34 protein-coding genes are annotated in these 44,690 nt (G+C 74.7%); 23 read left to right on the forward strand and 11 right to left on the reverse strand.

The window, feature by feature from the left end:
- Positions 1-682 (reverse strand): M23 family metallopeptidase (locus ACFQH9_RS19790; protein ID WP_379567647.1); only part of this gene is annotated, 682 nt, incomplete at its 3' end.
- Between the two features lie 336 nt (positions 683-1,018).
- On the reverse strand, positions 1,019-1,972 hold the full coding sequence (locus tag ACFQH9_RS19795; protein ID WP_379567648.1) for an esterase/lipase family protein: 954 nt from the start codon (positions 1,970-1,972) through the stop codon (positions 1,019-1,021).
- 532 nt (positions 1,973-2,504) lie between these two features.
- On the opposite strand from ACFQH9_RS19795, the gene sucC reads away from it, so the two are divergent.
- The 8 genes from sucC to ACFQH9_RS19835 all read left to right on the forward strand — a co-directional run bounded on the left by sucC (position 2,505) and on the right by ACFQH9_RS19835 (position 14,643).
- Entirely contained in the window at positions 2,505-3,692 is a 1,188-nt protein-coding gene (gene sucC / locus ACFQH9_RS19800; protein WP_379567649.1) for an ADP-forming succinate--CoA ligase subunit beta, read from the forward strand.
- A 4-nt stretch (positions 3,693-3,696) separates the two neighbouring features.
- Positions 3,697-4,584 carry a succinate--CoA ligase subunit alpha gene (gene sucD / locus ACFQH9_RS19805; RefSeq protein ID WP_379567650.1) on the forward strand — a complete coding sequence of 296 codons (888 nt, stop codon included), beginning with the start codon at positions 3,697-3,699 and terminating at the stop codon, positions 4,582-4,584.
- Between the two features lie 141 nt (positions 4,585-4,725).
- Positions 4,726-5,745 carry a DUF5336 domain-containing protein gene (locus ACFQH9_RS19810; protein WP_379567651.1) on the forward strand — a complete coding sequence of 340 codons (1,020 nt, stop codon included), beginning with the start codon at positions 4,726-4,728 and terminating at the stop codon, positions 5,743-5,745.
- Positions 5,746-5,889: 144 nt separating this feature from the next.
- The gene (locus ACFQH9_RS19815) at positions 5,890-8,133 is read left to right on the forward strand and encodes a cell division protein PerM (protein ID WP_379567652.1); all 2,244 of its coding nucleotides are present in this window, start codon (positions 5,890-5,892) and stop codon (positions 8,131-8,133) included.
- Positions 8,134-8,306: 173 nt separating this feature from the next.
- Positions 8,307-8,975, forward strand: a complete 669-nt coding sequence (gene purN / locus ACFQH9_RS19820; RefSeq protein ID WP_379567653.1) for a phosphoribosylglycinamide formyltransferase — start codon at positions 8,307-8,309, stop codon at positions 8,973-8,975.
- A complete protein-coding gene (gene purH / locus ACFQH9_RS19825) occupies positions 8,972-10,531 on the forward strand; it encodes a bifunctional phosphoribosylaminoimidazolecarboxamide formyltransferase/IMP cyclohydrolase (protein ID WP_379567654.1) in 1,560 nt (519 codons plus the stop codon). Before purN ends, purH begins: the two co-directional genes overlap by 4 nt.
- A 1,094-nt stretch (positions 10,532-11,625) precedes the next feature.
- Complete coding sequence (locus ACFQH9_RS19830; protein ID WP_379567655.1) at positions 11,626-12,570, forward strand: serine/threonine-protein kinase; 945 nt, start codon at positions 11,626-11,628, stop codon at positions 12,568-12,570.
- A 240-nt stretch (positions 12,571-12,810) separates the two neighbouring features.
- Positions 12,811-14,643 carry a DNA polymerase Y family protein gene (locus ACFQH9_RS19835; RefSeq protein ID WP_465269535.1) on the forward strand — a complete coding sequence of 611 codons (1,833 nt, stop codon included), beginning with the start codon at positions 12,811-12,813 and terminating at the stop codon, positions 14,641-14,643.
- Between the two features lie 254 nt (positions 14,644-14,897).
- Here the strand turns inward: ACFQH9_RS19835 and ACFQH9_RS19840 are convergent, their stop codons facing one another.
- Both ACFQH9_RS19840 and ACFQH9_RS19845 read right to left on the reverse strand, forming a co-directional pair.
- A complete protein-coding gene (locus ACFQH9_RS19840; RefSeq protein ID WP_379567656.1) occupies positions 14,898-16,346 on the reverse strand; it encodes a M28 family peptidase in 1,449 nt (482 codons plus the stop codon).
- 333 nt (positions 16,347-16,679) lie between these two features.
- A complete protein-coding gene (locus tag ACFQH9_RS19845; protein ID WP_379567657.1) occupies positions 16,680-17,657 on the reverse strand; it encodes a M28 family peptidase in 978 nt (325 codons plus the stop codon).
- A 119-nt stretch (positions 17,658-17,776) separates the two neighbouring features.
- On the opposite strand from ACFQH9_RS19845, the gene ACFQH9_RS19850 reads away from it, so the two are divergent.
- The 3 genes from ACFQH9_RS19850 to ACFQH9_RS19860 are packed head-to-tail and all read left to right on the forward strand — an operon-like array spanning position 17,777 to position 21,909.
- Entirely contained in the window at positions 17,777-18,172 is a 396-nt protein-coding gene (locus ACFQH9_RS19850; RefSeq protein ID WP_379567658.1) for a MerR family transcriptional regulator, read from the forward strand.
- Positions 18,169-18,516: a thioredoxin family protein gene (locus ACFQH9_RS19855; RefSeq protein ID WP_379567659.1), complete on the forward strand. Its 348-nt coding sequence runs from the start codon at positions 18,169-18,171 to the stop codon at positions 18,514-18,516. Before ACFQH9_RS19850 ends, ACFQH9_RS19855 begins: the two co-directional genes overlap by 4 nt.
- 27 nt (positions 18,517-18,543) lie before the next feature.
- Positions 18,544-21,909 (forward strand): error-prone DNA polymerase, encoded by a 3,366-nt coding sequence (locus ACFQH9_RS19860; RefSeq protein WP_379567660.1) that lies wholly within the window; start codon positions 18,544-18,546, stop codon positions 21,907-21,909.
- A gap of 36 nt (positions 21,910-21,945) precedes the next feature.
- Here the strand turns inward: ACFQH9_RS19860 and ACFQH9_RS19865 are convergent, their stop codons facing one another.
- Together ACFQH9_RS19865 and ACFQH9_RS19870 are read right to left on the reverse strand one after the other, a co-directional pair.
- Complete coding sequence (locus ACFQH9_RS19865; protein ID WP_379567661.1) at positions 21,946-22,602, reverse strand: GPR1/FUN34/YaaH family transporter; 657 nt, start codon at positions 22,600-22,602, stop codon at positions 21,946-21,948.
- Positions 22,603-22,870: 268 nt separating this feature from the next.
- Complete coding sequence (locus ACFQH9_RS19870; RefSeq protein ID WP_379567662.1) at positions 22,871-23,515, reverse strand: GPR1/FUN34/YaaH family transporter; 645 nt, start codon at positions 23,513-23,515, stop codon at positions 22,871-22,873.
- Positions 23,516-24,224: 709 nt separating this feature from the next.
- On the opposite strand from ACFQH9_RS19870, the gene ACFQH9_RS19875 reads away from it, so the two are divergent.
- Both ACFQH9_RS19875 and ACFQH9_RS19880 read left to right on the forward strand, forming a co-directional pair.
- Positions 24,225-24,467 carry a DUF3017 domain-containing protein gene (locus ACFQH9_RS19875; RefSeq protein WP_379567678.1) on the forward strand — a complete coding sequence of 81 codons (243 nt, stop codon included), beginning with the start codon at positions 24,225-24,227 and terminating at the stop codon, positions 24,465-24,467.
- 9 nt (positions 24,468-24,476) lie between these two features.
- The gene (locus ACFQH9_RS19880) at positions 24,477-25,793 is read left to right on the forward strand and encodes a DUF2252 domain-containing protein (RefSeq protein WP_379567663.1); all 1,317 of its coding nucleotides are present in this window, start codon (positions 24,477-24,479) and stop codon (positions 25,791-25,793) included.
- Between the two features lie 84 nt (positions 25,794-25,877).
- Here ACFQH9_RS19880 and ACFQH9_RS19885 read toward each other — a convergent pair whose 3' ends face one another.
- Positions 25,878-28,091, reverse strand: coding sequence for an NADP-dependent isocitrate dehydrogenase (locus ACFQH9_RS19885; protein ID WP_379567664.1), 2,214 nt, complete (start codon positions 28,089-28,091; stop codon positions 25,878-25,880).
- A gap of 204 nt (positions 28,092-28,295) precedes the next feature.
- Between ACFQH9_RS19885 and ACFQH9_RS19890 the strand changes: the two genes are divergently transcribed.
- The 3 genes from ACFQH9_RS19890 to ACFQH9_RS19900 all read left to right on the forward strand — a co-directional run bounded on the left by ACFQH9_RS19890 (position 28,296) and on the right by ACFQH9_RS19900 (position 30,266).
- Positions 28,296-28,640, forward strand: coding sequence for a hypothetical protein (locus ACFQH9_RS19890; protein WP_379567665.1), 345 nt, complete (start codon positions 28,296-28,298; stop codon positions 28,638-28,640).
- A 61-nt stretch (positions 28,641-28,701) separates the two neighbouring features.
- Positions 28,702-29,484 carry an exodeoxyribonuclease III gene (locus ACFQH9_RS19895; RefSeq protein ID WP_379567666.1) on the forward strand — a complete coding sequence of 261 codons (783 nt, stop codon included), beginning with the start codon at positions 28,702-28,704 and terminating at the stop codon, positions 29,482-29,484.
- The gene (locus ACFQH9_RS19900; RefSeq protein ID WP_379567667.1) at positions 29,481-30,266 is read left to right on the forward strand and encodes a protein kinase domain-containing protein; all 786 of its coding nucleotides are present in this window, start codon (positions 29,481-29,483) and stop codon (positions 30,264-30,266) included. Before ACFQH9_RS19895 ends, ACFQH9_RS19900 begins: the two co-directional genes overlap by 4 nt.
- Before the next feature lie 74 nt (positions 30,267-30,340).
- On the opposite strand, the gene ACFQH9_RS19905 is transcribed toward ACFQH9_RS19900, so the two are convergent.
- Positions 30,341-30,829, reverse strand: coding sequence for a YbaK/EbsC family protein (locus ACFQH9_RS19905; RefSeq protein WP_379567668.1), 489 nt, complete (start codon positions 30,827-30,829; stop codon positions 30,341-30,343).
- Between the two features lie 239 nt (positions 30,830-31,068).
- Here ACFQH9_RS19905 and ACFQH9_RS19910 point away from each other — a divergent pair, with 239 nt between their 5' ends.
- Together ACFQH9_RS19910 and ACFQH9_RS19915 are read left to right on the forward strand one after the other, a co-directional pair.
- Entirely contained in the window at positions 31,069-33,702 is a 2,634-nt protein-coding gene (locus ACFQH9_RS19910) for a bifunctional FO biosynthesis protein CofGH (protein WP_379567669.1), read from the forward strand.
- 121 nt (positions 33,703-33,823) lie between these two features.
- Positions 33,824-34,027, forward strand: coding sequence for a hypothetical protein (locus ACFQH9_RS19915; RefSeq protein WP_379567670.1), 204 nt, complete (start codon positions 33,824-33,826; stop codon positions 34,025-34,027).
- On the opposite strand, the gene ACFQH9_RS19920 is transcribed toward ACFQH9_RS19915, so the two are convergent.
- Positions 34,028-35,350 carry a GGDEF domain-containing protein gene (locus tag ACFQH9_RS19920; RefSeq protein ID WP_379567671.1) on the reverse strand — a complete coding sequence of 441 codons (1,323 nt, stop codon included), beginning with the start codon at positions 35,348-35,350 and terminating at the stop codon, positions 34,028-34,030.
- A 1,787-nt stretch (positions 35,351-37,137) separates the two neighbouring features.
- On the opposite strand from ACFQH9_RS19920, the gene ACFQH9_RS19925 reads away from it, so the two are divergent.
- The 3 genes from ACFQH9_RS19925 to yhjD all read left to right on the forward strand — a co-directional run bounded on the left by ACFQH9_RS19925 (position 37,138) and on the right by yhjD (position 40,869).
- Complete coding sequence (locus ACFQH9_RS19925; RefSeq protein WP_379567672.1) at positions 37,138-38,364, forward strand: MFS transporter; 1,227 nt, start codon at positions 37,138-37,140, stop codon at positions 38,362-38,364.
- Positions 38,365-38,751: 387 nt separating this feature from the next.
- A complete protein-coding gene (gene trpS / locus ACFQH9_RS19930; protein WP_379567673.1) occupies positions 38,752-39,780 on the forward strand; it encodes a tryptophan--tRNA ligase in 1,029 nt (342 codons plus the stop codon).
- A gap of 105 nt (positions 39,781-39,885) precedes the next feature.
- The gene (gene yhjD, locus ACFQH9_RS19935; protein ID WP_379567679.1) at positions 39,886-40,869 is read left to right on the forward strand and encodes an inner membrane protein YhjD; all 984 of its coding nucleotides are present in this window, start codon (positions 39,886-39,888) and stop codon (positions 40,867-40,869) included.
- A gap of 49 nt (positions 40,870-40,918) precedes the next feature.
- On the opposite strand, the gene ACFQH9_RS19940 is transcribed toward yhjD, so the two are convergent.
- Together ACFQH9_RS19940 and ACFQH9_RS19945 are read right to left on the reverse strand one after the other, a co-directional pair.
- A complete protein-coding gene (locus tag ACFQH9_RS19940; RefSeq protein WP_379567674.1) occupies positions 40,919-42,172 on the reverse strand; it encodes a D-alanyl-D-alanine carboxypeptidase family protein in 1,254 nt (417 codons plus the stop codon).
- A 69-nt stretch (positions 42,173-42,241) separates the two neighbouring features.
- Positions 42,242-42,691, reverse strand: a complete 450-nt coding sequence (locus tag ACFQH9_RS19945; RefSeq protein WP_379567675.1) for an SRPBCC family protein — start codon at positions 42,689-42,691, stop codon at positions 42,242-42,244.
- A 43-nt stretch (positions 42,692-42,734) separates the two neighbouring features.
- Here ACFQH9_RS19945 and ACFQH9_RS19950 point away from each other — a divergent pair, with 43 nt between their 5' ends.
- Positions 42,735-43,112 carry a cytidine deaminase gene (locus ACFQH9_RS19950; RefSeq protein WP_379567680.1) on the forward strand — a complete coding sequence of 126 codons (378 nt, stop codon included), beginning with the start codon at positions 42,735-42,737 and terminating at the stop codon, positions 43,110-43,112.
- A gap of 55 nt (positions 43,113-43,167) precedes the next feature.
- Positions 43,168-44,445: a thymidine phosphorylase gene (locus ACFQH9_RS19955; protein ID WP_379567676.1), complete on the forward strand. Its 1,278-nt coding sequence runs from the start codon at positions 43,168-43,170 to the stop codon at positions 44,443-44,445.
- Positions 44,446-44,690 lie beyond the last annotated feature (245 nt).

Here is a 44,690-nt window from a genome sequence, read left to right on the forward strand (position 1 = left end):
GGCCGGTGGACTGGCCGCGGTTGCCGACCTCGGCGATCTCCTCGCCGGCCGACACCGTCTGCCCCACGCTCACCAGCGAGCGGTTGATGTGGCCGTAGACGGTGCGGGTGCCGTCGGCGTGCCGCAGCACCACCCACATGCCGAAGCCGCTGGCCGGGCCGGACTCCTCGACGACCCCGTCCGTGAACGCGAAGATCGGCGTGCCGATCGGGGCGGCGAGGTCGATGCCGTAGTGCGTGACCCCCCAGCGGGCGCCGAACCCCGAGGTGAAACGGCCGGTGGTCGGCAGGACGTACGCCTCGCCGTGCTCCAGGACCGCCTGCGGCGCGCCGCCGGAGAGGGCGGCGTCGATCTGCCGGGCGGTCGCGGCGATCCGGTTGCCGATGTCGACGGCCTTGGTGAGGCTCGCGACGTCCAGCTCGGACTTCTCGTCGAGCACCGGCAGCGCCTGTGGTGACGACCCGGTCAGCCGGTCGGCGCCGATGGCCCGGGTGGCCGGGACGGCTCGGTCGACCGGGGCGCCGGCCGGCGCGGCGACCTCGTCCGCGACCGGCAGCATCGCGTTGGCGGCGAGCCTCTCGTAGGGGTCAGCGGCCACGGCGGGGCCGGCGAGGGCCGTGAGCATCGTCTGCCCGGCGGCGACCAGCGCACCGCCCGCACAGGCGGCGACGGTCGCGCGCACGCGCAGCGACGCGGCGGGCGGCGCCGGAAGCCGGTGTCCCGCGGGCGCCGCCGCGCGGGGGGTCGCGACGTGCTCGGGGACCGGTCGGGCGCCGCGTGGGGAGCGGTGGCGCAAGACCTGCCCTTCTCTTCGCGCCGTGCCGCCGGGGCACGTCGGCGGTGGACCGGGGAACCCGTCGGCGCCGTTCGGGGGTCGGCGCCGCGCCGTCGTGATCGCTCCGTGACACGGACGGACCGAACCTAGCGGGCCGCTCCCACCGCGTCCAACCCGACCCCGGGTGCGCACCCGAGTGCGACCGATCGAACGATCCCGGGTCGGAAGATCGGCGGAGAACGCTCACCCTGCGTCGAGGCGGACCGGTTCGTGGCGCCGCCGGTGCTGGCGGAAAGGGTGGATCGGTCGCTCTCCGCGACGGGCGAGCCCGGTGACGACGGCGTGCACGGTGCGCGGGTCGACGGGCAGGGCGAGGTGCCCGACGTCGTCGAGCTCCAGCTCCGAGACGTCGAGGTCGGGATGGCGCAGCCGCGCGTTGCGCTGCGGGACGACCATCTGGTCCATCCGGCTCCAGACCACGAGGAACCGCGTGGTGCAGTCCGGCGCCGGCGCGGCGAGCTCGGCCATGACCTCGGAGCCGGGCCGCAGCTGCCGGGCGAGCGGGGTGGGCAGGAGATGGGCGGTGTTGCTGCCGGTGTGCGGACTGCCCAGCGTGACCAGCGTGTCGACGAACTCCGAGCCGCCCAGCCGCTGCACGTAGTACCGCGCGATCACGCCGCCCAGCGAGTGCCCCACGATGTGCACCCGGTCGGCGCCGGTGGCCTCGCGGAGCCGGGCGACGTGCTCGCCCACCGCCCGTGCGGCGCTGCGCAGGTCGTCGGTGAGGATGCTGTAGTTGATCGCGTGCACCGCGCCGAAGCCACGCCGGCGCAGTGCCCGCCGGAACACGGTGAACACCGACCGGTTGTCCATGATCCCGTGGATCAGCAGGACCGGGGTGCCGGCCGCCTCGATGTCACCGCAGACGAAGCTGCGCTGGACCGGGTCGAGGTCGTCCGTGCGGTAGAGGTCGCGCGGCCGGATCGTCTCGCCCGCGAGCCCGACGGGGTAGAGCGCGACGTGCGCCGCGAGCCAGGCGCCCTCCAGCACCAGCCCCCGCAGCCCGGCCCGGGAGGTGAAGGTCCGCGCGGCGTACCCGGCGGCCTCCCCGGCGTCGACGAGCGCCCGCCCCATGACGGAGCGTGCACCGTCGGCCGTCCTGGCCAGGCGGTGGAGTCCCTGCCGGACCGTCGCCATGAACAGACGATAAGGGGGATCGGGGAGATCCGCCGGGTCACGCGACGGAAACATCCGAACGGCCGTGTGACGACCTGTCCCCCCGGCGAGGCGGCCGAACGGAGCAGTGTCCCGCGGCGACCGGTCGAAGGAGGGCGGAGGTTGCGGCCCGCACGCCGTCGCGAACGGTCGCCCGCTGGTCGCCCCGGGTGAGTCCGTGCTCGAACGCCGCGTTGTCGTGACACACCGTAACCGGTCGGCGAGCCGGGAACCACCCGCCCGCCCGCCCTCCGGCCGGGTGAGGCGCACGCCCCCACCGAGCGACTCGTTGGTCACACACGGGCGTGGGCTCCGGCCCGATCCGGCAGGCACGGCGGGTGTCCGGGAGGTTTACGAGGGCCCCGGTGAGGCAGCTCACCTGGGCGGATGTCATGAAGGGGCAGGGGCGTCGCTAGGGTCCAACGTCGGAGTAGGTCTCTACGTGCGGGCACCTCGCAGGGCGGGCACGGCATCGCCGCGCCCTGGTCCTCGCGACGCTTGCCGGCACAGCGACGTGAATCGGGAGAGCCGAGTGGACCTGTACGAGTACCAGGCGAAGGACCTCTTCGCCGCCCACGGAGTCCCGGTGCTTCCGGGCAAGACGGTGGACACGGCCGAGGCCGCCGAGGCCGCTGCCGCCGAGCTGGGCACCGCGGTCGTGGTCAAGGCCCAGGTCAAGACGGGCGGGCGCGGCAAGGCCGGCGGCGTGAAGCTCGCCGAGAGCCCGGCCGAGGCCAAGGAGAAGGCCGGCGCCATCCTCGGGATGGACATCAAGGGCCACACCGTCCACCAGGTGCTGGTCACCACCGCGTCGGACATCAGCGAGGAGTACTACTTCTCCTTCCTGCTCGACCGGTCCAACCGCACCTTCCTGGCCATGTGCTCGGCCGAGGGCGGCATGGAGATCGAGCAGCTCGCCGTCGAGCGCCCGGAGGCGCTGGCGCGCATCCCGATCGACGCGATCGCGGGCGTCGACAAGGCGAAGGCGGACGAGATCGTCGCCGCCGGCAAGATCCCGGCCGAGGTGGCCGACCAGGCGTCGGACGTCATCGTCAAGCTCTGGGAGACGTTCGTCGCCGAGGACGCGACCCTGGTCGAGGTCAACCCGCTGGTCCGCGACCCGGAGAACAAGGTCGTCGCGCTCGACGGCAAGGTGACCCTCGACGGCAACGCCGACTTCCGGCACCCGCAGCACGCGGAGCTGGTCGACGAGCGCACCGAGAACGCGCTCGAGGCGAAGGCCAAGGCCAAGAACCTGAACTACGTCAAGCTCGAGGGCGGCTCGGTCGGCATCATCGGCAACGGCGCGGGTCTCGTGATGAGCACGCTCGACGTCGTCGCCTACGCCGGCGAGAAGCACGGCGGCCAGAAGCCCGCCAACTTCCTCGACATCGGCGGTGGCGCGTCGGCGCAGGTCATGGCGAACGGCCTGGACGTCATCCTGAACGACCCTGACGTCAAGAGCGTCTTCGTCAACGTCTTCGGCGGCATCACCGCCTGCGACGCCGTCGCGAACGGCATCGTCGAGGCGCTGAAGATCCTCGGCGACGAGGCCAGCAAGCCGCTGGTCGTCCGGCTGGACGGCAACAACGTCGTCGAGGGCCGGAAGATCCTCGAGGACGCCAACCACCCCCTGGTCACGCAGGTGGCCACCATGGACGACGCGGCCGACAAGGCCGCCGAGCTGGCCGCGGGAGCCTGAGCACATGTCGATCTTCCTGAACGAGAACAGCAAGGTCATCGTCCAGGGCCTCACCGGCTCCGAGGGGACCAAGCACGCCACCAAGATGCTGGCGGCGGGCACGAACATCGTCGGCGGCGTCAACGCACGCAAGGCCGGCACGACCGTCGGCATCGGCGGCAAGGAGCTGACGGTGTTCGGCACCGTCGAGGAGGCCATCAAGGAGACCGGGGCGGACGTCTCGGTCATCTTCGTGCCGCCGAAGTTCGCCAAGGACGCCGTGATCGAGGCCATCGACGCCGCGATCCCGCTGGCCGTCGTCATCACCGAGGGCATCCCGGTGCACGACTCGGCCTACTTCTGGGCGCACGCCGTGGCCAAGGGCAACAAGACGCGGATCATCGGCCCGAACTGCCCCGGCATCATCAGCCCCGGCCAGTCCAACGCCGGCATCATCCCGGCCGACATCGCCGGCCCCGGCAAGATCGGCCTGGTGTCGAAGTCCGGCACGCTGACCTACCAGATGATGTTCGAGCTCAAGGAGTTCGGCTTCTCGACGGCGATCGGCATCGGCGGCGACCCGATCATCGGCACCACGCACATCGACGCCCTCGAGGCGTTCGAGGCCGACCCCGACACCGCCGCGATCGTGATGATCGGCGAGATCGGCGGCGACGCCGAGGAGCGGGCCGCGGCCTACATCAAGGAGAACGTGACCAAGCCGGTCGTCGGCTACGTCGCGGGCTTCACCGCCCCCGAGGGCAAGACGATGGGCCACGCGGGCGCGATCGTGTCCGGCTCCGCCGGCACCGCGGCCGCCAAGAAGGAGGCCCTCGAGGCCGCCGGCGTCAAGGTCGGCAAGACGCCGTCCGAGACCGCCGCCCTGATGAAGGAGATCATGTCGTCGCTGTGACGTCCTGACCTCGACCTCCGCCGCGCGCGGGTCCCGGGAACCTCCCCGGGGCCCGCGCGTTGTCGTGACGGGGGTCGAGGACGCTCGACGGCGGTGGGCTAGCGTCGCCGCGGTTCCACGAGAGCGGGCAAGGGAGTGGTCATGAGCCAGACCGGAGCGAGTCCGGAGCAGGCGGCCGGCGAGGGGCCGGCGCCGCTGCAGGGTCCCGCCCGCACCCTCGTCACGGCGGGGGCCGGGCTGGCGATCGTCGTCTACCTGCTCGGGTTCTTCTCGCCGCTGAGCAGCCTGCTGTACGGGCCGGCGCTGCTGCTGGCGGGCGGCCTGCTCGCCGCCGCCGCGCTGTTGCCCCGGGCGGGGAAGGTGCTCGTCCCGGGGGCGGTGCTCGCCGTCGTCGGGTTCCTGTCGCTCGTGCAGGTCGCGGTGGCGGCGTCGCAGGTCGCCGTCGGCGGTATCGAGATCGTCGCGCTCGTGGTCGCGTTCCTCGCCGCCGCGGCCCTGGTCGGGGCGGTCCTGATGGAGGCCGGGCTGCTGAGCATGCCCGCGCGCAGGGCGCAGCCGCAGCCGCAGCCGGGGTACGGCCAGCAGTACGGGCCCTACGGCCAGCAGTACGGCGGGTACCCGCCGCCCGGGCAGGGCGGGGGTTACGTCCAGCAGCCGGCGCCGGGCGGTCAGTACGGCTACGGCTGGTCGCCGCAGGGCCCGGCGCCGCAGGGGCCGTACGGCCCCCCGCAGGGCTACGAGGGCGGCCCGTGGGGCCCCGGCCCGCAGGGCCAGTCCGGTCCGCAGGTGCCGGGTCAGCAGGGTCTCGCGCCGCAGGGCCCGGCCCAGCAGGTGCCAGGTCAGCAGGGCTCCGTTCAGCAGGGTGGGGGTCATCAGGCGGCCGGCCAGCAGACTGCCGGTCAGCAGGCTGCCGGTCAGCAGGCTGCACAGCCCGGGTCGCAGGCGGGGCAGGGGCAGCCGCAGCACAGCGGGTGGGCCGGGGTGACGGAGCCGGGCGCGGCGTCGACCACACCGCCCGCCGGGCAGCCCACCGAGCTGGAGCAGACGCGCATCGAGACCCCGCGCGGGAACGACGAGCAGGGCGGCGGCCGGCACGGGCGGCAGGAGGCCGACCGCACCACCCGCATCCCGACCGAGGGCGAGCGCCGCAGCGAAGGCTGATCCGCCGCTGCCGAGGCCAACCGCTCCCGCGAGTCGGGAGTTCCGGCACCGCGAGTCGGGAGTTGTCCGTGGTGGCGTTCGCCGGAGCCGCGGGGCCCGGCGTGGCGGCCTGACTCCCGGCGCCCGCGCTGCGACGCTGGCGCGGTGACCCGTTCGCTGCGTGCCCCGGACCGTGCGGAGGAGGAGCCGGAGGTCGGGCCCGAGGCCGCGGACGCGGCCGGCCCGGATGTTCCGGAGGGGCTCGACCGGCTCCGGATCGTCCTCGCCGCGGCAATGGGAACGGTCCTGGTCAGCTACGCCATGCTCGTGCCCGCGGCACTCCTGGTGGTGCTCGCGGGCGGGGGCGCGAGCGGTTCCGTCGACGGGGCCTTCGCCGCCGCGATCCCGCTCTGGCTGGCGGCCCACCTCATCCCGCTGGCGCTCGAGGGGCAGCCGCTCAGCGTGCTGCCGCTGCTCCCGCCCCTGGCCGTGGTCGTCGTCGTCGCGTGGGGGGCGCGATGGGCCGCCCGACGACTGGGGTGCCGGATCAGGCAGGACGCCGGCGCGGTCGTCGCGGCGTCGGCCGGGGCCCACGCGGCCGTCGCGGTGCTCGGCAGCGCGCTGCTGCGCACCTCGGCGGCCGACGGCGCCGCCCCCTGGGCGGCGATGCTCGGCGCCGGGCTGATCGCCGGCCTCGGCGCCGGGATCGGCGTGCTGCGCGCCTGCGGGCTGCCCGCGGACTGGCGGGAGCGGCTGCAGGGGTGGCCCGCGGCCGGGCTGGCGGCCGCCGCCGTCGGTGGTGTCGCGCTCCTGGTCGTCGGCGCGCTCGCCGTGCTGGTGGGACTCATCGTCGGCGCGTCGCGGGTGCACGGGCTGTACGAGGTGCTGGCCCCCACCGGCGGCGCCGCACTCGGGATGACCCTGCTCGCCGTGGCCTACCTGCCCAACGCCGCGGTCGCCGGTGCGTCCTGGCTGCTCGGCCCGGGCGTCGACGTCGGCCTCGGCGCGTGGACGCCGTTCGGTGGCGCGCCCGGCGCGCTGCCCCCGTTCCCCCTGCTCGGGGCCCTGCCGACGGTGCCCGCACCGGCCTGGGCGGTGGTCGTCGTGATCGTGCCGGTGGGGATCGGGCTGATGGTGGGCGGGATCTGCCGCGCGGTCCTGGGCCCGGCGTCCACGGTGCCCGAGCGGATGCGGGCCGTCGGGGTCGCGACGGGCACGCTCGCCCTGGTGGGGGCGCTGGTCGCCGCGCTGGCGGGGGGCCGGTTGGCGGCGGGCCGGTTCGACCCGGTCGCGATGCCGCCCTGGCTCGTCCTGCTCGCCGTCGTGGTGTGGATCGGCGGGCCCGCGGCGGTCCTCGGGCTGGTGCAGCGTGGTGGCCCGGTGCCGGAGCAGGCTCGCGACGACGAGGAGCTCGGCTGGTACCGGGACGGGTACGCGGCGGACGACGAGCTCGACGTCGGGACACCGGCCGACGGGTACGCCGAGGGCGTCGAGCCGGGCGAGGATGTCGAGGACGACGCGTCCACCGGCCCGGGGGACGAGGGCCCCGCCGAGAACCGTGCGTCCGACGACGGGGAGCCGGACCGGTCGGGCGAGGACCCCGACCCGTCCGACGAGGAGTCGGCCGAGCGCAGCGGTCCGGCGGACGCTCTCGACGACGGCAAGGTCCGCCAGGCCGACGCTCCTCGCAGCGCTTCGACCGACGGCGAGGACCCGGCCGTCGCAGCCGGGACGGGTCCTGCGGACGACGTGGATCCCGCCGGGGAGGACGGAGGTCGCGGCCGGTCCTCGAGCAGCGCACGCAGCCGGGACGGCCGGGCGCGGGCGGGCCGGGGCCGGGCGGTCGAGCGGGCCCGGGCCCGTCGGCAGGAGCGCAGCAGCGGCACCCGTCGCCGTCCCGTGCGCTCCCGTCGCGGGGCCACCGAACCTCCGGCCGCGGCTGCCGAACCTCCGGCCCTACGCGCCGTCGAGGATCTCCCGGCCGACCACGACCGCGAGCCCGTCGAGCACCTGGAGGACCCCGTCGAGGACCGGGAGGGCTCGTCCCGGGACTCCTCCGGGGCGATCGAGCGCGGTGGGACCGGCAAGTCCGCCGGCCGCTCCGAGCGCGCCGGCCGCTCCGAGCGCGCCGACCGCTCCGAGTCCGCCGGCCGCTCTGAGTCCGCCGGCCGCTCCGAGCCCGCTGATTGCTCCGGGCCCTCCGACCGCCCGGAGCGATCCGACCGACCCGAGCGCCCACACCGTCGCGAGCGTGCCGAGGCCGAGTCCGCTCGCCCGGCCGACACGGGGCGACCCGACGAGGACGAGCCCCGCCCCCGCACCGTCGCCGAGCTCGTGGCCCTCCGCGCCCGTCAGGCGGAGGCGCGGGCCGCCCGCGAGACCGCGGAGCGCGACACCGACGAACCGTGATCCACTTCGGGCAGCGGGACGCTCGAATCCCGGACGATCCCCTGCCCGGATCACGGCGCCGGCACCGCGGAAGGACCGGCCCGCCCACCGGATCGGGGCAGGTCCCCGCGCTGTGACGGTCGTCGCGGCCTAGGCTGGAGGGGTCCGTCCGAGCCGCCCGCCCGAGGAGACCCGTGCCCGCCCCGACGAGCGCACAGCCCCCGTCGCGGGACGGCCTACCCGGGCGCGCCCGCCTCGTCGTGCTCGCCTCGGGCTCCGGCACGCTGCTCCAGGCGCTGCTCGACGCCACGCGCGACCCGGGCTACCCGGCGGAGGTCGTCGCCGTCGGGACGGACCGTCCCGGGGTCGAGGCGCTGGCCCGGGCCGACCGCTCGGGCACCCCGACGTTCACGGTCCGGCCCGCGGAGCACGCCGACCGGCCGGCGTGGGACCGGGCCCTGCTGGCGGCCGTCCTCGGGCACCGGCCGGACCTCGTCGTCTGCGCGGGGTTCATGCGGATCCTCGGCGCGCCCTTCCTCGACGGGGTCGGCCGCCCGATCCTGAACACCCACCCGGCGCTGCTGCCCGCCTTCCCCGGGGCGCACGCGGTCCGCGACGCCCTCGCCCACGGCGTCCGGATCACCGGGACCACGGTCCACCTGGTCGACGCCGGCGTGGACACCGGGCCGATCCTGGCCCAGGAGGCCGTCCCCGTGCTGCCCGGCGACACCGAGGCCGTGCTGCACGAACGCATCAAGATCGCGGAGCGCCGGTTGCTGGTGGACACCGTCGCGACGCTGTGTACCGGAGAGACGGCGTGCCACCAGGAGACGCTGTGCAACCGAGAGGCGAGTGTCCAGTGAGCGAACGCAGGCCGGTCAAGCGGGCCCTGATCAGCGTCTACGACAAGGCCGGGCTGCTCGACCTGGCGACCGGGCTGCACGCGGCGGGCGTGGAGATCGTCTCGACCGGGTCGACCGCCCAGCGGATCGCCGACGCCGGCGTACCCGTCACGCCCGTCGAGGAGCTGACCGAGTTCCCCGAGTGCCTCGACGGCCGCGTCAAGACCCTGCACCCGCGCGTGCACGCCGGCCTGCTGGCCGACACCCGCCGGCCTGAGCACCTCCAGCAGCTCGAGCAGCTGGGCATCGCGCCGTTCGACCTGCTCGTCTCGAACCTCTACCCGTTCACCGAGACCGTCGCCTCCGGCGCGACGCCGGCGGAGTGCGTCGAGCAGATCGACATCGGCGGGCCCGCCATGGTCCGGGCGTCGGCCAAGAACCACGACAGCCTCGCGGTGGTCACCGACCCGGCGGAGTACGACTGGGCGCTGGAGCAGATCGCGGCCGGCGGGTTCCTGCCGGAGGACCGGCGCCGGCTCGCGGCGGAGGCCTTCCGGCACACCGCGGCCTACGACGTCGCCGTCGCCTCGTGGATGGGCTCGGTGCTGGTCGGCGGCGAGTCGGCGTTCCCGGAGTGGGCGGGCGCGACCTGGACCCGCAAGGCCACCCTGCGCTACGGCGAGAACCCGCACCAGGCCGCGGCGATCTACACCTCCGAGGCCGGCGGGTCGGGTCTGGCCCGCGCCGAGCAGCTCCACGGCAAGGAGATGTCCTACAACAACTACGTCGACGCCGACGCCGCCTGGCGCGCCGCGCACGACCACGGCGACCGGCCCGCCGTCGCGGTGATCAAGCACGCCAACCCGTGCGGGATCGCGGTGGGCGCGGACGTCGCGGAGGCGCACCGCAAGGCCCACGCCACGGACCCGGTCAGCGCGTACGGCGGCGTGATCGCCACCAACCGCGAGGTCGGCGTCGAGATGGCGCAGCAGGTCAAGGACATCTTCACCGAGGTCGTGGTGGCCCCCGGGTTCACGCCGGAGGCCCTGGAGATCCTGCGGTCGAAGAAGAACATCCGGCTGCTCCGCATCGACGGCGAGGTCACCCGGCACGGCGCGGAGTTCCGGCCGATCAGCGGCGGCCTGCTGATGCAGCAGCGCGACGCCGTCGACGCCCCGGGCGACGACCCCTCCTCCTGGAAGCTGGTCGCCGGCGCGGCCGCGGACGAGCGGACCCTCGCCGACCTGTCCTTCGCCTGGCGCGCCTGCCGCGCGGTCAAGTCCAACGCGATCCTGCTGGCCAGCGACGGCGCCGCGGTCGGCGTCGGGATGGGGCAGGTCAACCGGGTCGACTCCTGCCGGCTCGCGGTCAGCCGGGCCGGGGACCGGGCGCGCGGTGCGGTCGCCGCGTCCGACGCGTTCTTCCCCTTCCCCGACGGCCTCGAGGTGCTGATCGAGGGCGGCGTCAAGGCCGTCGTCCACCCCGGCGGCTCGATCCGGGACGACCAGGTGACCGCCGCGGCCGCGGAGGCGGGCGTCACCCTCTACCTCACGGGCACCCGGCACTTCGCGCACTGATCCCTGCGGCGGGCGGCACTGCGTCGCCCGCCCTTCGCCGCGGGCGTCGTGATCGTTCCGGGTGTGCCGCTGCGGTCGTGACGACAGCGGTACGGTCGCGCTCGGAACGATCTCGGCACGCGATGGGCGCGGTGATCGTTGCGAAGGTGACGGTGCTGTGGAGACGGGAGCCGTCCGGTAGCGCTCGGAACGATCTTCCTGGCGGCGGCGGAGCGAGCGACCCCTGCCCACGATCGTTCCGAGAGGGACGGGGTTGTCGTGGCGGCAGCGATGGGGTAGCGCTCGCGACGATCTCCCTGTGGTGAACAGCGTGAATGACCGGTGCTGCGGCGCGCGCTGTGGTGCGGCGATCACGGAACGGGTATGGGCTCGTCGTCCTCCCGGGTCCACCCGATCGCGGGTTGAGGGGTTCCGACGTCTGGGCTAGAGTTCGAACAAAGGTTCGAACACCGTCTTCCCCGCGGTGTGGCCCGTCGTGCGGGGGAGGTGTGTCGTGAGCTGCCGTCAGGCTGTCCGCGCCGTCCGTGTCTCAACAAATCATGTCCCGGCGACCCACACCCCGCCGGCTCATAGCCCGGCGCGTGTCTCGGCGGGACATTTCCCGGCAGCCCGTGCACGGGCGGCTCGTGTGGCGGCGCTCCGGGCATCCGCGGCTGGTCGGGAGGTCCCGGTGTCACGGGCGGCGCCGGTGCAGGTGCGATGGCCGCGGCGATGCCGGCAGCCGATCCGGCCCGCCCGGCACGCCACACACCCGTTCGGGCCCGCCCTGCCCGGGCCACACGCCGCGCAACCTCGTCAGCCGACAAAGCCCCGGCAGGCCGCACAACCGTTCCGGGCCGCGAAGCCCCGGCAGGCCGCACTTCCCTTTCGCCTCCCCGCATCCACTCAGTCCCACCCGTACCTCCGGGGTGGCGCGGCACGAGCCCTCGACGGGATGTGCGACTGCCTCGTCGGGTGCGCGGAGCAGATCTCTGGTCGCCGACGCGCGGGCTCGGCCACGTGGCCTCCAGCGCCCCGACCCTTCGCGCGACCAGTGCGGGCGGATCCGCCTGCCGGCATCACCGCGGCCATCGCACTCGCACCCCGGACGCGCGGTGAGTGAGGCCTGGGCGCTCGATCCGGACACTTGGCCGGTCGATCGGGCGGAGCACGGGGAGGGCGAGGATCCGGAGGGCGGCGTGATCGTGGGGAGCGGCCGCCCACCCGCCGAGTCCCGCCTCGCCCGGAACCGGCGGGTCCACGGCGCGGGGCGCCCCGTCCGGCCCGGCCGTGCGCTGTCGGGCGGCGGGGAGAGCGCCGCCGATCGGCTCGCGACGGCCCGCAGCCTGCTGCGCCGGATGGAGGACCGGGCGTCGGGGGCGGCGCGGCCCGCACCGACCCCGGGCGACGACGGGCGGGTCCTCCCGGTCGCGGCCCCGCTGGCGCCGCTGCTGCCCGGGGGCGGGTTGCGGCGGGGGGCCACGGTGTCGGTCTCGACCGGCCCCGGCTCGACGTCCCTGCTGTTCGGGCTGCTCGCCGAGGCCTCGGCCGAGGGTGCGTGGGCGGGCGTGGTCGGAGCGCCCGGGCTCGGCGCGGTCGCCGCAGCGGAGGCCGGGATCCGGCTCGAGCGGCTCGCGCTCGTGCCCCGGCCCGGCGCGGACCTCGTCGCGGTCACCGCCGCCCTGCTCGACGGGCTGGACCTGGTCGTGGTCGCGGGCGCCGAGCGGGCGGGCGTGCGCGCGGCCGACCGGGAGCGGCTGGCGGCCCGGGCGCGGCAGCGCGGCGCGGTGCTGCTCGCCCTCGGTGCGTGGCCCGGCGCCGATCTCGTCCTCGGCTGCTCGCGGGTGGAGTGGCGGGGTCTTGCGCGCGGGGCGGGCCGACTGCGCTCGCGGTGCGCGAGGGTGCGGTCGACCGGCCGCGGCACCGGGGCCTCCGGGCGCGAGGCCGAGCTGCTGCTCCCTGGCCCCGGCGGTGCGATCGCGCCACGCGAGGAGATCCGGCACGCCCCGACGGCCGACGTGCCGGCGGAGCTCCCCGTGGCCCCGGCAGCGGTCTCATGAGTAACTGCGGGCGGCTTCCCGGCCGAGATCACCGTTCCGGACCGCTGGGTGCCAACCAGGGCCGCGATCTGTCCCGGACGGCGATCAGGGGTCGGCGCTGCGGCGCTCTGCAGCGGGGTTCCGGCGGTGATCACCGTCCCGGACCGTTGAAGGCTATTCATGGCCTCGGCCGGTCCCGGACGGCGATCACGCGACCCGGCTGCGGGGCCGCGCACCGGCCGGGCCGCAGGGAGGACACCCGTGGCTGAGGCGGGGGAGCGGGTGCTCGCGCTGTGGTCCCCGGACTGGCCGGTGACCGCGGCGATGCAGGCCGCACACGTCCCGGCCCACCGGTCCGCGGCGGTGTTCCTGGCCAACCGCGTGGTGGCCTGCTCGGCGGGGGCACGGGCCGCCGGCGTGCGGCGGGGGCTGCGCCGGCGGGACGCCCAGGCGCGCTGCCCCGAGCTCGCCGTCCTCGCCCCGGACCCGGACCGGGACGCGCGGCTGTTCGAGCCGGTGGTCGTCGCCGTCGAGGAGCTCGCTCCGGGGGTGGAGGTGGTCCGGCCGGGCCTGCTCGCGCTCCCGGCCAAGGGCCCGGTCGGGTTCTTCGGCGGCGAGCGCGAGGCGGCCGAGCGGCTGATCGACCAGGTCGCGGCGCGCACCGGGGTGGAGTGCCAGACCGGGTTCGCCGACGGGCTGTTCGCCGCCGTGCTCGCCGCCCGCCGCGGGGTGGGCGTCGAGCCCGGCCGCAGCGCGGAGTTCCTCGCCCCGCTCGGGGTGGAGGAGCTCGACCGCGAGCCCGACGTGGACCGCTCCGAGCTGGTGGACCTGCTGCGCCGGCTGGGCCTGCGCAGCCTGGGCGCGTTCGGGGCGCTGGCCCAGGCCGACGTGGCCTCCCGGTTCGGCGCCGACGCCGTCCTCGCCCACCGGCTCGCCCGAGGCCTGGACCCGCGCCCGCCGGTGCGCCGCCGCCCGCCCGAGGAGCTCGCCGTCGCGATCGAGCTGGACCCGCCCGTCACCCGGGTCGACGCGGCCGCGTTCGCCGCCCGCACGCTGGCCGAACGACTGCACCGCACGCTGGCCGGGCACGGCCTGTCCTGCACCCGGCTGGGGGTGTGGGCGCGTACCGAGGGCGGGGAGGAGCTGCTGCGGGTCTGGCGGTGCGCCGAGCCGCTCACCCCGTCCGGGACGGTCGACCGGGTCCGCTGGCAGCTCGACTCGTGGCTGACCCGGGGTGGCTCCGGCGCCGTCGTCGAGCTGCGGCTCACCCCGGAGGAGACGGTCACCGCGGGCGCGCTGCAGCTCGGTCTCTGGGGGGACGTCGGGGAGGCGGGCGAGCGGGCCGGGCGCGCACTGGTCCGGGTCCAGGCGCTGCTCGGCCCGGAGGCCGTGGTCACCGCGGTCCTCACCGGCGGTCGCGACCCGGACGAGCGGGTCCGGTACGTCCCCTGGGGGGACGACCGGGAGCCCGGCTCCCGCGCCGCCGGGCCCCTCCAGGGCCCGCCAGCCGCCCCGCCGGTCGAGGGGCTCGGCCCGTACCCGGACGCGCCGTCGGCCGGGCTGCGCGTGGTCGGCGAGGATCCCGTGCTCGTCCTCGACCCGCTGCCCGAGCCGGCCCCGCTCCCGCGCGAGGCGCCGCGCGGCTTCGCCCCCGACGCACCCGAGGCGGCGCTCCGGGGCACCGCCCCGACCGGCACGCAGGGCCCGGCCGCCCGCAAGCCCGGGCGGTCGCGGCCGATCCGCACCGGCAAGGCCGCGCGGGACCCGGTCCCCGCCTGGCCGGGTCGCCTCCCGGCGCCGTCGCCGGCGACCGTGCCGGAGGAACCGATCCCGGTCGAGCTGCACACCGCGGAGGGCAGGTCGGTCGGCCTGCGCGAGCCCGACCTGCTCGACGCGGACCCGCACCGGGTGCTGCTCGCCGGGCACCCGCCCCGGGAGGTCCGGGACTGGGCGGGGCCCTGGCCGGTCAGCCAGCGCTGGTGGTCGGCCGACGGCCGCACCGGCTCACGGCTGCAGGTCGAGCTGGCCGACGGGGTGGCCCTGCTCCTGCTGCACCGGGAGGAGCGGTGGTGGGTCACCGGCATCTACGACTGACGGGGTGTGCCGGGCCCGGCGCGGCCGCCCCACCTCCGCCCCGACGACCGGCGCCCCGACGACCGGCGCCCCGACGACCGGCGCCCCGAGGACCGGCGCCCCGACGACCGGCGCCCCGACGACCGGTGCTGCGACGACCGGCGCCCCGACGACCGGTGCTGCGACGACCGGCGCGGCGACCGGCGCTGCGGCGACCGGCGCGACGGCGACCGGCCCTGCGGCGACCGGACCCGCGACAACAGGTATGGCCGGCGCTACGACTGCCGCCGGGGCACCCCGTTCAGGTCCAGCGCGAACCGGCCGACCGTGCCCGCCAGCGCGTCGACGTTGCGGTCCAGGGCCGTGCGGTCGACGTTGGCGACGGTGTCGCAGGCCTGGTGGTAGCAGCCGTCGAACGGGCGGTCGGCCTGGCCGCCCCACTGCCCGGCCTGCTGCGCCGACTTCCGCTCCTCGGCCCCGGTGAACAGGCCGCCCGCCGGGATGCCGGCCGCGATGAACGGGCCGTAGTCGGAGCGGCCGTCGAAGTCCGTGCCCGACCCCTGCACGCCCACGGCCGAGAGCTGGTCGAGCAGCACCCGTTCCACGGCCGCCGAGCCCTCGGGGCCGGGGCCCGCGCCCTGCTTGTCCGAGTCGTCGCCGTCGTAGACGAGGTAGCCGGCGTTCGGCGACCCCACCATGTCCAGGTTCAGGTACAGCGCGATCCGCTGAGCGTCCGCGGGTGCGAGCCCCTCGACGTACCGGGTGGAGCCGACGAGCCCGACCTCCTCGGCGCCCCACCACGCGAACCGGACGGCGTTGGCGACCGGCGGCGTCGGGCCGAGCGCGGTGGCCAGCTCGAGCAGCGCGGCGGAGCCCGAGCCGTTGTCGTTGATCCCCGGGCCCTCCGGCACCGAGTCGAGGTGCGCCCCGGCCATCACGACGCGGTCCGGGTCGCCGGTCGTGGTCTGCGCGATCACGTTGCGGCTCACGGTGTCCTGTGTGGTGGCCAGCAGCAGCAGGGTGACCGGGGCGCCGCCCCTCGTCGCGAGGTCGGCCCCGGCGGAGGCGGTCACGCCGGTGGTCGGCACGGTGGCGGTGGAGTCGCCGAGCGTGGCGTCCAGCCGCGTGTCCTCGGTGTTCACCACGACCAGCCCCGCGGCGCCGGCCTTCTTCGCGTTCTCCGACTTGGCGCCGAAGGGACACGTACCGCGTTTGACCAGGGCGATCGCGCCCGCGGGCATGCCGGCGAAGTCCTCGACCTCGCACCCGGAGGTGGCGTCCTGGGCGACGACGTGCAGCGGCGCGGTCAGCCCGCCCGCCGGCGTGGCGGGGGAGAAGCTCATCGCGGCGGAGTCGACGGTGCGCCCTTCCACGGTCAGCCGCTGGTCCTGGACGGTGTAGGCACGGACGTCGAAGCTCGGGGTGTCCACCGCGAACCCCGCGTCCCGGAGGGTCTGGGCCACGTAGTCCACGCTGGCGTCGTAGCCGGGGGTGCCGAGGGCGCGGTTGCCGCCGTGGGCGTCGGCGATCTGCTGCAGCCGCTCGAGGCGGGCGAAGGCGCCGTCCCCGCTCACGGTCGACATCAGCCGGGCGGGCAGGCCCGGATCGGGCGCGACCTGCGTCGTGGGCTGCGGCGCGGGCGTGGTGGGGGTGGTGGTGGAACACCCCGCGAGCAGGACCGCCGCGAGCCCCGCCACCACCGCCGCCAGTCGTCGACCCCGCATGCTTCCCCCTCCGTCATGCCGCCGTCGCTCAGTGTCGGGCATCGACGGGGTGTGCGCCGACAGCCCCGATCGGGTGGGTCCGCGGGAGCGATCTCGGGTCCACGGGTCTCGCACGGGCGCTGCACAGGTGTTTCTCAGGTGGTGGGAGTGGACTGGGTACTGCGCCGCACGGAGCGGGCACGAACGTCGTCGGAGCTGGTGACGGAGCCCCGACGGCCGCCGGACGAGCGCGACCGGACGCTGGGGAGCCCCCGGTACCGCGCCGCCGGCAGCCCGGATGACGCCGGTCGGGGGCTGGGGAGCGGCCCGGCCGGCGTCATCCGGTGGAGGCGGTCAGTCCCTGGACGTGGCCAGGCTCGCGAGGGTGCCCGCGGTGGCGTCCCCGAAGCGGTCCAGCGCGACGCGGTCGACGTTGGTGAGGGTGTCGCAGGCCGCGTGGTAGCAGCGGTCGAAGACCTGACCCGCGGTCCCGCCCCACTTCGCGGCCTGGTCGGCGCTCTTGACCTGCTCGTCGCCCGCCAGCAGGCCCGCGCTCGGGATCCCGGCGGCCACGAAGGGCGCGTAGTCCGAGCCGCCGTCGAACTTCACGGTGTCCGGTGCGGCGCCGAGCGCGGTGAGCCGCGCCGCGAGGTCGCGGGTGGCGGGTTCGTCGCCCTGGACGAAGTAGCCCGCGTTCGGCGAGCCGGTCATGTCCAGGTTGAGGTAGAGCAGGATCGCCCGGCGGTCCGCCGCGGACAGGGAGTCGACGTAGCCCTGGGAACCCTCGTAGTCGCGCTCCTCGGCACCCCAGAACGCGAACCGGACGGCCCGGCCGAGGGGCGGCGAGCCGGTCATCCGCGTCGCGATCTCGAGGAGCGTGGCCACCCCGGTGCCGTTGTCGTTGATGCCGGGACCGTCGCGGACGGAGTCCAGGTGGGCGCCCGCGAGGAGGACCTGCCCGGAATCGCCGGTGCGGGTCTGCGCGATCACGTTCCGGTACGTCCTGTCCCGGAAGCTGAACTCCGGCGTGGTGACGTCGAAGCCGGCCGCGCGCAGCACCTCGGCGACGTGGTCGACGCTCGCGTCGTAGCCCGGGCGCCCGGTGGCCCGGTTCCCGCCGTGGGCGTCGGCGATCCGCTGCAGCTCGGTGAGCTGCGCGAACGTCCCGTCCCCCGTCACCTGGGCGACGAGCCGGTCGGAGAAGGGGGAGGGCACGGGCGACGGCGAGATCGGCGCAGTGCCGGAGCAGGCCACGGCGAGGCCCGCGAGCAGGGCGACGAGGCCGGTGCGCATGATCCCGGCGCGTCGCGCCCGGTGACGGTGGTCGACCATGACCCTCCGATCGGCGGTCCCTCACCCGGATCATCCGGGGCGAACGGTGATTGCGCCAGCCGATATTGGCGTTGACGTCGGGGTCAAGGTCTAGCGTCGCCGACGGGAGGGGACGGACGATGCGGATCGGCGAGCTGGCGGAGCAGGCCGGGGTGAGCCCCCGGGCGTTGCGGCACTACGAGGAGCTCGGGCTGTTGCCCGCGCGCCGCCGCGCGAACGGCTACCGCACCTACGGCGAGGAGGACCTGCGGGCGGTCGCGGAGATCCGTGCGCTGGTCGGGCTGGGTCTGTCCCTGGAGGAGACGCGGCCCTTCGTCGAGTGCCTGCGCGCGGGCCATCCGAGCGGTGCGAGCTGCGCCGACTCGATCGCGGTGTACCGGCAGAAGCTCGCCGAGGTCGACGCGTCCCTCGCCCGGCTCGGCGCCGTGCGCGCCGAGCTCGAGGCGCAGCTGCACGCCGCGCTGCGCGAGCGCGCACCGGAGCCCCGGTGCGAGATGTCGGTGGAGGAACCGTGATCGAGACCGTGTCCGACGAGACCTTCGAGGACCGGGTGCTGCGCGCGCCGGGGCCCGTGCTGGTCGACTTCACCGCCACCTGGTGCCCGCCCTGTCGGATGATCAAGCCCGTGCTGGCCGAGCTCGCGACGGAGCTGGCGGGGCGGCTGGAGGTCGTCGCACTGGACGTCGACGACTCCCCGAGGACCGCCGCGGCGGCGGGCGTGAGGGGCATGCCGACGCTGAGCCTGTACGTCGGCGGGCGGGTGGTCGCCCAGGTCGTCGGGGCCCGGCCCAAGGCTGCGGTGCGCGCCGCGGTCGAGCCGTTCCTGCCTGTGGACAGCTCTGTCGCCGCGGCCCCTTAGAACGGATGTTCGAGTACGCTCCGGGGCATGGGATGGAGCAACCCGGACGTCACCTGGCGGGAGCTGGAGGCCACGCTCTCGGGTCGGGCCGGGTCGAGCCTGCGCGGTGGCCCGGAGGCCGACGGCGGGGACTCGCCCGCCTGGTCCCGCAAGCGTGAGCCGTACGCGCCGCCCCCGCTCGAGCGCACCGAGCCGACCGTCCCGTACGCGGAGCTGCACTGCCACTCCAACTTCAGCTTCCTCGACGGGGCGAGCCACCCCGAGGAGCTGGTCGAACGGGCGCACCAGCTGGGCCTCGAGGCGATCGCCCTCACCGACCACGACGGGATGCACGGCGTGGTCCGCTTCGCGGAGGCCGCGCGCGAGCTTGGCGTGCGCACGGTCTTCGGCGCGGAGCTGAGCCTCGGGCTGCCCGCCCCGCAGAACGGGGTGCCGGACCCGGAGGGCAGTCACCTGCTGCTGCTCGCCCGCGGGCCGGAGGGCTACGGGGCGTTGTGCCGCACGATCAGCGCCGCGCAGCTGCGCGGGGCGGAGAAGGGCCGCCCGGTGTACGACCCGGTGGAGGTCGTCGAGGACACCCGCGGCCGCGTCGTCGCGCTCACCGGGTGCCGCAAGGGCACGGTGCAGCAGGCGTTGCGGGCGGGCGGGCCCGCGGCGGCCGCCGAGGCGCTGCGCGGGCTGGTCGAGCGGTTCGGCCGGGAGAACGTGGCCGTCGAGCTCACCCACCAGGCCCTGCCCACCGACACCGAGCGCAACGACGTGTTGGCCGCGCTGGCGGCCGAGGCCGGCGTGGCGACCGTGGCCACCACCGCGGCGCACTACGCCACGGCCGACCGGTTCCCGCTGGCGTCGGCGCTGGCGGCGGTGCGCGCCCGGCGCAGCCTCGACGAGGCCGATCCCTGGCTGCCCGCGGCGGGTGGGGCGTACCTGCGCGGTGGCGCGGCGATGGCGGACCGCTTCGAGGGGCGGTACCCGGGCGCGGTGGCGCGGGCGGCGGAGCTGGGCCGGGAGCTGGCCTTCGAGCTGCAGCTGGTGGCGCCGGACCTGCCGCCCTTCGACGTCCCGACGGGGGAGACGGAGGCGACCTGGCTGCGCGCGCTGACCTGGCAGGGCGTCGCGCGGCGGTACGGCAGCCACGCGGAGAACCGGTTCGCCGCGGACATGGTGGCGCACGAGCTGGCGATCATCGAGGCCAAGAACTTCCCCGGCTACTTCCTGATCGTGGCCGACATCGTGGCCTTCTGCCGGCGCGCCGGGATCCTCTGCCAGGGCCGGGGCTCGGCCGCCAACTCCGCGGTCTGCTACGCGCTGGGCATCACCAACGTGGACGCGGTGCGCCACGGCCTGCTCTTCGAGCGGTTCCTCTCCCCGGACCGGGACGGCTACCCGGACATCGACCTGGACATCGAGTCCGGCCGGCGCGAGGAGGTGATCCAGTACGTCTACCAGCGGTACGCGCGCACGCACGCCGCCCAGGTGGCCAATGTGATCACCTACCGGCCCCGCTCCGCGGTGCGGGACATGGCGAAGGCGCTGGGCTTCTCGCCCGGCCAGCAGGACGCGTGGAGCAAGCGGATCGAGCGCTGGACCGGGCTGGACACCGAGACCGTCCCGGAGGACCTGCCCGTGCCGGTGCTGGCGCTGGCCGACGAGCTGCTCGGCTTCCCGCGGCACCTCGGGATCCACTCCGGCGGCATGGTGATCTGCGACCGGCCGGTGTCCGAGGTCGTGCCGGTGGAGTGGGCGCGGATGGAGGACCGGACCGTCGTCCAGTGGGACAAGGACGACTGCGCGGCCGCCGGGCTGGTCAAGTTCGACCTGCTCGGGCTGGGGATGCTCACCGCGCTGCACCTGATGATGGACCTGGTCGAGAAGCACGAGGGCCGCACGGTCGAGCTGCACGAGCTCGGCGAGAGCGACCCGGCGGTCTACGAGATGTTGCAGCGGGCCGACTCGGTGGGCGTGTTCCAGGTCGAGTCCCGCGCGCAGATGGCCACCCTGCCCCGGCTCAAGCCGCGCGAGTTCTACGACCTGGTCGTCGAGGTCGCGCTGATCCGGCCCGGGCCGATCCAGGGCGGGTCGGTGCACCCGTACATCCGGCGGCGCAACGGGCTCGAGAAGTGGGAGTACGACCACCCGCTGCTGGCGGGCGCGCTGGAGAAGACGCTCGGGGTGCCGCTGTTCCAGGAGCAGCTCATGCAGATCGCGGTGGACGTGGCGGGCTTCTCCGCGGCCGACGCGGACGAGCTGCGCCGCGCCATGGGGTCCAAGCGCTCCACCGAGAAGATGGAACGGCTCCGGGAGCGGTTCTTCGCGGGGATGGCGGCCCGGGAGATCCCGGCGGACGTCGCGGAGACGATCTTCCAGAAGATGCTGGCCTTCTCGAACTTCGGCTTCCCGGAGAGCCACTCGATCAGCTTCGCGTCGCTGGTCTACTACAGCTCCTGGTTCAAGCTCTACCACCCGGCGGCGTTCTGCGCGGCGCTGCTCAACTCCCAGCCGATGGGCTTCTACTCCCCGCAGTCCCTGGTCGCCGACGCGCGCCGGCACGGGGTGCGGGTCCGCGGGCCGGACGTCAACCTCGGCGGCGCCGCTGCGATCCTGGAACCCGACGAGCGGAGTTCCGGAGGTCGGGCGATCCGCACCGGTTTGCGCGAGATCCGCACGGTCGGCACCGAGCTCGCCGAGGAGATCGAGGCGGAACGGGAGCGCGGCGGCCCGTACCGGGACCTCGCCGACCTGGCCCGCCGGGTGCGGCTGACCGGGCCGCAGGCGGAGGCGCTGGCCACCGCCGGAGCGTTCGGCTGCTTCGGGATCGAGCGGCGGGCCGCACTGTGGGCGGCCGGGGTGGTCGCGGCGGTGCGTCCCGAGCACCTGCCGGGCAGCGCGGTCGGGCTGGCCGCACCGGCGCTGCCGGGGATGACGGAGGTGGAGGAGACCGTCGCCGACGTCTGGGCCACCGGTGTCTCCCCGGACAGCCATCCGCTGCAGCACCTGCGGGAGGAGCTCGACGGGCTGGGTGCGGTCCGGATCGACCGGCTGGACGAGGTGGCCCGGAGGGCGGGCGCGGGGGAACGGGCGGACCTGGGTGATCCGTTCGACCCCGACGACCCGGCGCCGCGGGTGCTGGTCGGCGGCCTGGTCACGCATCGGCAGCGGCCCGCCACCGCCCGCGGGGTCACGTTCGTGAACCTGGAGGACGAGAGCGGGATGCTCAACGTGACCTGCTCGGAGGGGCTGTGGGCGCGGTACCGCACGGTCGCGCTGGGCAGTGCGGCGTTGCTGGTCCGCGGCCGGCTGGAGCGCAGTCCCGAGGGCGTGCTCAACCTGGTCGCGGACCGGTTGCAACGGCTGCCGCTCACGGTCGCGGTGAAGTCGCGGGACTTCCGGTGAGCGGGCGGCCCACCGGAAGCCCCGCGCGGGGCGCGCTCAGCGCACCAGCGGCGACCCCATCGATCGGGCCCGGCCGCCCAGCTCCTGCGTCATGCCGTCCACGAAGATGTAGACCGCGGTGAGGCAGAACAGGGCCGCGGTGATCCCCGCGATGGTGAGCAGACCGGTCGAGCCGTTCAGGGTGGCCACGAGGACCAGCGCCACGGTGATCGTGACCAGGGCGAACAGCGCGGTGAAGGCCAGCGGCAGGCGCAGCGTGGCCAGGGTGAGCACGGCGAAGACCGCGAGCCAGGCGATCAGGAAGGTCCCCTGGGCGGCGGCGGCGTTCTCCGCCGGGATCTTCAGCCAGTCGTTGACCAACGAGAGGACGAGGTAGCCGTAGCTCAGCCAGAAGGTCGCGAACACGGTGAAGATCGCCCCCACCGCCCCCTGCCCGATCCGGATGGCCCAGACACCGGCCACGAGCAGGCCGAGGCCGGAGACCAGCAGCGTCATCGGCACGAGGGTGCCCACGGCCGCCGCCGGCAGGTAGCCGAACAGGTACAGCGTCAGGCCGATCCCGCCGACGAGGAAGGCGGGCAGCCCGAGCAGCGCCGGGTTGCCGGTGGGTGCGGGCGGGGCGGCGGGCGCCGCGGGGCCGGCGGCGCCCGCCGGGTCGAGGGCGGGTTCGGACAGTCCGTGCTCAGTGGTCATGTCACGCTCCAGACTGATGGGGCATCCGGGCGCGGAGCGTCCAGCGGCGCGGGCGAGGAGTGTGCTCCGTCACATCCATTGACGTCCACATCGGTCGGTCGTGGTTTCTCAATCTGACACAACATGCCGTTGACCTGCGACGGCACGGCCGATCTCGGGACGGGGGACACGGTGTGGACACGGCCGGGACACGGTCCGGACACGGCGGGGCCCGGCCGTCTCGGACGAGACGACCGGGCCCGGCGGGTACGGCGTGCGCCCGGTTGCGCTACTTGACCAGCGGGGTGCCCATCGGCAGCGGCCGGCCGCCCAGGTCCTGGCCGAAGCCGTCGAACAGGATGTAGGCGAAGATCGCGCAGAAGACCAGCGTGGTGATCCCGGCGATCGGGAGGAGGCCGGTGTTGCCGGTGCTCACCCCGAGGAACGCCAGCACGAAGGTGATGTCCACGAACACGAATCCCGCGGTGAAGGCCAGCGGCAGGCGCAGCGTCGCCAGCGTGAGCAGGATGAACACCAGTGTGAAGGACAGCAGGTAGGTCCGCTGCACACTCGCCGCGCCGGCCGCGTCGGTCACGCCCCACCAACCGCTCGTGAGCCCGGCGAGCAGCAGCCCGAAGCTGAGCCAGAAGGCGGAGAACACGCCGAAGATCGCCGCCACTGCGTTGGCCGCCACCCGGGCCGCCCACGCGGAGGCGATCAGCAGGAAGAGCCCGGCGGAGAGCGAGACGCTCGGGATCATGCCGCCGGGGAGGGTGGCGGTGTCCAGGTACCCGAGGAACCAGAGCCCCAGGGTGACGCCGGAGGGCAGGAAGGTGATCAGGCCCAGCAGGGCCGGGTCGGGCGCCGGGGCGGCGACCGCCCGGGGCTCGGCAGCGGCATGCGCCCCCGCCTGCACGTCGCTTTCCACGCTCATGACGCTGCTCCTCCTCGAGTGGGGCCGGCTGGGGAGTCCCTGGACGCCGGCAAGGGGATTGTGCGAGGCGTCACAGCGGCAGCGGACCCTCCGAAGGGAGGGAACGCGACCTCGACCTTCGCGACGCGCCCCGGAACCACCAGGTCAGCTGACCGTCGGAACGGGCCACGAAAGGGTGGGGCGGGTTGCGCCGGGCCGGGGACACCGCGCCCCGGACCGCCTCTGCGAGGATGGCCGCGTGAGCGGCGGCGACCATCTCCGGGGCGACCTGCCGGACGTGCCGTCGCCGGACGACGAGCCGACCGCCCCGCTCCGCCGGCCCACGCCGGGCCCCCCGCCGCCCCGCTCGGCGCCCGCCCGCGTCGCCCCGCTGCCGCCACCGCACAATGCGCCACCACCCCCGCACACTGCGCCACCGTCGACGCCGCCGGCCGCACCGGCTGCGCCGCAGGCGGCGCCATCACCGGCACCGCAGGTCGCACCGCCGCCGAGCCCGCTGTCGGCACCGTCCTCTGCGCCGCAACCGGTCCCGGGCTCCGCACCGCCGGGACCGTCGTCCGCGCCGCCACCGCGCGCGCCGGCCGCCCCGACGTCCCCCACCGCGCCGGGGAGTTCCCCGGGCACCGGCCCGGTTCCGGCGGCACCGCCGGCCGCGCACGAGCGCCACGGCGTCCGCCGCTGGCTCGAGGTCCACGGCGCGTTGCTGCTGGTGCTGCTGATCGCGCTGACGGGGATGGTCCAGGCGCTCACCGAGCACTGGCGCCAGGGCTCGGCGCTGCTGGGCGGGTCCCTGCTGGTCGCGGCCGTGCTGCGCGGTGTGCTGCCGCCCGCGCGGGCCGGGCTGCTGGCGATCCGCGGCCGGGTGGTCGACGTCGTCTGCTACACGGTCTTCGGCATCGCCGTGCTCCTGCTCGCGCTCACGATCACCCGGGGATCGCTGACCGTGGGCTAGGTTCCCGCCATGTCACCTCGGGAGACGGACCGGAGCGAGCGGATCGTCGACACGCTCGTCGACGCGTTCTCCGACCTCATGGCGGCCGACCCGGCAGCCTTCCGTGCGAAGTTCCGGAAGATGGCGGCGGATCCGTACGCCTTCTACCGCGGCAGCGCCTGCCTGTTCTACGCCGACGTCGCCGAGCGCGAGGACCCCTGGGCGGACGCGCGGACCGGCCGGATCTGGATCCAGGGCGACCTGCACGCCGAGAACTTCGGCACCTACATGGACGGCGACGGCCGGTTGATCTTCGACGTCAACGACTTCGACGAGGCCTACCTCGGCCACTTCACCTGGGACGTCACCCGCTTCGCCGCCAGCCTCGCGCTGCTGTGCTGGCGCAAGGCGATCCCCGACGCCGACATCACCGCGCTGGTCGGCCACTACGCCCGGGCCTACCTCGACCAGGTCCGCGCGTTCACCGACGTCGACGACGACCGCAGCTTCTCCCTGCGGCTCGACACGTGCGACGGGCCCGTGCAGGAGGCGCTGCTGCGGGCGAAGCTCAGCACCCGCGTCGCCCTGCTCGACTCGATCACCGAGACCGAAGGCTTCGACCGGGTCCTGCGGGACGGTCCCGGGGTCCGCCGACTCGACGACGGTGAGCGCGACCGGGTGTGCGACGCCTTCGAGCGCTATCTCGACACCATCCCCGAGTCGAAGCGGAACTCCGGCGTCACCTACACGATCAAGGACGTCGCCGGGAAGTCCGGCTTCGGGATCGGCTCGGCGGGGCTGCCCGCGTACACGGTGCTGGTCGAGGGCTACAACCAGGCGTTGGACAACGACGTCGTCCTGTCGATGAAGCAGGGCAACGTGGCCGCGCCGTCGCGCGTGGTACCGGAGTCGGAGGTCGCCTCGGTCTTCCACCACCACGGGCACCGCACCGTGTTGTCGCAGCGCGCCCTGCAGGCCCACGCCGACCGGCACCTCGGCTGGACCGACCTCGACGGCGTGGGTTTCGTCGTCAGCGAGATCTCGCCGTACGAGTCCGACCTGGACTGGTCGGAGCTCACCGAGCCCGACGAGATCGGCCCGGTCGTGGAGTACCTGGGCCGGGCGACCGCCAAGGTGCACTGCGTCGCGGACTCCGACGCCGACGACTCGATCGTCGACTTCCAGACGGAGGAGGCGATCACCCACGTGGTCGGGGACCGGGAGGACGAGTTCGTCGAGTGGGTCACCGACTTCGCCCACTCCTACGCCGCCCAGGTCCGCGAGGACCACGCGCGCTTCGTCGACGCCTTCCGCGACGGGCGCATCCCCGGCGTCGCCAGCACCTGACTGCAGGAACGGCACTCTCGTGCGGACCGACCGCACGAGAGTGCCGTTCGTGCACCACCCGGGGCGAACCCGGAGCGTACGAGGTCAGAAGCTCGCGAGCGCCTCGTTCAGCGTCGACGAGGGACGCATGACCGAGTCGGTCTTCGTCCTGTCGACGTAGTAGTAGCCGCCGAGGTCGACCGGCTCGCCCTGCACGCCGTTGAGCTCACCGACGATGGTCTCCTCGGCCGCGGCCAGCTTCTCGGCGAGCGGCGCGAAGATCGCGGCGAGGTCCGCGTCCTCGGTCTGCCGCGCCAGCTCCTGCGCCCAGTAGAGCGCGATGTAGAAGTGGCTGCCGCGGTTGTCGAGCTCGCCCACCTTGCGCGAGGGCGACCTGCCCGTCTCGAGCAGCGTGCCGGTGGCCGCGTCGAGCGTCCTGCCGAGCACCCGGGCGCGCGCGTTGTCCGTGGCGTCGGCCAGGAACTCCAGCGACACGGCCAGCGCGAGGAACTCGCCGAGCGAGTCCCACCGCAGGTGGTTCTCCTTGACCAGCTGCTGAACGTGCTTCGGGGCGGAGCCGCCGGCACCGGTCTCGAACAGCCCGCCGCCGTTCATCAGCGGGACGATCGAGAGCATCTTCGCGCTGGTCCCGAGCTCGAGGATCGGGAAGAGGTCGGTGAGGTAGTCGCGCAGCACGTTGCCGGTGACCGAGATCGTGTCCTCGCCCGCCTTGGCGCGCTTGAGGGTGTAGCGGGTGGCCTCGGCGACCGGGAGGATCTCGATCGTCAGGCCCTCGGTGTCCAGCTCGGCGAGCTGCGACTTCACCTTCTTGATCAGCTCGGCGTCGTGCGCGCGGGTCTCGTCCAGCCAGAACACCGCCGGCCAGCCGGTGGCCCGGGCCCGCGACACGGCGAGCTCGACCCAGTTGCGGATCGGCGCGTCCTTGGTCTGGCAGGCGCGCCAGATGTCGCCGGCCTCGACCTGGTGCTCGAGCAGCGCGGTGCCGTCGGCGTCGACGACGCGTACGGTGCCGGCCGCCTGGATCTCGAAGGTCTTGTCGTGCGAGCCGTACTCCTCGGCCTTCTGCGCCATCAGGCCCACGTTGGGGGTGGTGCCCATGGTCGTCGGGTCGAAGGCGCCGTGCTCCTTGCAGAACTCGACGGTCTCCGCGTACAGCGGCGCGTACGAGGAGTCCGGGATGACGAACTTGGTGTCCTGCTGGGCGTCGTCGGCGTTCCACATCTGGCCCGACGAGCGGATCGCGGCCGGCATCGACGCGTCGATGATCACGTCGGACGGGACGTGCAGGTTGGTGATGCCGCGCGAGGAGTCGACCATGGCCAGCCGCGGCCCGGCGGAGTAGCCGGCGGTGATGGCGTCCTCGATGGCCTTCCGCTTCTCGGCGGGCAGCTTCTCCAGCGCGGTGAGGATGGAGGCGAGGCCGTCGTTGGGGTTCGCGCCGACCGAGGCGAGGTCCTCGCCGTACTGCGCGAAGACGTCGGAGAAGTAGGCCCGCACCGCGTGCCCGAACAGGATCGGGTCCGACACCTTCATCATCGTGGCCTTGAGGTGCACCGAGAACAGCACGCCCTTGTCGGCGGCGTCGGCGACCTGCTCCGCGAGGAAGGTGTTGAGTGCCGACGCGCTCATCACCGCGGCGTCGACGACCTCGCCCTCGAGGACCTTCAGGCCCTCCTTCAGGACGGTCCGGGTGCCGTCCGCCGCGGTGTGCTCGATCGTCAGGGTGGTGCCGGCCGGGATCGTCACCGACCTCTCGGAGTGCCGGAAGTCGCCGTCCGACATGGTCGCGACGTGCGACTTCGAGTCCTGCGACCAGGCGCCCATCGAGTGCGGGTGCTTCTTGGCGAAGTTCTTGACCGACGCCGGGGCGCGGCGGTCCGAGTTGCCCTCGCGCAACACCGGGTTGACCGCGGAGCCCTTGACGGCGTCGTAGGCGGCGCGGGCGGCCTTCTCCTCGTCCGTCTGCGGGTCCTCGGGGTAGTCCGGCACCGCGTAGCCGGCGGCCTGCAGCTCCTTGATCGCGGCCTTGAGCTGCGGGATCGACGCCGAGATGTTCGGCAGCTTGATGATGTTCGCCTCGGGCGTCCTGGCCAGCTCGCCGAGCTCGCCCAGCGCGTCGGGCACCCGCTGCTCGTCCGTCAGCCGGTCCGGGAACTGCGCGAGGATGCGGCCCGCCAGGGAGATGTCGCGGGTCTCGACGTCGACCCCGGCCTTGCCGGCGTAGGCCTCGACGACCGGCAGGAAGGAGTGCGTCGCCAGGGCCGGCGCCTCGTCGGTATAGGTGTAGATGACCTTCATCGCTGCTTCGCGCCTCGCAAACGTGTCGCCTGGTGGGCTCCGTACGACAGGAGCACGCCGCTCCCCGCCCGACACGCTATCCCGTACGCCTGTCCTGGTGCGTGCCGAGGTCCGAGCCGGGGTACCCGACGTCGCACGTCACATCCCCCGGAACGTCCGGCCGCTCCGCTACGGTGAGCCCACGGGTCGTCACGGGGAGGGGTCATGGCGCTGGGGCCGAGGTTCAAGGTGCCCAAGCTGGAGGCGTCGTCCTTCAAGGGCTGGGCGTTCGTGCTGGTCGCCGGCACCGTCCTCGCGGTGGTCGCGCTCGTCTTCCGCGGCACCGGCACCACCGGCGAGACCGGCTGCGTGATGGAGGTGCAGGGCAGCGCCCCGCTCGACGTCTACCGCAGCGCCAGCACCCAGTTCGAGCCCGTCGACACCCTGCGCGCGGGCCAGCTGGTCGACGCCGAGCGCGGCGTGATCGAGAACGGCTTCCGCAAGCTCGTCGGCGACAACCGCTGGGCGGTCAACGAGCGGCTGGCCGCGACGGCGGGGAGCACGTGCTGAGACCGGCCGCGCATAGGGCGGGCGGCAGCGGGAAGCTGTAGTCGTGCCGACCGTCAGCTCCGTGAACGTCAACGGTGTACGGGCCGCGTCGACGAAGGGGTTCCTGGACTGGCTCGCCGCCACCGAGGCGGACGTCGTGTGCCTGCAGGAGACGCGCGCCCTGCCCGTCGACCTGCCCGCCGGGTTCCTCGCGGCGACCGCCGGATGGCACCTGACCCTCGAACCGGCCGCCGCCAAGGGACGCAACGGCGTGGCGGTGCTCAGCCGGGAGGCGCCCGTCGCCGTGCGGACCGGGATCGGTGCGGCCGAGTTCGACGGGGCCGGCCGCTACGTCGAGGTCGACCTGCCCGAGCTGACCGTCGCCTCGCTCTACCTGCCGAAGGGCAGCGCCGGCACACCCAGGCAGGAGGAGAAGGACCGCTTCCTCGCCGCCCTCGCCACCCACCTCGCCGAGCGGCGGGAGAAGGCGCTGGCCGACGGCCGGGAGATGGTCGTGGCCGGGGACTTCAACATCGCCCCCGCCGAGGCCGACATCCGCAACTGGAGGGGCAACCTCGCGCACTCCGGGTTCCTCCCGCACGAGCGCGAGTGGATCGCGGCGCTGTGCGCGAGCGGCTGGACCGACGTGGTCCGCGCCGTGCACCCGGGCGTCGACGGGCCCTACACCTGGTGGTCCTACCGCGGCCGGGCCTTCGACAACGACGCCGGCTGGCGCATCGACCACGTCCTCGCCACGCCCGGGCTCGCCGCCCGTGCCGACCACGCCGCCGTCGAGCGCGCCCCGAGCTACGACGCGCGGTGGTCCGACCACGCCCCCGTCACCGTCCGGTTCGGTCCGCCGTGATCCCGAGCCGTCTCATCGGGGGGCGCTACGTCGTCCTCGACGGGCTGGGTGCGGGGCTGCTCGGCCCGGTCTGGCGTGCCGAGGACCGGCTGACCGGGCGCCTGCTGGCGGTGCAGGAGCTGCACGTGCCCGGCATGACCCCGGCCGAGCACGCGCAGTTCCGCGAGCGGCTGCTCCGGGAGGCCCGCAGGATCGGCGCGCTCGCCGACCCGGGTCTGCTCGCGGTGCACGACGTCCTCTCGGACTGCGGGATCGACCACGTGGTCACCGAGCTCGTCACGGGGAACCGGTTGTCCGAGCACGTCGCCTCGGGCGGCCCGCTCGCCGCCCACGACGCGGCGGACCTGGCCCGCGTGCTGCTCCGCACGCTGCGCGCCGCGCACCACCGGCAGCTCGTGCACGGCGCGGTGCGTCCCGGGTCCGTGGTCCTCGGCGACGACGGCCGCATCGCGCTGGCCGACGTCGGCCTCGCCCGGGCGGCGGAGGAGGCCGGGGTGTCGCTGCACGGGCAGCTCGGCCCGCACGGGGTCCTCGCGCCGGAGCGGGCGGCGGGCGGCCCCGCGACGCCCGCCGCGGACATGTGGGGGCTCGGCGCGACGCTGGCCTTCGCCGGCGCCACCGAGGAACCGCTGTCCTCGCTGGTCGCGGCCCTGCGCCAGGAGGACCCGGCGGCCCGCCCGAACGCCGACGAGGCACTCGCGATCCTCGGCCGCAACGGCACCACCCGCGGCGGGACGAGCGGGAAGCCGTGGCGGCGGATCTGGGAGCGCCTCCGCCCCTGACGCCTCGAGCCCCCGCGAGTCGGGAGTTCTGAGCTTCCGGACCTGCGCTGTGGGCTTCGGCGGGAGCGGTCTGCTCACGCGACGTCCGCGGGCGTCCCACCCGTGACCGCGACGAGCTCGGCGAAGGTCGTCGGGAACACCGCGTGCGCGATACCGCCGGCCGCCCAGACCTCCTCGTGGTCCTCGAGCGCGTGATCCACGAGCGTGCGCAGCGGCGCCGGGTGCCCGACGGGCGCGATCCCGCCGATCGCCTGGCCGGTCGCCGCGGCCACGAAGTCCGGCTTCGCCCGGCGCACCGCCGCGACACCGACCAACTGCGCCACCTTCGCCGTGTCGACCCGGTGCGCGCCGGACGTGAGGACGAGGAGCGGCTCGCCGTCGGCGTCGAACACGAGGGAGTTGGCGATCGCGCCGACCTCGACGCCGAGCGCCTCCGCGGCCGCGGCGGCCGTGGTGACCGCGTCGGGCAGCACCTGCATGCGCTCGACGTGCTCCTCCGCGGCGCCGCCCTCGCGCAGCGCCGCGATCACCTTCTGCACCTTGGGATGGTCCTGGGCCGGCATGGCGGCATTCCAGCACGTGGCGCCGAGACCCGGCACGCGGATTCGGGAGCTCGCGACTCGCGGTGCCGGATCTCGCGACTCGCGGGAGCCGGGAGCACGACTCGCGGGGCCCGCGGCGCGACTCGCGGTACGAGCGGTGGGGCGGGAAGGGGGCCGGACGGGGCATCCGTCGTATTCCCCGGCCCCCTGTGACGATCTCGCCGGTCGACCGGGCGGTGGGCCGGACATAGTGTGGGCGGATGGCCGAGATGCTCCCCGAGCCCGCGCCCGCCGACGTGCCGGAGGTTCCCGCAGCCCCCGCCGAACCCGCTCCGTCGGAGTCCGCCGTCCGTCGCGCCCTGCGCCGGGCCCGGGACGGCGCCGTGCTCGACGTGACCGAGGCGGCGGTGCTGCTGGCCGCGCGCGGTGAGCAGCTCGACGCGCTCCTCGACGCCGCCTCGACCGTGCGCGACGCGGGCCTGGTCGACGCGGGTCGCCCCGGCGTCGTCACCTACTCACGGAAGGTCTTCGTCCCGCTCACCCGGCTGTGTCGCGACCGCTGCCACTACTGCACCTTCGCGACCGTGCCGCACCGGGTGCCGTCGGCGTTCCTGGAGCGCGACGAGGTGCTGGAGATCGCGCGGGCCGGCGCGGCGCAGGGCTGCAAGGAGGCCCTGTTCACCCTCGGGGACCGGCCGGAGGACCGCTGGCCGGCCGCGCGTCAGTGGCTCGACGAGCGCGGCTACGACTCGACCCTGGACTACGTCCGCGCCTGCGCCATCGCCGTGCTCGAGGAGACCGGTCTGCTGCCGCACCTCAACCCCGGCGTGCTGTCGTGGGAGGAGCTCACCCGGCTCAAGCCGGTCGCCCCGTCCATGGGCATGATGCTGGAGACGACGGCGACCCGGCTCTGGTCGGAGAAGGGCGGCCCGCACTTCGGCAGCCCGGACAAGGAGCCGGCGGTCCGGCTGCGGGCGCTGACCGACGCCGGACGCGTGGGGGTGCCGTTCACGACCGGCATCCTGATCGGCATCGGGGAGACCCGGACCGAGCGCGCGGAGTCGATCTTCGCGATCCGCTCGGCGGCGCGGGCGCACGGGCACGTCCAGGAAGTGATCGTCCAGAACTTCCGGGCCAAGCCGGACACGGCGATGGCAGGCGACCCCGACGCCGACCTCGAGGACCTCGCGGCGACCATCGCGGTCACCCGGCTGGTGCTCGGACCGAAGATGCGTGTGCAGGCCCCGCCGAACCTGGTCGGCGAGGAGTTCGCGCTGATGCTGCGGGCCGGGATCGACGACTGGGGCGGCGTCTCGCCCGTCACGCCGGACCACGTCAACCCCGAGCGGCCGTGGCCGGTCATCTCCGAGCTCGCGGCGCGCTCGGCCGAGTCGGGCTTCACCCTGCGGGAGCGGCTGACGGCGTACCCGAAGTACGTGCTGGCGGGCTCGCCGTGGATCGACACCCGGCTGCACGCGCACGTCGCGGCGCTCGCCGACCCGGAGACCGGGCTGGCCGACGAGCAGGCGGTCGTCGAGGGGCGGCCGTGGCAGGAACCCGACGGCGGGTTCGAGTCGACCGGTCGCACCGACCTGCACAGCACCATCGACACCACCGGCCGCACGGAGGACCGGCGCGGCGACTTCGCGTCCGTCTACGGCGACTGGGACGAGCTGCGCGACGAGCTCGCCGCCCAGAGATCCCGAGCAGCGCAGCGTTCCCGGGCGCCCGAGCGGCTGACCGGCGACGTCCGGGCCGGACTGGACCTGGCCGGGTCGAACCCGGCGGCCCTGCTGGACCCGGCGAACGAGGCCGCGGCCATGGCGGTGCTGACCGCCGAGGGCCCGGCCCTGGAGGAGCTGGTCCGGCTCGCCGACGACGTCCGGCGGCAGGTGAACGGCGACGAGGTCACCTACGTCGTCAACCGCAACATCAACTTCTCCAACGTCTGCTACGTCGGCTGCCGCTTCTGCGCCTTCGCCCAGCGCGAGCGCGACGCCGACGCCTACCGGCTCTCCCTGCCCGAGATCGCCTCCCGCGCGGTCGAGGCCGCGCGGGACGGCGCGACCGAGGTGTGCGTGCAGGGCGGGATCGACCCGCAGCTGCCGGTGACCTTCTACGCCGATCTGGTCCGCGCGGTGCGCGAGGCCGTGCCGGGGATGCACGTGCACGCCTTCTCGCCGATGGAGATCGTGTCCGCGGCGTCGAAGGCCGGGGTGTCGATCCGCGAGTGGCTCACCGAGCTGAAGGCCGCCGGGCTGGGGTCCATCCCGGGGACCGCGGCCGAGATCCTCGACGACGAGGTCCGCTGGGTCCTCACCAAGGGCAAGCTGCCCGCGGCGCAGTGGATCGAGGTCGTGTCCACGGCGCACGAGCTGGGGATCCCCTCGTCGTCGACGATGATGTACGGGCACGTCGACGAGCCGCGGCACTGGCTGGGGCACCTGCGCACGCTGGCGTCGGTCCAGGACCGCACGGGTGGGTTCACGGAGTTCGTCCCGCTGCCGTTCGTGCACCACAACGCGCCGATCTACCTGGCCGGGATCGCCCGGCCCGGCCCCACCGAGCGGGACAACCGGGCGGTCCACGCGTTCGCGCGGCTGGCCCTGCACGGCCGGATCGACCACGTGCAGTGCTCGTGGGTGAAGCTCGGCGACGATCTCGCCGCCGACATCCTCCGCGGCGGCGCGGACGACATGGGCGGCACGCTGATGGAGGAGACGATCTCCCGGATGGCCGGGTCGGAGAACGGCTCGGAGCGGTCGGTGGAGGAGCTGACGGCGATCGCCGCGGCCGCCGGGCGTCCGGTGCGGCAGCGGAGCACCACCTATCGGGAGCCGGTCGCGAAGCTGGCCCCCGCCCGCCCGAGCCTGCTGCCGCTCACCCCGGCCTGACGGTAGGAAGATCACCGGTCGTGGAGCGGGCCGGTCGGAGAACGACCCTCCCGCTCCACGACGGGCGATCATGCCGCGACACGGCCCTGCCGGGGCCTCCCTCGCGCGTAACCTGACGGGCATGGGCGTCCTCGGCGAGCTGTTCCCCGGTCCGAAGATCTCCGACGAGGCCGGCGAGTCCGGCAACGGCGAGACCTTCCGGCTGGGTCCGATCGACCTCGAGAACGGGGTGGTCCGCGTCGTCCGGGCCGGCGGCGCGGAGGACGTGGGAACCGCCGTCGAGGGAGTGCCTGCGGACGCCCCCGCCGACGGCGACGGCGACTGACTAGGAGGGCTCGGGCTCCGCGCGCGGTCGCGGGGGCTCGACGGCCTCCGGCGCGCTCCGGGTCTCGGGTGCGTCGCCGAGCAGCGGCTGCGAGTGGTCGGCGATCCGCACGGCGTTGCGCCCGGAGTCCTTGGCCCGGTAGAGCGCGTGGTCGGCGAGGGCCATGGCCTGCTCGACGGTCGTGCTGGGCGCGGCGGGCACCATGGTGCCGCCCACCGAGATGCTGAGGTTGCGGATCGAGAGCGGCCCGTCGGGCGTCTCGACGGGCACGACCAGGGTGGTCACCCGCTGCCGGATCCGCTCCGCGACGGCGTGCAGCTCGGCCGCCGCCCGCCCGGCCGGCAGACCGGGCAGCAGGACCACGAACTCCTCGCCGCCGAAGCGGCCCACCAGATCGTCCCCCCGGACCTCGGCGCGGACCGCGTCGGCCACGGCGGCCAGCACCCGGTCCCCGGCGAGGTGGCCGTGGGTGTCGTTGACCTTCTTGAAGTGGTCCAGGTCCAGCACGAGCATCGCCAGGCTGGTGCGCTCCCGCCGGGCCCGGACCATGGCCTCGCCGGCACGCGCGTTCCAGGCCGTGGCCGTGAGCAGGCCGGTCTTGCCGTCCGTGGTCGCGGCGTCGGCCAGCTCGCGGAACATGACCGCCCGCTGCAGCACGAGGATCGGCACGAACGCGAACAGCACGAACCACCAGGACACGGTGAGCGTGAGGGCGAGCATCGCGCCGAGGCAGAGGGTGGCGACCTCGACCGCGACGTCGTCCGGGTGGCCGAACAGGTCCGCGGGCTTCGCGTCGGGATTGCTGGTGGCGACGGCGAGCGCGATGAGCAGCGAGTTCACCGCCGCGTAGACGAGCGTGGCGCACGCGAGCGCCGCCAGCCCCGCGACGCCCCCCGCCCAGGCCTCCGCCCCGCCGGTCCGCTCGACGACCTCCCGGGCCGCGACCGCCGCGAGCAGCACCGTGGACGTGGTGAAGGTGTGCCGGAACAGCGGGAACCGCGCCGGTTTCCACACCCGGAACCACAGGTACGTGTAGATGACCGTGATCGTGGCGGTGGCCAGCGCGGCCGGCAGGAGCAGGGCGGCGGCGAACGTCCAGATCGTGGAGAGGTCGGTGTAGGACTTCTCGCCCACGCGCCGGCGGGCACGCTCGACCCCGGTGGCCACCTCCGTGTGCACGATTCCCGACGCGGCCAGCACGAGCGCGAGAACGGCCGAACCGACAGTGGGCCGAAGGGCGGACCACGACAGGGCGACCAGCACCAGCGCCACCGTCTCCACGACGGCGAGCATCGCGATCACCCGGGTGGGCTGAGCCCACACGGCCCAACGGGTGATCCCGCACCTCCGTCGAGGTGACTGCGCCACGACTGAGTCTCCTGTCCAGCCAAACTGGTGATGTCGGACCCCGAGCGTAGTCAAACGATCACACGATCCGGATGCCCCGAAACGGTACCGAATCGCGTGTCGTGACTACTCTGGGTGACACACGCTGCAGGCTCACCGTGCCCGGGCCGAGCGGCGGCGCGCCGCGACCGGGCGTACCCGCCTTCGCCGGCGGTCGTTGCCCGCAGTGTCGGAGCGCACCGGCCGCCGCGGCCAGGGCCGCCGGTCACCGGTTGATCGCCGGAGCCGCCGCGGTCGTTACCGCCGGCCGGTGCGTGGGGAGGAGGGCGCCGTGCGCGACCGCGCGAAGGACGACCCGGGACGTCCCCGTCCGCTGCGTCCGCCTCCGTCGGGCGCAGCTGCGCGTCCGCCCGGCCTCGCCGCGGTGAACCGTTCCTCCGATGGGCCCGTGACGTCCGCACAGGAGGGCCGACAACGGGTCGGCCCCGATGAGAGCCTGCGACCGACCGTCCGTCCTTGCAACCCGGGGGGAGCCGAGGTGTCATCGCGCCGGGTGAGCAAGGGCACACGAAACGTGCGCGGACCGATCCGACGACGAGCCGAGGGAGGCCGAGATGCGCAATCGTGCCTGGTGAGCCGCACCCCCGCCCGACCGACCCGAGGAGCCCGTGATGCGCAACCGCGCCTGGTGAGCTGCACGGTCCGACGAGATCCGACGACGACGAGGAGGCCTGTCGTGCGTAACCGCGCCTGGTGAGACAGCTCAGTCCGACACGAGTCCTTGCGACCGGGAAGGAGGCCAGAAGTGCGTAACCGCGCCTGGTGAAACCGCCCAGCCGACATACGTCCCGACGACCGCGAAGGAGCCCGAAGTGCGTAACCGCGCCTGGTGAAACCGCCCAGCCGACATACGTCCCGACGACCGCGAAGGAGCCCGAAGTGCGCAACCGCGCCTGGTGAGACCTGCCCAGCCCGACGAGAACCCGGCGACCCGAGAAGGAGGCCCGAAGTGCGCAACCGCGCCTGGTGAGACCACCCAGCCGACCCCGAGTCCCGACGACCGAGAAGGAGCCCCGCGATGCGCAACCGCGCCTGGTGAGACCCCTCGGCCGATATACGTCCNAAGGAGCCCCGCGATGCGCAACCGCGCCTGGTGAGACCCCTCGGCCGATATACGTCCCGACGACCGACGAGGAGCCCGGAGATGCGCAACCGCGCCTGGTGAGACCCCTCGGCCGATATACGTCCCGACGACCGCGAAGGAGCCCCGAGATGCGCAATCGCGCCTGGTGAGACCTGTCCGGTCCGACCCGAGTCCCGACGACCGACGAGGAGCCCGGAGATGCGCAACCGCGCCTGGTGACACGAGCGAGCCCCGATCCGCACCCGACCCGAGAGAGAGCTGACGATGCGCAACCGCGCCTGGTGACCCCATCCCCGACCGACCGTCCGCCTGCTCCGCCGCGAGCCCGTCGAGACCCTCGAACCTGCCGACCCGCGCCGCCCGCTCCCACTTCCGGGAGGCGTACCGGGACCGGCTCCGCACCACCCGTCCGCGTGGAAGGGGGTGCGCGGTCCGACGTCGTGGAGCACGCTGGGGCGACCGGTCACCGCCGAACGACGACCGTCCGCCGAGCGAGCCGCTGGGACTCTCCGGCTCCGACCGGTTACGTTCAGTATCGAACTGCGAGCCCGGTGCGCCGGGCGGTACGAACGGCAGTCACGGCGGGGGGATCGTGCCTCGGGAAGTCACGCGACCGAGCGTGTTCCGCAGCGGGGAGTTCCGCGCCCTCTGGGCGGCGGAGCTCGTCTCGATCTGCGGGGACCAGCTCGCGCGCGTCGCCTTCTCCGTCCTCGTCTACGGCCGGACCGGCTCCGCGGCCTGGGCCGCGGCCGTCTACGCGCTGACCTTCCTCCCGGCCCTGCTCGGCGGGGTGCTGCTCGGCTGGGTGGCCGACCGGTTCCGCCGGCGCGAGGTCATGGTGCTGGCCGACGCCGCCCGCGCGCTGCTCGTGGTGCCCCTCGCGGTCCCCGGGATCCCGCTCGCGCTGCTGTGTCCACTGCTGGTGCTGGTGGTGGTGCTGGCCTCGCCGCACACGTCCGCCCAGGGCGCCCTCCTGCCCGACGTGCTCGACTCCGAGGAGCTGCTCGAGCGCGGCTTCGCCGTCCGGCAGATCACGAACCAGACCGCGCAGATCGCGGGGTTCGCCGTCGGCGGCGCGCTGCTCGTGGTGATCAGCCCCAGCGTCGCGATCCTGCTCAACTCGGCGACCTTCCTGCTCTCGGCGCTGGTCGTGCGCCTCGGCGTGCGCCGGCGCCCCGCGCCCGTCGCGGTGGCCGACGGCGCGGCACCCGCCGCCCTGTCCTGGCTCGCCGACATCCGCGAGGGTGCGCGCACGGTCTTCACCCACTCCCGGCTGCGCACGCTGGCGCTCGCCGTGTGGCTGGTGGGCGGCTACGTCGCGCCCGAGGCGCTGGCCGTCCCGCTGGCCGACGAGCTCGGCGCCGGTTCCTGGGCCGTCGGGCTGCTGATGGCGGCCGACCCGGCGGGCAGCGTGCTGGGTGCGCTCGTCATCAGCCGCTGGGTGCCCGAACGGCTGCGGGAGCGGGCGATCCTGCCCTGCACCGCGCTGGCGGGGGTGCCACTGGTGGCATCGATGTTCGTGCCGCACGTGGCGGCGGTCGTCGTGCTGTGGGCCCTCACGGGGGCGCTGTGCACCGCGGCGCTGGTGCCGGCCCAGGCCGTGTTCGTCCGCGCGACGCCGGACGAGATGCGCGGCCGGGCGACCGGGCTCGCGGCGTCGGGCCTGATCGCGGCGCAGGGGCTGGCGATCCTCGTGTGCGGGCTGCTCGCCGAGCGGTGGGGTGCGCCCGTGGCCGTCGGGACCTGCGGGATGGCGGGCGCGGTGCTCGCCACCGCGCTCATGCTCACCCGCGGGGCGCGCGCCCAGGGTGCGCCGCACCGGGTGCGGGCGGCGCAGGAGGGCTAGCCGCCCGCGCCGGGGGTGCGGGCCGCCGGGACCCGCACCCCACACGGTCGTTCACCAGGAGCGGTTGCGCTTCACGGTGATCTCCCTCGGGCGTGTCGACGAGCGCCCCCGATTGTCGGCCCGCGCGGCCTCCACCCGCGGGTGAACAATGTGAGGGCATCATCGCTCAGCGTGTGTCCACGCCGCGCAGCGTTGGTCCGTCAGGGTCGGTTGCACCTGTCACCGGCCGGGTCGCGAGGTGACCGCGCGTCTGTGGCGCCGAGCGCGGACGAGACGCCCCACCCGGCGCCCGGGCCGGCCGGTCGCCGCCCCCGGACCGCGCGGCCTCCGCGCCTCGTGCCCGGTGGCGGGCGAAACGCGGTCGACGGTGGTTGAGAGACTGGTGTCATGACCGGGACCGACACGACCGCGCGACGTCCCCGGGTGCTCTCCGGGATCCAGCCGACGGCCGACTCCTTCCACCTCGGGAACTACCTCGGCGCCGTGCGGCAGTGGGTCGCCCTGCAGGAGGACCACGACGCGTTCTACTTCATCCCGGACCTGCACGCGATCACCGTCGACCACGACCCCGCCACGCTGGCCGCGCGCACCCGCAACGCCGCGGCGCAGCTGCTCGCGCTGGGTCTGGACCCGGAACGCTGCACGATCTTCGTGCAGTCCCACCTGCCCCAGCACTCCCAGCTGACCTGGGTCCTCGACTGCTACACCGGGTTCGGCGAAGCCTCCCGGATGACGCAGTTCAAGGACAAGGCCGCGAAGCAGGGCGCGGACCGGGCCACGGTCGGGCTGTTCAGCTACCCCGTCCTGATGGCCGCGGACATCCTGCTCTACCAGGCCGACCGCGTCCCGGTGGGCGAGGACCAGCGCCAGCACCTGGAGCTGACCCGCAACCTCGCGCAGCGCTTCAACCAGCGCTTCGGCGCGACGTTCACGGTGCCGGAGCCGTTCATCCCGGCCGGCGCGGCGAAGATCCAGGACCTGCAGGACCCGACGGTGAAGATGAGCAAGTCGGCGTCGACGCCCGGCGGGATCGTCGAGCTGCTCGACGACCCGAAGCGGATCGCCAAGAAGATCCGCTCGGCCGTCACCGACAACGAGCGGGAGATCCGCTACGACCCGGAGGCGAAGCCGGGGATCGCCAACCTGCTGACCATCTACTCCGCGCTCACCGACCGCAAGGTCGCCGAGATCGAGGCCGAGTACGCGGGCAAGGGCTACGGCGACCTGAAGAAGGACCTCGCCGAGGTCGTCGCGGACTTCGTTGCTCCGCTGCGGGAACGGGTACAGCAGTACCTGGGGGACCCGGCCGAGCTCGATCGGGTGCTCGCCCGCGGGGCCACCCGGGCGGGTGAGGTCGCCGGCGCGACGCTGGCGGCCGTCCACGAGAGGATCGGGTTCCTGCCGCCGACGAGCTGATGGGGTGAGGGCGTGGCCGGGCCGACGACGGACGAGAAGGACCCTGCGAAGGACGCGAAGGGCGCCGACGACGGTCCGAGCGCGATCGAGAAGGCCCGGGCCCGCATGCCCTGGCTCGACCACGTGATGCGGGCGGGCGCCCGCTACACCGACCGGCACGGGGACCACTACGCCGCCGCCATCACCTACTTCAGCGTGCTGGCGCTGGTGCCGATCCTGATGGTCGCGTTCGCGATCGCCGGGTTCGTGCTGCAGAGCCAGCCCCAGCTGCTGCAGCAGATCCAGGACGGCATCACCCAGCAGGTCCCCGGCCAGCTCGGCGCCACGATCAACCAGGTCATCGACCAGGCGATCAACTCCGCCGGCGCGGTCGGGATCTTCGGCCTCCTCGGTGCGCTGTACTCCGGCATCGGGTGGATGGGCAACCTGCGCGAGGCGCTCTCCGAGCAGTGGGCCCAGCCGCCGGAGACGCCGAACGTCGTCAAGAAGACGCTGTTCGACCTCCTCGCCCTGGTCGGGCTGGGGCTGGCGCTGGTGCTCTCCTTCGCGATCTCCGCGGTGGGCAGCGCGTTCGGCCGGCTCCTGCTCGACCTGGTCGGCCTCGGCGGTCAGGCCTGGGCCCGGGCCCTGCTCGGGCTGTTCACCGTGGTCCTCGGCCTGGCGGCGAACTGGCTGGTGTTCCTGTGGGTGATCGCGCGGCTCCCGCGCGCGCCCGTCGCCGTGTCGAGCGCGGTCCGGGCCGCGGTGATCGGCGCGGTCGGCTTCGAGATCCTCAAGCAGGTCATGACGATCTACCTGTCCTCGGTCACGCAGTCGCCGGCCGGCGTGGCGTTCGGCCCGATCATCGGTCTGCTCGTCTTCGCCTTCTTCATCTCCCGGTTCATCCTCTTCGTCACCGCCTGGGCGGCCACGGCGAAGGAGAACGAGCAGGAGGAGCCCGTCGACGTGCCGGCGCCCGCGGTCATCCGGCCCGAGGTCGTCGTCCGCTCCGGGCCGAGCCCGGCCGCCGCCGCGGGTCTGCTCGGCGCGGGCGCGGTCACGGCCGTCGGCGGGCTGCTGGGCCTGCGTGCCCTGCGCCCCCGCCGCTGAGCGGGAGCACGGCCGACCGGCTGAGCAGCGCGAATGAGCAGCGCGAAGGTCAGGGCCGCCGACGGCGGACCACGAGGAGCCCCGTCCCGGCGGCCAGCACGACCGCGACGACCCCCGCGGCGGCCACCCACGGCAGCACCGGGTGCGGCGTCGGCGCCGGGGTGATCGCCACGGGCGAGGGGGCGGGTGCCGGCTCGGGCGTCGGCTCGACGGGCCGGGAGTCGACGAGGGTGCCGACCGATGCGGTCGGGGGCAGCGCGAAGCCGTAGTCGAGCAGCGCCCCGGCCTGGGCGACCATCCGCACCGGCCGCTGCTCCCCGCGCACCATCGCGACGACGAGCCGGCGCCCGTTCCGTTCGGCGGCCCCGACGAAGGTGTGCCGGGCCGCGTCGGTGAACCCCGTCTTGCCCGCGAACGCGCCGGGGTAGGTGTGGAGCAGCGGGTCGTCGTTGGACAGGGCGAAGCCGGGGTGGTCGGCGAAGCCCGGGAACGGCACGGTCGGCGCGGCGAGCGTCTCCCGGACCAGTGGGTCGCGCAGCGCCACCCGGAACAGGACGGCCAGGTCGTAGGCCGAGCTGGACATGCCCGGCCCGTCGAGGCCGGACGGTGTGGCGGGGCGGGTGTCGAGCGCGCCGAGCTGCTCGGCCCGGGCCTGCATGGCCTGCAGGGTCGCCGGGACCCCGCCCATCGTGCGGGCCAGGGCCATCGCCGTGTCGTTGCCCGAGTTCAGCAGCAGCCCGGCCAGCAGCTGCCGGACGCTGTAGTGGCCGCCGGGGCCGATGCCGGCCTTGCTGCCGTCGACCCGGACGTCCTCGGGCGCGACGACGACGTCGGCGTCCGGGTCGAGCTGCCCGCGCACGACCAGGGTGGTGAGGATCTTCAGCGTCGACGCCGGGCGCTGCCGGCCGTGGGGGTCGTGCGCGGCGAGGACGGCGCCGGAGTCGAGGTCGGCGACCACCCACCCGGTGGCGCTGACGGCGGGCGGCGCGGCGGCGCCGTCGGGCAGGATGTCGCCGCACCCCCCGAGCCGGGGCCCGCCCACCGGCTTCTCGGGCACCGCGAGCGGCGCCACCGCGACCGTCTCCTCCCGGGCCGGCGGCCCCGACGGGGCCTCGTGACCGGGGCAGACGCCGGCGGGAACGGGCGCCGCGGACGCGGGAGCGACGGGAGCGGCGGCTGCGGTGGGGTCGGCGGGGAGGGAGGTCGCGATGCCCGCGGAGGTCGCCGCGGCGGGCGTGGCGAGGGGCACGGTCACGATCGCCGCGACCACCAGGCCGACCGCCGCCCGTACCCACCCGCGCACGATCACGACCCTACGGCCGCGCCGGCCGCACGCCCATCGGCCTTTCGGCCCGTGCGCGGCACGGCCGCGTCAGCGTTTCTCCAGCTCGGCCTTCATCCGCTCGAGCGTCCGCCTCATGCCGTCGATCATCATCCGCTCGCGGTCGCGGCCCAGCAGGCCGGTGGCGGCGAACAGCTTCGCCGGGACCGCCAGGGCGCCGGTGCGCTCGCGCCACTCGGTGAGCCGGGTGCCGCCTTCGATCGGCTCGATCCGGAAGCCCCAGGTCATCGCGCTCTCCAGCACGGAGAACGCGAACGCCTTGCCGGGCACGCTCTCGACCACCCGGCAGTGCGTGCGCCAGCGGATCCGCCCGTGGCGGTTGAAGCCCACGAACCGGGCGCCGACGGCCGGCCCCGTCGCTCCGCCGCGCCACGCCCCGCCGGTGCACTCCGGGCTCCACTCGCCCATGCGCGTGACGTCGCTGACCAGGTCCCACACCTCGTCGGGGGTCGCGTCGACGACGACGCCGATCTCGTCCACGACCACATCCTGCACGGGGTCCGGCAGGATCGATCGGGTGACCGTGCACGACCAGGACTGGGACCGGCTGCGGGCGGCGGCCGTCGAGGCGGCGGCCGCGGCGTACGCGCCCTACTCCGGGCTGCGCGTCGGCGCGGCCGCCCTGTGCGACGACGGGCGCCTCGTGACGGGCTGCAACGTCGAGAACGCCTCCTACGGCCTCACCCTCTGCGCCGAGTGCACCCTGGCCGGGCAGCTGCGGATCACCGGCGGCGGGCGGTTCGTCGCCGTCGCGGTCCGCTCCGGCACCGGCGACCTGCTCGTGCCCTGCGGCCGGTGCCGTCAGGTGCTGTTCGAGCTCGGCGGCCCGGAGTGCGTGCTCGACACCCCGCGCGGTGTCCGGAGCCTCGCCGAGGTCCTGCCCGACGCCTTCACCCTGTGACCCGCCGGAGCGGCACGGGCCGCTCACGACCCCGCCCGACCAGGGAGGACCGCGCGTGACCCACTCCGCCGTCGACGTCATCGCCGCCAAGCGGGACCGGCACCGCCTCACGGACGCGCAGATCGACTGGGTCGTCGCCGCCTACACCCGCGGCGAGGTCGCCGACGAGCAGATGGCCGCCCTCGCCATGGCGATCCTGCTCAACGGCATGGACGACGCCGAGACGGCCCGCTGGACCCTCGCCATGATCGAGTCGGGGGAGCGGCTGGCGCTGCCGGACGTCGGCCGCCCGCTGGTCGACAAGCACTCCACCGGCGGGGTGGGGGACAAGCTCACCCTCCCGCTCGCGCCCCTCGTCGCGGCGTGCGGGGCGGCCGTCCCGCAGCTGTCCGGGCGCGGGCTCGGCCACACCGGCGGCACGCTGGACAAGCTGGAGGCGATCCCGGGCTGGCGGGCCGAGCTGTCCGCCGACGAGATCGCGGCCCAGCTCGCCGAGGTCGGCGCCGTCGTCTGCGCGACGACGCCCTCCCTCGCCCCGGCCGACCGCAAGCTCTACGCCCTGCGCGACGTCACCGGCACCGTCGCCTCGATCCCGCTCATCGCCAGCTCGATCATGAGCAAGAAGATCGCCGAGGGCACCGGTGGGCTGGTGCTCGACGTCAAGGTCGGCAGCGGCGCCTTCCTGCGCACCCACGACGCGGCCGAGGAGCTCGCGCGGCGCATGGTCGCGATCGGCGCGGCGCACGGCCTGTCGACCCGCGCGCTGCTCACCGACATGTCCGTGCCGCTCGGCCGCACCGTCGGCAACGCCCTGGAGGTCGCCGAGGCGGTGGAGGTCCTGCGCGGGAGCGGGCCGCCGGACGTCGTGGAGCTCACCCTGGCCCTCGCGCGCGCCATGCTCGGCCTCGCCGGGATCGAGGCCGACCCGGCGGAGGTCCTGGCCTCGGGCCGGGCGTTCGAGGTGTGGGAACGGATGATCGCGGCACAGGGCGGCGACCCGGCGGCGCCGCTACCGGCGGCGACGCACGTCGAGATCGTCGAGGCGCCGGCCTCCGGGATCCTGACCAGGCTCGACGCCCTCGCGGTGGGAACCGCGGCGTGGCGGCTGGGGGCGGGCCGGGCGCGCAAGGAGCACCCGGTCCAGGCGGCGGCGGGGGTGCGCCTGCTGGCCGGCGTCGGCGACGAGGTGCGGGCGGGGGATCCGCTGCTCGAGCTGCACACCGACACCCCCGGGGCGGTGCCCGGCGCCCGGGCCGCGCTCGACGCCGGCCTCGCGATCGCGGACGAACCGGTCGGCCGGGGTCCGCTGCTGCTCGGCGAGGTCGGTGCCTGAGGTCGTTTGCCCAGCTCATCGGTGTTCCGTCGGCGCGACGCGCCCGGGCGGGCCCGGCAGGAGGGATCGGCGCCCGTCGGGCACCATGGGAGGGATGCGCGAGTACCGGAGCCCCAGCACGCCGGCGGGTCCCCGTCCCGAGGACGGACCCGGGCCGGCTCCGGCGCACGCGGCGGACGCGGAGCCCGGGAGGGAGCCCCGCGACGAGCGGCCACCCGCCCCCCAGCCCCCCGCCCCCCAGCCCC

Source organism: Pseudonocardia lutea (genome assembly GCF_042658055.1).
Classification (GTDB): domain Bacteria; phylum Actinomycetota; class Actinomycetes; order Mycobacteriales; family Pseudonocardiaceae; genus Pseudonocardia; species Pseudonocardia lutea.

Bases quoted from the DNA above. Each gene is read 5' to 3' on its own strand.
- ACFQH9_RS19795 (WP_379567648.1), bottom strand. From the start codon at position 1,972: ATGGCGACGGTCCGGCAGGGACTCCACCGCCTGGCCAGGACGGCCGAC.
- ACFQH9_RS19910 (WP_379567669.1), top strand. From the start codon at position 31,069: ATGGCCGAGATGCTCCCCGAGCCCGCGCCCGCCGACGTGCCGGAGGTT.
- ACFQH9_RS19885 (WP_379567664.1), bottom strand. From the start codon at position 28,091: ATGAAGGTCATCTACACCTATACCGACGAGGCGCCGGCCCTGGCGACG.
- trpS (WP_379567673.1), top strand. From the start codon at position 38,752: ATGACCGGGACCGACACGACCGCGCGACGTCCCCGGGTGCTCTCCGGG.
- ACFQH9_RS19860 (WP_379567660.1), top strand. From the start codon at position 18,544: ATGGGATGGAGCAACCCGGACGTCACCTGGCGGGAGCTGGAGGCCACG.
- ACFQH9_RS19880 (WP_379567663.1), top strand. From the start codon at position 24,477: ATGTCACCTCGGGAGACGGACCGGAGCGAGCGGATCGTCGACACGCTC.
- ACFQH9_RS19905 (WP_379567668.1), bottom strand. From the start codon at position 30,829: ATGCCGGCCCAGGACCATCCCAAGGTGCAGAAGGTGATCGCGGCGCTG.
- ACFQH9_RS19890 (WP_379567665.1), top strand. From the start codon at position 28,296: ATGGCGCTGGGGCCGAGGTTCAAGGTGCCCAAGCTGGAGGCGTCGTCC.
- yhjD (WP_379567679.1), top strand. From the start codon at position 39,886: ATGCCCTGGCTCGACCACGTGATGCGGGCGGGCGCCCGCTACACCGAC.
- ACFQH9_RS19845 (WP_379567657.1), bottom strand. From the start codon at position 17,657: ATGGTCGACCACCGTCACCGGGCGCGACGCGCCGGGATCATGCGCACC.
- ACFQH9_RS19915 (WP_379567670.1), top strand. From the start codon at position 33,824: ATGGGCGTCCTCGGCGAGCTGTTCCCCGGTCCGAAGATCTCCGACGAG.
- ACFQH9_RS19870 (WP_379567662.1), bottom strand. From the start codon at position 23,515: ATGAGCGTGGAAAGCGACGTGCAGGCGGGGGCGCATGCCGCTGCCGAG.
- ACFQH9_RS19865 (WP_379567661.1), bottom strand. From the start codon at position 22,602: ATGACCACTGAGCACGGACTGTCCGAACCCGCCCTCGACCCGGCGGGC.
- ACFQH9_RS19850 (WP_379567658.1), top strand. From the start codon at position 17,777: ATGCGGATCGGCGAGCTGGCGGAGCAGGCCGGGGTGAGCCCCCGGGCG.
- sucD (WP_379567650.1), top strand. From the start codon at position 3,697: ATGTCGATCTTCCTGAACGAGAACAGCAAGGTCATCGTCCAGGGCCTC.
- ACFQH9_RS19840 (WP_379567656.1), bottom strand. From the start codon at position 16,346: ATGCGGGGTCGACGACTGGCGGCGGTGGTGGCGGGGCTCGCGGCGGTC.
- ACFQH9_RS19810 (WP_379567651.1), top strand. From the start codon at position 4,726: ATGAGCCAGACCGGAGCGAGTCCGGAGCAGGCGGCCGGCGAGGGGCCG.